The organism is uncultured Friedmanniella sp., assembly GCF_964244005.1.
GTDB lineage: Bacteria > Actinomycetota > Actinomycetes > Propionibacteriales > Propionibacteriaceae > Microlunatus.
In genome coordinates, this window is record NZ_CAXTHG010000031.1 from 3,786 (window position 1) to 51,069 (window position 47,284).

At 72.3% G+C, this 47,284-nt stretch carries 40 protein-coding genes; 17 read left to right on the plus strand and 23 right to left on the minus strand.

The annotated features are described in order from the left end of the window. Positions 1 to 92: 92 nt before the first annotated feature. Entirely contained in the window at positions 93 to 1,064 is a 972-nt protein-coding gene (locus ACFE76_RS16925) for an aldo/keto reductase (protein ID WP_375432948.1), read from the minus strand. A gap of 382 nt (positions 1,065 to 1,446) precedes the next feature. Between ACFE76_RS16925 and ACFE76_RS16930 the strand changes: the two genes are divergently transcribed. Beyond that, positions 1,447 to 1,806, plus strand: a complete 360-nt coding sequence (locus ACFE76_RS16930) for a hypothetical protein (protein ID WP_375432949.1) — start codon at positions 1,447 to 1,449, stop codon at positions 1,804 to 1,806. Positions 1,807 to 1,838: 32 nt separating this feature from the next. On the opposite strand, the gene ACFE76_RS16935 is transcribed toward ACFE76_RS16930, so the two are convergent. Genes ACFE76_RS16935 through ACFE76_RS16950 form a run of 4 tightly spaced genes read right to left on the minus strand, consistent with a single transcriptional unit; the run spans position 1,839 to position 6,151 of the window. Further along, the gene (locus tag ACFE76_RS16935; RefSeq protein ID WP_375432950.1) at positions 1,839 to 2,693 is read right to left on the minus strand and encodes a response regulator transcription factor; all 855 of its coding nucleotides are present in this window, start codon (positions 2,691 to 2,693) and stop codon (positions 1,839 to 1,841) included. Between the two features lie 2 nt (positions 2,694 to 2,695). Beyond that, the gene (locus ACFE76_RS16940) at positions 2,696 to 3,406 is read right to left on the minus strand and encodes a hypothetical protein (RefSeq protein WP_375432951.1); all 711 of its coding nucleotides are present in this window, start codon (positions 3,404 to 3,406) and stop codon (positions 2,696 to 2,698) included. Beyond that, positions 3,403 to 3,954: a pyruvoyl-dependent arginine decarboxylase gene (locus ACFE76_RS16945; RefSeq protein WP_375432952.1), complete on the minus strand. Its 552-nt coding sequence runs from the start codon at positions 3,952 to 3,954 to the stop codon at positions 3,403 to 3,405. The genes ACFE76_RS16940 and ACFE76_RS16945 overlap by 4 nt, the downstream gene beginning before the upstream one ends. Before the next feature lie 55 nt (positions 3,955 to 4,009). After that, positions 4,010 to 6,151: a sensor histidine kinase gene (locus ACFE76_RS16950; protein WP_375432953.1), complete on the minus strand. Its 2,142-nt coding sequence runs from the start codon at positions 6,149 to 6,151 to the stop codon at positions 4,010 to 4,012. 309 nt (positions 6,152 to 6,460) lie between these two features. Between ACFE76_RS16950 and ACFE76_RS16955 the strand changes: the two genes are divergently transcribed. After that, complete coding sequence (locus ACFE76_RS16955) at positions 6,461 to 6,832, plus strand: response regulator (protein WP_375432954.1); 372 nt, start codon at positions 6,461 to 6,463, stop codon at positions 6,830 to 6,832. 14 nt (positions 6,833 to 6,846) lie between these two features. After that, positions 6,847 to 7,218 carry an Hpt domain-containing protein gene (locus tag ACFE76_RS16960; RefSeq protein ID WP_375432955.1) on the plus strand — a complete coding sequence of 124 codons (372 nt, stop codon included), beginning with the start codon at positions 6,847 to 6,849 and terminating at the stop codon, positions 7,216 to 7,218. On the opposite strand, the gene ACFE76_RS16965 is transcribed toward ACFE76_RS16960, so the two are convergent. The 3 genes from ACFE76_RS16965 to ACFE76_RS16975 form a co-directional block, all read right to left on the minus strand. Further along, positions 7,200 to 7,760 (minus strand): rhomboid family intramembrane serine protease, encoded by a 561-nt coding sequence (locus ACFE76_RS16965; protein ID WP_375432984.1) that lies wholly within the window; start codon positions 7,758 to 7,760, stop codon positions 7,200 to 7,202. The two genes, ACFE76_RS16960 and ACFE76_RS16965, sit on opposite strands and share 19 nt — an antisense overlap. A 116-nt stretch (positions 7,761 to 7,876) precedes the next feature. Beyond that, positions 7,877 to 8,656 (minus strand): VIT family protein, encoded by a 780-nt coding sequence (locus ACFE76_RS16970; protein WP_375432956.1) that lies wholly within the window; start codon positions 8,654 to 8,656, stop codon positions 7,877 to 7,879. Positions 8,657 to 8,724: 68 nt separating this feature from the next. Then, positions 8,725 to 9,702 carry a hypothetical protein gene (locus ACFE76_RS16975; protein WP_375432957.1) on the minus strand — a complete coding sequence of 326 codons (978 nt, stop codon included), beginning with the start codon at positions 9,700 to 9,702 and terminating at the stop codon, positions 8,725 to 8,727. A 138-nt stretch (positions 9,703 to 9,840) separates the two neighbouring features. Between ACFE76_RS16975 and ACFE76_RS16980 the strand changes: the two genes are divergently transcribed. Further along, positions 9,841 to 10,851 (plus strand): DUF4192 domain-containing protein, encoded by a 1,011-nt coding sequence (locus ACFE76_RS16980; protein ID WP_375432958.1) that lies wholly within the window; start codon positions 9,841 to 9,843, stop codon positions 10,849 to 10,851. A 10-nt stretch (positions 10,852 to 10,861) separates the two neighbouring features. Further along, complete coding sequence (locus ACFE76_RS16985; RefSeq protein WP_375432959.1) at positions 10,862 to 11,803, plus strand: PfkB family carbohydrate kinase; 942 nt, start codon at positions 10,862 to 10,864, stop codon at positions 11,801 to 11,803. Between the two features lie 27 nt (positions 11,804 to 11,830). On the opposite strand, the gene ACFE76_RS16990 is transcribed toward ACFE76_RS16985, so the two are convergent. From ACFE76_RS16990 to ACFE76_RS17000, 3 genes are read right to left on the minus strand one after another with little or no spacing between them, the layout of a single operon-like run. Then, on the minus strand, positions 11,831 to 14,293 hold the full coding sequence (locus ACFE76_RS16990) for a [protein-PII] uridylyltransferase (RefSeq protein ID WP_375432985.1): 2,463 nt from the start codon (positions 14,291 to 14,293) through the stop codon (positions 11,831 to 11,833). After that, positions 14,227 to 14,565, minus strand: coding sequence for a P-II family nitrogen regulator (locus ACFE76_RS16995; protein ID WP_375432960.1), 339 nt, complete (start codon positions 14,563 to 14,565; stop codon positions 14,227 to 14,229). Before ACFE76_RS16995 ends, ACFE76_RS16990 begins: the two co-directional genes overlap by 67 nt. Next, on the minus strand, positions 14,562 to 15,938 hold the full coding sequence (locus ACFE76_RS17000) for an ammonium transporter (RefSeq protein WP_375432986.1): 1,377 nt from the start codon (positions 15,936 to 15,938) through the stop codon (positions 14,562 to 14,564). Before ACFE76_RS17000 ends, ACFE76_RS16995 begins: the two co-directional genes overlap by 4 nt. A 231-nt stretch (positions 15,939 to 16,169) precedes the next feature. Here ACFE76_RS17000 and galE point away from each other — a divergent pair, with 231 nt between their 5' ends. Further along, entirely contained in the window at positions 16,170 to 17,141 is a 972-nt protein-coding gene (gene galE, locus ACFE76_RS17005; protein ID WP_375432961.1) for a UDP-glucose 4-epimerase GalE, read from the plus strand. A 255-nt stretch (positions 17,142 to 17,396) separates the two neighbouring features. On the opposite strand, the gene ACFE76_RS17010 is transcribed toward galE, so the two are convergent. Both ACFE76_RS17010 and ACFE76_RS17015 read right to left on the minus strand, forming a co-directional pair. Continuing rightward, complete coding sequence (locus tag ACFE76_RS17010; protein ID WP_375432962.1) at positions 17,397 to 18,530, minus strand: winged helix DNA-binding domain-containing protein; 1,134 nt, start codon at positions 18,528 to 18,530, stop codon at positions 17,397 to 17,399. Positions 18,531 to 18,540: 10 nt separating this feature from the next. Next, positions 18,541 to 21,309, minus strand: coding sequence for a hypothetical protein (locus ACFE76_RS17015; RefSeq protein WP_375432963.1), 2,769 nt, complete (start codon positions 21,307 to 21,309; stop codon positions 18,541 to 18,543). 383 nt (positions 21,310 to 21,692) lie between these two features. On the opposite strand from ACFE76_RS17015, the gene leuS reads away from it, so the two are divergent. Next, entirely contained in the window at positions 21,693 to 24,209 is a 2,517-nt protein-coding gene (gene leuS, locus ACFE76_RS17020) for a leucine--tRNA ligase (protein WP_375432987.1), read from the plus strand. Positions 24,210 to 24,287: 78 nt separating this feature from the next. Here the strand turns inward: leuS and ACFE76_RS17025 are convergent, their stop codons facing one another. Continuing rightward, positions 24,288 to 25,226, minus strand: a complete 939-nt coding sequence (locus tag ACFE76_RS17025; protein WP_375432964.1) for an endonuclease/exonuclease/phosphatase family protein — start codon at positions 25,224 to 25,226, stop codon at positions 24,288 to 24,290. 140 nt (positions 25,227 to 25,366) lie between these two features. Next, the gene (locus tag ACFE76_RS17030) at positions 25,367 to 26,272 is read right to left on the minus strand and encodes a GNAT family N-acetyltransferase (protein ID WP_375432965.1); all 906 of its coding nucleotides are present in this window, start codon (positions 26,270 to 26,272) and stop codon (positions 25,367 to 25,369) included. A gap of 150 nt (positions 26,273 to 26,422) precedes the next feature. Here ACFE76_RS17030 and ACFE76_RS17035 point away from each other — a divergent pair, with 150 nt between their 5' ends. From ACFE76_RS17035 to ACFE76_RS17045, 3 genes are all read left to right on the plus strand, one after another. Next, positions 26,423 to 27,289, plus strand: a complete 867-nt coding sequence (locus tag ACFE76_RS17035; RefSeq protein ID WP_375432966.1) for a DegV family protein — start codon at positions 26,423 to 26,425, stop codon at positions 27,287 to 27,289. Between the two features lie 110 nt (positions 27,290 to 27,399). Further along, positions 27,400 to 28,293 (plus strand): helix-hairpin-helix domain-containing protein, encoded by an 894-nt coding sequence (locus tag ACFE76_RS17040; protein WP_375432967.1) that lies wholly within the window; start codon positions 27,400 to 27,402, stop codon positions 28,291 to 28,293. A gap of 34 nt (positions 28,294 to 28,327) precedes the next feature. Next, positions 28,328 to 30,658: a ComEC/Rec2 family competence protein gene (locus ACFE76_RS17045; protein ID WP_375432968.1), complete on the plus strand. Its 2,331-nt coding sequence runs from the start codon at positions 28,328 to 28,330 to the stop codon at positions 30,656 to 30,658. Positions 30,659 to 30,684: 26 nt separating this feature from the next. On the opposite strand, the gene ACFE76_RS17050 is transcribed toward ACFE76_RS17045, so the two are convergent. Further along, positions 30,685 to 32,106 (minus strand): hypothetical protein, encoded by a 1,422-nt coding sequence (locus ACFE76_RS17050; protein ID WP_375432969.1) that lies wholly within the window; start codon positions 32,104 to 32,106, stop codon positions 30,685 to 30,687. Then, positions 32,103 to 32,831, minus strand: a complete 729-nt coding sequence (locus ACFE76_RS17055) for a hypothetical protein (RefSeq protein WP_375432970.1) — start codon at positions 32,829 to 32,831, stop codon at positions 32,103 to 32,105. Before ACFE76_RS17055 ends, ACFE76_RS17050 begins: the two co-directional genes overlap by 4 nt. Positions 32,832 to 33,013: 182 nt before the next feature. Between ACFE76_RS17055 and holA the strand changes: the two genes are divergently transcribed. Further along, positions 33,014 to 33,985: a DNA polymerase III subunit delta gene (holA, locus tag ACFE76_RS17060; RefSeq protein ID WP_375432971.1), complete on the plus strand. Its 972-nt coding sequence runs from the start codon at positions 33,014 to 33,016 to the stop codon at positions 33,983 to 33,985. 434 nt (positions 33,986 to 34,419) lie between these two features. Here the strand turns inward: holA and rpsT are convergent, their stop codons facing one another. After that, positions 34,420 to 34,683 (minus strand): 30S ribosomal protein S20, encoded by a 264-nt coding sequence (gene rpsT / locus ACFE76_RS17065; protein WP_375432972.1) that lies wholly within the window; start codon positions 34,681 to 34,683, stop codon positions 34,420 to 34,422. 419 nt (positions 34,684 to 35,102) lie between these two features. Between rpsT and lepA the strand changes: the two genes are divergently transcribed. Next, entirely contained in the window at positions 35,103 to 37,133 is a 2,031-nt protein-coding gene (lepA, locus tag ACFE76_RS17070; RefSeq protein ID WP_375432973.1) for a translation elongation factor 4, read from the plus strand. A 33-nt stretch (positions 37,134 to 37,166) separates the two neighbouring features. Here lepA and ACFE76_RS17075 read toward each other — a convergent pair whose 3' ends face one another. From ACFE76_RS17075 to ACFE76_RS17085, 3 genes are read right to left on the minus strand one after another with little or no spacing between them, the layout of a single operon-like run. Then, positions 37,167 to 37,994, minus strand: a complete 828-nt coding sequence (locus ACFE76_RS17075; RefSeq protein WP_375432974.1) for a carbohydrate ABC transporter permease — start codon at positions 37,992 to 37,994, stop codon at positions 37,167 to 37,169. Further along, the gene (locus ACFE76_RS17080; RefSeq protein WP_375432975.1) at positions 37,991 to 38,944 is read right to left on the minus strand and encodes a carbohydrate ABC transporter permease; all 954 of its coding nucleotides are present in this window, start codon (positions 38,942 to 38,944) and stop codon (positions 37,991 to 37,993) included. Before ACFE76_RS17080 ends, ACFE76_RS17075 begins: the two co-directional genes overlap by 4 nt. Positions 38,945 to 38,947: 3 nt before the next feature. Further along, positions 38,948 to 40,237 carry an ABC transporter substrate-binding protein gene (locus ACFE76_RS17085; protein ID WP_375432976.1) on the minus strand — a complete coding sequence of 430 codons (1,290 nt, stop codon included), beginning with the start codon at positions 40,235 to 40,237 and terminating at the stop codon, positions 38,948 to 38,950. A gap of 100 nt (positions 40,238 to 40,337) precedes the next feature. Here ACFE76_RS17085 and ACFE76_RS17090 point away from each other — a divergent pair, with 100 nt between their 5' ends. From ACFE76_RS17090 to ACFE76_RS17100, 3 genes are all read left to right on the plus strand, one after another. Next, positions 40,338 to 41,237 carry an NADP-dependent oxidoreductase gene (locus ACFE76_RS17090; RefSeq protein WP_375432977.1) on the plus strand — a complete coding sequence of 300 codons (900 nt, stop codon included), beginning with the start codon at positions 40,338 to 40,340 and terminating at the stop codon, positions 41,235 to 41,237. A 115-nt stretch (positions 41,238 to 41,352) separates the two neighbouring features. Further along, the gene (locus ACFE76_RS17095) at positions 41,353 to 42,135 is read left to right on the plus strand and encodes a carbon-nitrogen hydrolase family protein (protein WP_375432978.1); all 783 of its coding nucleotides are present in this window, start codon (positions 41,353 to 41,355) and stop codon (positions 42,133 to 42,135) included. A gap of 19 nt (positions 42,136 to 42,154) precedes the next feature. Further along, positions 42,155 to 43,636, plus strand: coding sequence for an APC family permease (locus ACFE76_RS17100; RefSeq protein WP_375432979.1), 1,482 nt, complete (start codon positions 42,155 to 42,157; stop codon positions 43,634 to 43,636). Between the two features lie 84 nt (positions 43,637 to 43,720). Here ACFE76_RS17100 and ACFE76_RS17105 read toward each other — a convergent pair whose 3' ends face one another. Together ACFE76_RS17105 and ACFE76_RS17110 are read right to left on the minus strand one after the other, a co-directional pair. After that, positions 43,721 to 45,139, minus strand: a complete 1,419-nt coding sequence (locus ACFE76_RS17105) for an ATP-binding protein (protein ID WP_375432980.1) — start codon at positions 45,137 to 45,139, stop codon at positions 43,721 to 43,723. Next, positions 45,136 to 45,807, minus strand: coding sequence for a response regulator transcription factor (locus ACFE76_RS17110; RefSeq protein ID WP_375432981.1), 672 nt, complete (start codon positions 45,805 to 45,807; stop codon positions 45,136 to 45,138). Before ACFE76_RS17110 ends, ACFE76_RS17105 begins: the two co-directional genes overlap by 4 nt. Before the next feature lie 153 nt (positions 45,808 to 45,960). Between ACFE76_RS17110 and ACFE76_RS17115 the strand changes: the two genes are divergently transcribed. Further along, positions 45,961 to 46,731, plus strand: coding sequence for a hypothetical protein (locus ACFE76_RS17115; RefSeq protein WP_375432982.1), 771 nt, complete (start codon positions 45,961 to 45,963; stop codon positions 46,729 to 46,731). 21 nt (positions 46,732 to 46,752) lie between these two features. Continuing rightward, a partial coding sequence (locus tag ACFE76_RS17120; RefSeq protein ID WP_375432983.1) for a radical SAM protein occupies positions 46,753 to 47,284 on the plus strand: 532 nt, incomplete at its 3' end.

Below are 47,284 nucleotides of genomic sequence, written 5' to 3' on the forward strand. Positions count from 1 at the left end.
GTGCCGAACTCCCAGTGCCGAACTCCCAGTGCCGAACTCCCAGTGCCGAACTCCCTGTGCCGAACTCCCTGTGCCGAACTCCCAGGGCCGGGCTACCAGGCGTAGTCCTCCGGAGCAGTCTTACGTCCGGGAAAGATCTCGTCGAGCCGGTCCAGGGTCGCCTCGTCCAAGATGATGTCCACCGCCCGCAGCGCCCCGTCCAGCTGCTCGGGGATCCGCGGCCCGATGATCGGGGCCGTGACGGCTGGTCGGTGCAGCAACCAAGCCAGCGCGAGGTCTCCTGGCTCGTGGCCCAGCTCGTCCGCCAGCTCCTCGTACGCGGTCAGCTGCTCGCGGTGCTCCTCCAGGCTGGCGGCCGACCGGCCCTCCAGCCGCCGGACGCCTTCGTTGGTCTTCCGCACTACGCCCCCCAACAGCCCGCCCTGGAGCGGGGACCAGGGGATGATCCCGAGGCCGTAGTGCTCGGCGGCCGGGATGACCTCCAGCTCGATGTCGCGGACCATCAGGTTGTAGAGCGACTGCTCGCTGACCAACCCGAGGAGGTTCCGCTTGGCGGCCGCCGCCTGGGCCTGGGCGAGGTGCCAGCCGGCGAAGTTGCTGCTGCCGGCGTAGAGGATCTTGCCCTGGGCCACCGCGACCTCCACCGCCTGCCAGATCTCCTCCCACGGCGTGGCACGGTCGACGTGGTGGAACTGGTAGAGGTCGACGTAGTCGGTCTGGAGACGTTTGAGGCTCGCGTCGAGGGCGCGGCGGATGTTGAGCGCCGAGAGCTTGCCCTCGTTCGGCCAGCTGCCCATGTCGCCGTAGACCTTGGTCGCGAGCACGGTGCGCTCACGACGGCCACCGCCGCTGGCGAACCAGCGGCCGAGGATCTCCTCGGTCCAGCCGCGCCGCTCAGCGCCGCCGTAGCCGTTCGCGGTGTCGAAGAAGTTGATGCCCTGCTCGTGGGCGGTGTCCATGATCGCGTGCGCGACGGGCTCCTCGGTCTGGGGACCGAAGTTCATGGTGCCGAGGCACAGCCGAGAGACGGTGAGGCCGGTACGGCCTAGATGAGTGAACTCCATGGTCAACCATCCTGCTCCGCCACTTCTCGGAGCTGGTCGGCGGGCTCCACGTGCACCTCGGCGGAGGGCTCCTCGCCCGGTGCCCCAGGGACTCCGGGGCGGTGTTCCCGGCCTGGCCAGGGGGTACGTAGACTCCTGCTCACACGATCCTGAGCCGAACCTGAGGTTCGCCTTGCCCAATCCCGACCACGCACAGAGGCCGTCAGCGCAGGATCATGGGGTCAGGATCGGGGGGTTCTGGCGTCGGGGTTTCACCGCCCTGTCAACGCCTGAGGAGGGCTGCAGATGAACACCACGGCAGACCGTTTGGTCGGAGCCCGCGGTTGCGTGTCGCAGTCCCGCTGGGTTCTGGGTCCGGCCACATGACGTGGCCAGGGACGCCATGACGCCCAACGAGACCGGTGGCTCCGGCCGAGGGGTGCCCGCTCGACGCTGGGAGATGACCTCCCAGGAGCAGGACATGATGTCCCGTTTCCGGCGCGACTTCCTGGACCTGCTGGACGGCCGGGTCGCCAAGATCGAAAAGCTGGTGCTGAACGCCCAGCTGGAGCCCGCACACGTCGCTCTGCTCAGTCTCGAGTCGAGCAGCACCATGATCGGCCGGGTCGAGCTCGCGGCCGCCGTCCGGCAGCTGCGGTCCGTGCTGACCCAGGCCGGGCCGGACGAGCTCGACGCCCTGTTGGCGGAGGTGCTCCGGCACGCCCAGGCCGCCCGTAAGCAGCTGGAGACCAGCGAGGCCTGACCGGCCACGGCTCCGGCTCCTCGGTCAGCTGCTCAGCGGCGCGCCGCGCGCTTTGCGTCTGCCAACCGGTAGCCCACGCCACGGACCGTCTCGATGAAGCGCGGCGATCCGACGGGGTCGTTGAGCTTGCGGCGGAGGTTGGCCATGTGCACCTCGACGGCCCGCTTGTCGGAGTCAGAGACGTAGCCGGTACTGGCGTAGTCACCCCGCAGCTCCAGCGCCAGGGACTCCTTCGAGATCACCCGGCGGGCGCCCTGCATGATGGCGAGCAGCAGGTCGAACTCGCTCCGGGTCAGCTCGACCGGTGCGCCGTCGACGTCGCAGAGCCACATCTCCTCGTTGATCCGCAGCCCGTTGTGGCTGAGCCAGCCCGGTTCCTCCGTGTCGCCGACCGACGGGTCAGCCGTCTCGGCGGACGGCGCGCCGGAGGGGCTCGGGGCCGTGGCCGCAGCGGGCTCCGCCGAGACCTGCTCGGCCTTGGCCAGGTGGTAGCGCCGCAGCATCGCCTCGATCCGGGCCCGCAGCTCGCGGGGCCGGAACGGTTTGGTGAGGTAGTCGTCGGCGCCCGCGTCGAGACCCATCAAGGTGTCGATCTCTTCGTCGCGCGCCGACAGCATGATGATGTAGGTGGTGCTGAAGGACCTGATCTGGCGCGCCACCTCGAAACCGTCGATGCCGGGCAGCGAGATGTCCAAGGTGGTCAGGATCGGCTGGTTCGTGCGGACGCACTCGATGCCGTCGGCGCCGTTCTCGCAGGCGAACGTGCGAAACCCGGCCTGCTCCAGGATCGCCTGCAAGAGGTTCCGGATGTCCGCGTCGTCCTCGATCACGACCGCGACCCGTCCCGGCTGCAGCGGCAGCACCGCGCCCGAGGACCCGTTTGGCATGGTCATAAGGTACCCACCGAACCTTGTCCAACGGTGTCAGCGGTACCGATCGGACCCGCCAAGTCGTGGATCGTCGCCCTTTCCGTCGTTCCCAGGGGGTCCTTGGGCGCCGTGACCGGGTGGTGACCGACGTCGAGGGTGTAGTAGGTCTGGGAGTCGGTGAGGGCCGGGGCCACGCCGGTGGTGCGCTGAAAGCTCTCCGACACCCGGCGCCCGAGGCCGAGCTCGGCCGCGTTGTAGCTGCACATGTCGTAGGCGCAGACGGCTCCGGCTTCGACCAGCTCGCCCACGCCGACGTCGATGATGTGGTCGAGGAAGCGGCTGTGTCGCTGGCTCGGGTGGGCGAGCAGAAAGCTGATGTACCAGATCGCGCGCCGCTCCCAGTGCTCGGGATAGCGGGCCGCGAAGTACTCGGGACTGATCCACGGCACCGTGGTCAGGTCGGTCGTCACCACGCACATGCCCACCGGGTCGCCGGCGGCATCCCACGCCACGTACTTGCGGACGGCCGGGTTGGTCATCTGCTCGCTGAACTCCGCCTCGGTCAGCACCTGGCGGGCTATCGACCGGGTCCGCAGCGAGCCGAACGCCGCCTCGTACAGGTCGAAGAAGACCAGCACCAGCTCGCGCTCGACCACCAGCTCGAGGGTGAAGCGCCAGCCGCCCCGCATTCCCAGGTCCTCGTAGTCGCCGTGCGGGCTGCGCCCCTTCACCGGAGCACCGGCACGGCCGTGCCCGCCGCCACCATCGGCTCGTCCCACCCGACGCTGCGGTAGCTCGCCACCACCACGGCAGCGGCGGGGTCGCCGTCGCACCGGGCGTGGGACAACAGCCGACCAGCCTCGACGTAGGACTCCGGCCGGCGCGCCATCATGGCACCGATGGTGGCGCTCAGCTCGGCGTCCACGCCGGCTCGGGTCGTGGCGTGGTGCTCGACGAAGAGCCCGGCCCCGGAACCGTCGTCCCGCAGCGCCCAGGCCACGCCGGCCCAGATCTCCGTACCCGGCTCAGCGGCCACCCCGTGGGCGTAGACGCAGTAGAGCAGGTCGCCGTGCTCGCCGGGGATCTGGTCGGGGGGTGACACCACCTCGACCCGGGCCCCGGCGGGGATGACCGAGCTGAGTCGGACCAGGTTGAAGCCGGCCAGGCCGGCGGAGCCCAGCGCGGCGTCGAACGCGGCGAGCGCGGTCGGGCCGTCGCCGCGGCCGCCGCTGAGTCTGATCAGGGGCGCGTAGCGAGGGCTCCGGGCGTGAGGGGTCACGGGATTCGTCCTCCAAGAGGGGTTGGGTCGCTCCGGGAGGAGCGGCCGGGGGGTGTCAGTGGGCGGACTCGGCCGGCGCTGGCCGGAGGTCGTCCTCGTCGACGTAGGTGTCCGGGCCGCGGTCGAGGGCTCGCGTCTGGTCCGGCGGCTGAACGGGGACCGGCTCGACAGAGGTCGCGGTGGGCAGGGTGAACCGGAAGACGGCACCACCGTTCGGGTTGTTCTCGGCCCAGATCCGGCCGCCGAGGCGCTCGACGAGGCTGCGGCTGATCGCGAGCCCGAGCCCGGAGCCGCCTTTCTCGCGGGCGTCGGAGGAGTCGACCTGCTGGAACCGGGCGAAGACCGACTCCAGCTTGTCCTCGGGGATGCCGCGGCCGGCGTCGGCCACCTCGAACTCCACGACCTTGCCGCGCTGGGTGGACCGGACCGTCACCTCCTGCCCGGGCTCGGAGAACTTGATGGCGTTGCCGAGCAGGTTGAGCAGGGTCTGCACCACCCGGTCGGCGTCGGCGCGGACCTCACCCTCGACGTGCGCGACCCGTACCGCGACCCCCGCCTCGTGCGCCAGCACGGTGGCCTGCCCCATGGCCGTGTCGATCAGCGCTTCCGCGGAGTAGCTGCCGAGGTCCAGCGGCAGACCGCCGGCCTCCATCCGCTCGAGGTCGAGGATCTCGTTGATCAGCCGGGTGAGCCGGTCGCTGCTGACCAGGGCGATGTCGACCATCCGCGCCGCGGTCGCGGTGAGCGGGCCGAGGGCGCCCCCCGCGAGCAGGCCGAGCGAGCCTCGGATCGCGGTCAGCGGGGTCCGTAGCTCGTGGCTGACCATCGAGACGAACTCGTTCTTGAGCCGGTCCACCTCACGTCGCTGGGTCACGTCGCGGAAGACGACCACGGCTCCGAGCCTGGTCCCGTCGTCGCTCAGCGGGGTGGCGGTGACCTCGACGGGGATCTCTCGGCCGTCGGCCCGCAGGTAGGTGTCCTCCTGGCCGCTGGTCATCACCCCGTTCTCGATGGCCTCGGCCAGGTAGGAGTTCTCACCGAGGTAGGCGACGTCGACGGCGGCGGGGGAGTGGAACGTGCGGTACGCGTCGTGCCCGATCAGCTCGACCGCCTCGTAGCCGAGCACTCCGGCCGCGGCCGGGTTGACGAAGGTGATCAGGCCGAAGCGGTCGACGCCGTAGATGCCGTCGCCGACCGAGGAGACGACCAGGTCGCTGCGTCGGGTGACCTGGCGCAGCGACCGGGTGCGCTCGACCACCCGCTGCTCGAGGGTGCGCCGCAGCTGCTCGTTGTCGAGCACCAGGAAGAACTGCCGGCCGAGCACCGCCAGCAGCACCATCACCCAGATCACCAGCGCGACGGCGGTGAGCGAGGCGTCGTGCAAGACGACCGCACCGAACAGGCTGGCCCCGAGGAAGACGAGGAAGACGGTGGCGGTGCCCCGGACCGGGGATATCTCGGCCGCGCTCACGTCCACGGATCCCGTGAACCCGCGTGGGTGCCGGATGCCCCAGGCGAGCAGGGCGTAGCCGGCCAGCCAGCCGAGGTCGACCGGGCTGCCGAGCGCGAAGCGACCCTCCTCCAGCAACGTCAGGGTGTAGAGCAGGTCGGAGACCCCGAACAGGATGAAGCAGAGCGCCCCGGCGCCCAGGATGGGTCGGTCGGCCGGCGCGCTGCGGGTGAAGAGCAGGATCGCCAGCGTCGCCACCACCACGTCGAGCACCGGCGTGACGAGGTTGACCACGTAGTTGGTGACGTTCATCCCGTCGAGCGCGGTGCCGACCTGCATGCTGACGACCGCGAGGATGGAGCCGCCGATGACCACGCCGTCCAGCAGCATCCGCGCCAGGTCGGTGCCCCGCCGGCGGGTCCGGGGAAAGCAGACCAGCCCGGCGGCGGAAAGGCTGAGGGTGACCAGCAGCGCGACGTCGCTGGGGGCGACGCCGCGGTGGACGGCCCGGGCGCCGTTCAGTAGCAGCGCCACGTTGCTGGCAGCTCCAGAGAGGCAGGCCAGCGACCACAGGGTCCAGGACCGGCGCGGGCGGTCACTGCTGCGTCGGGCGCGACCGCGACAGGCCAGAGCAGCGTTGAGGCCGACCATCACCAGACCCAGCCCGCTGGCGAGCCGCTTGAGCTCGGCGGGCGCGTCGCTGACGAGCAGCCCAGCGAGCAGCAGCACGACCACAGCCGTGGTCACGCTCTGCAGTCGGAATCGCCAAGCCCCCAGATCTCGGAGATGCGCTCGGCTCCCCATGGGCGCGACGCTACCATCCGGGACCGCTAGCATGGCTGGACCTCAGCCGTGCGTGACGTCGTCCCTGCCCCGCCTGAGCAGGCGTGCCGACCGTGTTGCGGTGTTGCCGCCTCGGTCGGCCCTGGTCGTGCGAGTCCCCCAAGCGTAGGGAAGTGGAGGTCGCTCGATGACCGACTGGGCGTTCCGAGGGCACGGTGGCGTCAACCGCTGCTGCCGGCCGCAGGGGCTTCCGACCGAGAACGCTCCGCGCCGGTGACGCGCCGCGTGCTCGTCGTCGACGACGACCCGTTGCTACGCGAGGTGGCCAAGGCGTCGCTGGAGATGGTGGGCGGCTGGGAGGTGCTGACGGCGTCCTCGGGTGCCGAAGCCGTCGAGGTCGCCCTTCGCGAGCACCCCGACGCGATGCTGCTCGACGTGATGATGCCGGGCCAGGACGGGCCGAGCACCTTGGTCGAGCTGAGGACGGACGCGTCGACGCGGGACCTGCCGGTCATCTTCCTCACCGCCAAAGCAGGGGGTGAGGGCCGTGATGAGTGGAAGAATACCGACGCGTCAGGTGTAATAGGCAAGCCGTTTGATCCGATGACGTTGTCGGCGGAGGTGTCGCGGCTGCTCGGGTGGTAGCGGAAGGAGTCTCCTTGTCCGTACCCTCACCCGAGGACCGCGAGGATGCTGTCATCGCGTTGTTGCGGGGGCTCTCGGAGTCGGCCATCCAGTCCAACCTCGCGCGCTCGGTGGTCATCGCTGACGCGCTGCAGGCGGCTGAGGCCGGTCAGCTGTCCGAGTCGCAACGGCTGGCTGCTGTGGCCGCCGCCCACCAGGTGGTGGGTTCCGCCGGCACTTTCGGTCTGCCCCGCGCCTCGCGGGCAGCCGCCCGGCTCGAGGAGTTCCTCACCCCCGCCGTGCCGAAGATCACGCCTGGACCGGCACTCATGGAGGCCCGCGGTCAGCTCGACGAGCTGACCGCCTTGCTGGTGGCCGGGTCCGCCGATCACCAGTTCGAGGAGTAGGTGGGTCGGGGCGACCGGGCGACGGGCCGCTGCCGGTGCAGTCGCCAGGCCGCGAGCACCCCGCCGACCGCCCCGCCGAGGTGGGCCTGCCAGCTGATCCCGACGGCGCCCGGCAGGACACCCCAGATCAGGCTGCCGTAGACGAGCAGAACCACGAGCGCCAGCACGACCTGTCCGGGGCGTCGCGACCAGAGACCCCGGGCCAGCAGGTAGGTGAGCCAGCCGAAGATCAGCCCACTCGCGCCCAGCACGATCGTGCCCGCCGGGGTCAGCAGCCAGGCGAACAGCCCGGAGCTGACGACCGAGGTCAGCGAGGCGGCCAGCCAGCGGGCGACGCCGCTCAACAGGACCAGGAAGCCGAGGACGAGGAACGGCACCGAGTTGCTCACCAGATGGGCGAAGCCGGCGTGCAGGAACGGCGCGGTGAGGATCTCCGGCAGCCCGTCGAGCTCGCGCGCCCTGATCCCGAACTGGTCGAGGGCGTTCCCGCTCGCCTGGTCGAGGAGCTCGAGCAGCCACAGCCCCGCGAGCAGGAGCAGCATGACCAGCGCAGCGCGGGCGGGTCGGATCGACGACGTCGGCATGGTCCCAGGGTGCCTGACCCGCTCAAGCGGTTCGGGGCCCCGCGAGTCGACCCGGCGGGACCGCGGTGTCGCCCTCAGCCCAGCAGGGTGGTCCCCAGCAGCCGGCCGATCGCGAACGTGGCGCCCAGGGCCACGGCGCCGCCGAGCACGACGCGCAACGTCGGCCGCAGCAGCTGACCCGTACCCGAGCGGGCACCACCCAGCCGTGCCCCGGCCGCTCCGGTGCCGGCGAGCGCGAGCAGCACCACCGCGATCGTGCCCGGGAGGCGGATGCCGAGCGGCAGCGCGATGACCGCCAGCAGCGGCAGCAGCCCGCCGAGCACGAAGGCAGCCGCGGACGCCCGGGCCGCCCGCCACGGGTCGACCAGGTGGTCGGGGTCGATCCCCAGCTCCGCATCCAGGTGGGCGCCGAGGGCGTCGCGGGCGGTCAGCTCCTCGGCGACCTGGCGTGCGGTCGCCGGGCTCAGTCCCCGGGCCGCGTACAGGGCAGTCAGCTCGTCGAGCTCGGCCTCCGGCATCAGCTCGAGCTCGGCCTTCTCCTTGGCGATCAGCACCCGCTCGGCGTCGCGCTGACTGCTCACGGAGACGTACTCCCCGAGCGCCATCGACACCGCACCGCCCACGAGGCCGGCCGCCCCGGCGGTCAGCACCGGACCGAGCTCGGGCGTGGCCCCGGCCACGCCGACCAGAAGCGCCGCCACGGACACGATGCCGTCGTTGGCCCCGAGGACCGCCGCCCGCAGCCCGTTCAGCCGGTCGGACGCGCCGCGGGCGTGCGGCTCGTCGACGTGCGCCGGTGGCGTGGCGGGCCCGGATGCGGGCAGGGGGGTCCCCCGAAGATCGAGCTCGGTCATCCCCGCAGTCAACCAGGAGGGGACGCCCGTCGCCACGAAGGCGTGTCTACCCTTCCCCGGGCGCTGGGTCAGGCGCTGGGAGCCGGGTGCACGCGAACGGCGAAGCGGCTGCTCAGCTGCTCGTCCGGCTGCACCCAGATGGCGGTGGCGGAGGTGCGGCGGACCTCGTGCAGGCCGTGGGCGGGCCAGCTGCTGAGCGGAGTGAGCGCCAGGAAGTACGCGTTGCTGAACCAGGGGAACCCGCTGCGGCCGCCCGCCTCGAAGGAGTAGCAGAGATAGGGCCAGGTCTCGTCCCAGGTCAGGTCGACCCCGAGCGAGCCGGTCGCGTTGCGCACGGTCAGTGACGGGGTCGCGAAGTCGCTGAGGTAGGCCAGCCGGGACTCGGCGGCGTCCGGCCCGGGCAGCCGGGAGAGGTTGACCGTCGCGTGCGCTCCGTGGGCCCGCGGCCAGGGCATCAGGTCCTCGTAGGTGGTGCCGCTGCCGGACCGCGCGTCGGGCCGGACCACGCTGGCGCTCGTGCTCACGGTCGTCCCCGGGCCGATCAGCCCACCGCCCAGGACCAGCTGGGAGCCCCACATCACCTCGACCGCCTCGCCGCCCACGTTGGTGACGGTCTCGCTCACCTCGACCGTGTCGTCGGCGACCGTGACGTCTTTGGTCACCAGGAACGGGGACCGGACGAGCCGGCCGGACATCGACACCCCGTCCCCGCGCTGGTCGTGGTCCAGCCAGGTGATCCGCGTCTCGCCGTCGTGGCCCCACTCGACCCCGTGCAGCACGGCGGTGTCCCCGGCGTTGGGGAAGAGGCTCTGCCAGCCGCCGGGACAGCTGTCCAGCATGGCCGCCTCAGAGCTGCCCGGGATCGACCAGGCCCCCTGGTGCCGCAAACCCCACGGGGTGGACCACAGCAGGGGGGCGTCGTCGGCTCGGCGTCGCAGGTCGGTCACGGTGCCGCCCAGGCCGGGTACGACGTCCACGCTGACCTGCTCGCTGGTGAGCCGCAGCACCTCCCACCCCCGGACGTGGTGGGAGCTGAGTTCGGCCATGGCCCGAGGATAAGCGGAGTCGGCCTCGGCTCGTGTCACGGCGTCGCTGCTTGTCCACAGCCGATGAGTGTCATCGACGCTGTCCACAGGGCGAGGCCGAAACCGCAGATCAGGGGTCCGCGTCCGCATCCTCTGGTCATGAGACGAACTCCCGCTCGCCGACCGCCGCCCACCCGACTTCGGGTGCGCCGTCCCGCCGACTTCCTCGCCGTCATCCCGTACCTGGTCGGCTTCCACCCTGACGAGTCGGTGGTCGCGGTGTTCTCCCACCGCGGTCGGGTGCTGTTGACCGCCCGGGTCGACCTGCCGCCGCCGCAGCAGGCGGCTGAGCTCGCCGACTCCTTCGCCGTGATCAGCGCCCGGCACCAGGTGGACGAGGTGGTGCTCGTCGTCTACGGCGCGGTGGCCGCCGACGCCCGGGCGGTGCTCGAGCGGCTGGTCGGGTCGGTGGGAGCGCCGATCCGGGAGGCGGTGCTGGTGGTCGGTGGGCGGTGGTGGTCGTTGACCTGTCGGAGCGGGTGCTGTCCGCCGGAGGGGACGCCGTACGAGCCGGCCTCGCACCCGCTGGCCGCCGAGGCGGTGTACGCGGGGCTGAGCGCCCAACCGAGCCGGGTCGAGCTGCAACGCCAGGTGGGCGGCCCCGACGAGGTCGACGAGGTCCGGCTGGTCGCCGCGGCCGCGACGGTGCAGCAACAGACCGCCGGCCAGGATCGGGGCGTCCGGGCCGCGCTGATGGCGGCGACCGTGCGGCGCTACCTCGAGAGCGACGAACCACCTGACGACGACGACTGCCTGCTGCTCGCGGTTCTGGCGGCCGACATCGCAGTTCGCGACGTCGCCTGGGCGATGGTCACCCGCGAGGACGCCGACGACCACCTGCGGGTCTGGTCCCGGACGGTTGCCCGGACGCCGCAGGACCTGGCCCGCGGCCCGCTGGGCCTGCTCGGGGTGACCGCCTGGATCGCCGGCCAGGGGGCGCTCCAGAACTGCTGCGCCGAGCGGCTGCACGAGCTCGATCCCGGGTACACCCTCGGTCGCCTGCTGAACGACATCAGCGAGCGGGCGTTGCCGCCGCGGTCCTGGGACGACATGGCCGACGACATGCAGGAGGAGGTGAGCGCCGTAGCCGGGCTGCAGCGGCTCCACTAGGTTTCTCCTCATGACGCGCTTCGTGGTGTGCGGGGAGACCCTCATCGACCTGGTCCAGAGCCGATCTGACGCGGACGACAGCTTCCGTTCCACGTGGCTGGCGCTGTCGGCCGGAGGTCCGATGAACTCCGCGGTGGCGCTCGGCCGGCTCGGCAACGACACCCACTTCCTGGGTCGGCTGTCGACCGACTCCTTCGGGGACCAGCTGCGTCAGCACATCAGCCGGGCCGGGGTGCAGCTCGACCTGGCCACCGAGTCCTCCCAGGCCACGTCCATCGCCGTGGTCAGCCTGGACGCCGACGGGGTCGCCAGCTACACCTTCCACTTCGCCGGGACGGCGAACTTCGGCTGGCAGATCGACGACCTGCCGGCACTGAGGTCGACCGACTGGCTGCACATCGCGTCGCTGTCCTGCGTCGTCAGTCCCGGGGCCGAGGTGCTGCTCGACTGGATGGGCGGCGTCGGCTCCGGGGTCTCCTACGACATCAACGTGCGCCCCACGGTGATCTCGGACCCGGACGTGTACTGGAGCAAGGTGCAGCCCTGGCTGGTCGCGGTGGGCCGGCGTGGCGGCATCGTGAAGGCCAGCGACGAGGACATCAACTTCCTCGCCCGCTCGGGCCTCTCCGGCGACCCGATCGAGATCGCCGCCGGCTGGGTGGAGCAGTACGGTCTGGGTCTCGCGGTGATCACCCTCGGGGCCGGCGGCGGTGCGGCCGTCGAACCGGGTGGGGCCGTCACCCGGACGCAGGGCTTCCCCACCGAGGTCGTCGACACCGTCGGGGCCGGGGACACGTTCATGGCCGGCTTCCTGGACGGATGGGTGGGCAGCAGGCTCGACCTGGCGCAGTCACTGCGCCGCGGAGCCGCCGCCGCGTCCATCGTCTGCTCCCGGCAAGGTGCGCAGCCGCCGACCGCCGACGACGTGGCGGAGCTGCTCGGCCGGGCCTGAAGCCGGTCGCGTCCTTCCCGGCTGGGTTCAGCCCGCCGCAGCGGCGGGGGAGCGGGTGGCGTCCCGGCCGGCTGCCGTGGCGAGGGCCTGCACGGCGGCGAGGCTTCGGGCTGCGTCGGGCCGGCTGCCGTCGGGCTCGGTGAGGTAGAAGGTGTCGATCGCCAACCCGGCCAGCGTGCTGGCGTGGGCCGAGCGGATCATCAGCCGCAGCTCGGCGACCGCGTGGCCGAGGGCGTAGAGCAGCCCGGGCCGGTCCGTCGTCCGTACCTCGATCACGGTGGCGGACTCGCTCGCGGCGCGGATCAGCTCGATCCACGGCGCCGACAGCGAACCGGAGCCGTGGGCCCGTGCCTCACGTCGCCGGACCGTCTCGAGCACCGCGCGGTCGCACTGCTCCAGCCGCTCCAGCTGCTGCACCAGCAAAGCCGGGTCGGGGAGGTCGGCGACCGCCTGCTTGTCGACCCGCCAGGTGTTGACCGCCACCCCGTCGAGGGTGTGCAGCACCGCCGACCGGACGCCGATCGCGTGTGCGGCGAGCAGACCCGCGGTCTCGCTGAACAGCCCGAGCCGGTCCTTCGCGGCGACGAGCAGCTCCACCCCGCCCGGCCGGTTCTGCACCCGGATCCGGGGTCGGCCGTCCAGGGCCACCGAACGGGCCAGGCCGACGTCGACGAGCCGCGCCACGACGGCCTGCCGCCGCGCCTCGGTCCGGGAGCTGTCGGAACCGGCGTCGTCGGCGACCAGCAGGCTGCGGACCTGCTCGGTCAGGCTGTCGATCAAGGACGCGCGCCAAGGCGACCAGGCGGCCGGTCCGGCCGCGCGGGCGTCGGACTCGGTGAGGTAGCGCAGCAGGTCGAGCACCTCGGCGCGCCCCTGCACGGCGTCGATCAGCGCCTGCTGGGTGAGCGGGTCGGCGTGGTCGCGCTTGGTCGCCAGCGCGGCCAGGGTCAGGTGGTGCCGGACCAGCAGCTCGACGAGGTCGGCGTCCTCGCCGTCCAGACCGATGGCCTCGACCGACCGGCGGGCGATCGGGGCTCCGACCGTGGCGTGGTCGACGCCGGCGCCGGGCAGCTTGCCGATGTCGTGGAACAGGCAGGCCAGCAGCAGCAGGTCCGGCCGTTCGACCTGGGTCAGGTGCCGCTGCGCCTCGGCGGCCGTCTGCACCGAGTGCCGGTCGACGGTGTGCCGGTGGATGGGGTTGTGCTGGGGCCGGGCGCGGATAGGCTCCCAGTCCGGGATCCACCGCGAGATGCAGCCGGCAAGGTCGAGCGCCTCCCACACCGGGACCAGCCGGGGGCCGGCCGACAACAGCTCGAGCAGGGCGTCCTTCGCCTCCTCCGGCCAGGGGGTCGGCAGCGGCGGAGCGTGCAGGCCGAGGTTCTCGGCGGTGACGGGGGAGAGGTCCAGCCCGCGCGAGGCCGCCAGCGCGCCGGCGTGCAGCCCGGTCGTCGGCAGCGACGCGCTCGCGAGGTGGGCCAGCCCCACCTCGCCGGCGTGGATGATCAGTCCGTGGTCGGCCTCGGTGTAGACGGGCCGGCGCTCACGACGGGTGAAGCTGAGCACGCGCCGTTGCGGCACGGCCTGCCTCGCCGTCCGTACCGTCAGGTCGACGGCGTGACCGATCCGTCGGGCGGCCAGGCTGACCGCCCGGTGCAGCGCGTCCGGCTCGGGATAGCCGAGCTGAGCCACCACGGCGTCCACCTCGGCGGCGAGCAGCCGGTCCAACGCCCGTCCCGAGGTCACGTGCAGGGCGTCGCGGACGTCCAGCAGCTGCTCGTACGGGTCCCGCACCCCCGAGTGCGGCCGGTCGGTCAGCCAGGTCGCGGCCAGCGCGCGCAGCATCGCCATGTCGCGGCTCCCGCCGCGCGCCTCCTTGAGGTCGGGCTCGAGCAGGTACGCGGCGTCACCGAAACGCGCCCAGCGCTCGTCCAGAGCGGTGATCAGCTCGGGCAGCCGTCGGCGCGCGTTGCCTCGCCAGGCGCTCAGCAGGGCGGTCCTGGCGCCACCCACCAGGGTGGCGTCGCCGGTGACGACCCGGAGGTCGAGCAGACCGACACCGGCGCTCAGCTCGCGGCCGGCCACCTCCGCGCACTCGGCCGGGGTCCGTACGGAGTGGTCGAGCCGGACGCCGGAGTCCCACAGCGGATACCACAGCTCGTTCGCGAGCCGGTCGGTACCGACCGGGTCCCGGCCGTCGTGCAGCAGCACGAGGTCGACGTCGGAGCGGGGACCCAGCTCGCGGCGGGCCAGGCTGCCGACGCAGGCGAGCGCGGTCCCGCTGACCGGCCCGCCGACCTCGTCGTACAGCTCCACGAGCGCGTCCTCCACGCACGTGGTCGCCCAACGCCGACGATCCGGCCCTGCGGTGGAAGACCACCCGGACCGGATCGCGACGTTGAGACGCTCGCTGGTGAAGTCACGCTTCAGAGCGCGTCCAGCCCGCGCTCTCCGGTCCGCACGCGGACGATGTCGTCCACGGGGACCGACCAGACCTTGCCGTCACCGATTCGGCCGGTCCGAGCGCTCTTGACCAGGACGTCGATGATGTCTCCGGCATCTTCGTCGTCCACGAGCACCTCAAGTCTCACCTTCGGCACGAGGTCGACGGTGTACTCCGCGCCCCGGTACACCTCGGTGTGGCCGCGCTGACGGCCGAAGCCGCTGGCCTCGCTCACCGTCATCCCCTCGACCCCGAAGGACTCGAGGGCGGTCTTCACTTCGTCCAGCATGTGCGGCTTGATGATCGCGGTCACGAGCTTCATGCCGTCACCTCCTCGTCATGGTTGTGGCCCTCGTCCGCACGACGCGGGGCGGTTCCCGAGAGGGCGCCTCGCAGGCTGGAGGTGAGGTTGCCCAGATCGTAGCCAGTCTCGGCGTGCTCGGTGCTGTCGATCCCTTCCATCTCGTCCTCCTCGTTGAGGCGGAAGCCGATGGTCTTCTGCAGTGCGAAGCCGATGACCAGCGTCAGCACGAAGCTGTACAGCAGCACGGCGAGGGCGCCGACGGCCTGGAGCCCGAGCTGGCCGACACCGCCGCCGTAGAAGAGGCCGTCGACACCGGCCGGGGCGTCGGCGTTGGCCAGGAAGCCGACGCTCAAGGTGCCCCAGAGGCCGCCGACGAGGTGCACGCCGACCACGTCGAGGGAGTCGTCGTAGCCCAGCTTGTACTTCAGGCCGATGGCCAGGGCGCAGAGCACACCCGCGACCAGACCGACGAGGATGGCGCCGATCGGGGAGACCGAGGAGCAGGACGGGGTGATCGCGACCAGACCGGCGACGACGCCGGACGCGGCGCCCAGCGAGGTCGGGTGGCCGTCCCGGATCTTCTCCGTCACCAGCCAGGCGAGCGCGGCCGCACCGGTGGCGACCATCGTGTTGACCCAGACGGTGGAGGCCGCGGCGTTGGCGGTCACGGCCGAGCCGGCGTTGAAGCCGAACCAGCCGAACCAGAGCAGACCGGCGCCGATCATGACCAGGGTCAGGTTGTGCGGACGCATCGGGTCCCGCCGCCAGCCGACCCGCTTGCCCAGCACGAGCGCGAGGGCGAGGCCGGCGGCACCGGCGTTGATGTGGACCGCGGTTCCACCGGCGAAGTCGATCGCCTTGAGGTTGTTGGCGACCCAGCCGCCGACGTGCTCACCGGCGGAGAAGTCGAAGACCCAGTGGGCGACGGGGAAGTAGACGACGGAGGCCCAGATGCCGGAGAAGATCATCCAGGTGGAGAACTTGGCCCGGTCGGCGATGGCGCCGGAGATCAGTGCGACGGTGATGATCGCGAACACGGCCTGGAAGGCCACGAAGGCCATGGCCGGGTAGGTGCCGATCTGCTCGGGGTCGGCCACCACGGTGACCGTGTTGTCGGTGCTCATCAGGCCCTTGAGCCCGATGTACTGCAACGGGTCGCCGACCAGGCCGAGGCCCTTGTCGTCGCCGAAGGCCATGGAGTAGCCGTAGAGCACCCACAGGACGGAGATGAGAGCCAGGGCCCCGAAGCTCATCATCATCATGTTGAGGACGCTCTTGGCGCGCACCATGCCGCCGTAGAACAGGGCCAGGCCGGGGGTCATCAGCAGCACGAGGGCCGAAGACGTCAGGATCCACGCGGTGGTTCCGGTGTCGATCTCGAGTGGTGACATGTTGCTTCTTTCGGTGAAGTAACTGGTCGTGGTCACCGTCCACGGTCTGGATCCGAGGCCGGCGAAGGGTCGAGAGAACTCTGGCGGTTGCGTGTTGCGGGCACGAAGCCCCTCGTTACGCCTGTGTGACAGTTGTCGATGGTCCGTGTCGGCGGTGTTTCAGAGCCCGGACTCCTCCCCGGTCGGCCGTAGAGGACCACCACTAGGATGAGCGCTCGACGAGGGAGGCAGATGGCCTGGTTGGTCACCGGAGGAGCGGGCTACATCGGCTCGCACGTGGTGCGCGCGTTCCGCGAAGCCGGCACGCCGGTGGTGGTGATCGACTCCCTCACCAGCGGGCACGCCGAGTTCGTCCCGGCGGAGGTGCCGTTCGTCCGGGGATCGATCCTGGACGGCGACCTCGTGCGGCACACCCTGGTCGAGCACGAGGTGACCGGGGTCGTGCACCTGGCCGGCTTCAAGTACGCCGGGGTGTCGGTGACCAAGCCGCTGCTGGCCTACCAGCAGAACGTGACCGGGACCGCGACGCTGCTCGAGCAGATGCAGTCCGCCGGTGTCGACCAGATCGTCTTCTCCTCCTCCGCCGCCACGTACGGCACGCCGGACGTCGACCTGGTGACTGAGGCCACCCCGACCGCGCCGGAGTCGCCGTACGGGGAGAGCAAGCTGATCGGTGAGTGGCTGCTGGCCGACCAGGGACGCGCAGCCGGCTTACGGCACACGTCGCTGCGCTACTTCAACGTCGTCGGCTCCGCGACGCCGGAGCTCTACGACACCAGCCCGCACAACCTCTTCCCGGTGGTGCTGTCGCTGCTCGCGGAGGGCCGGACGCCGCAGATCAACGGCGACGACTACGCCACCCCGGACGGCACCTGCGTCCGCGACTACATCCACGTCGCCGACCTGGCCACCTCCCACGTCGCCGCCGCCCGGGCGCTGGAGTCGGGCCGTCCGCTCGAGCCCGTCTACAACCTCGGCAGTGGCGACGGCGTCTCGGTCCGCCAGATCATGACGGCGATCGCCGAGGTCACCGGCATCGACTTTGACCCGGTGATCGCTCCCCGTCGGTCCGGCGACCCGGCCCGGATCGTTGCCTCCGGCGAGCTGGCGGCCCGAGACCTCGACTGGCGGATGACCCATTCGCTCACGGACATGGTGGCCAGCGCCTGGGCTGCCCAGCAGCAGGCGGCCCCGGCTCGATGATCGCGGGGCTGCTCCTGCCCACCGAAAGCGACGTTGCCACCGCTCGAGCGGTGGCACGACCACGTCCAGGAGGCAACGCGGCCCTCAGGGCGTCAGGCTTCCCGATCCCGACCTCACTCGCAGCCATGAGGACCGCGATGACGATGGCAGTGCTCTCCCTTGCCTGAGTGGAGGACGATCACCAGCGTGGGAGCTTCCTTCGAGAGCGACACGCTGACCATCAGCGCCCGGACCAGCGTGACGCCCGCCATCCGGTCAGACCTCGAGTCGGACCTCGACCTCGGGCAGTCCGAGCGCGGCAGCCACGGCCAGGGCAGCCGATCCGAGCAGGTCCTCCGGCGGCGGGTGGTGGCCAGGAAGCGGGGTGACCTCGATGATCGTCCGGCGACTCGTGCCGACGGTCCGCCAGATGGCCACCAGCCGGTCGTCCAGCAGCACGACCGGGGCGAACTGCCCGTTCGCCCGGGCCCAGAGCTCGCCGAGCCCGTCGGCGGTCACGAACCTGGTCCGGTTGCGCTGGTGGTAGCCCACGACGAGCGCGTCGAACTCGGGCAGCAGCCGGACGCCGAGGGCGCGCGGATGGGCGGGCGGGGGTTCGGCGAGGTCGAGGAACGTCTCGCCCTCGGGACCCGTCAGCCGCACGACCTCGTCGCCGAGGCTGGTCACCGCCGCGTCGGCCACGGTCAGCCCCGTACCGAAGAAGTAGGCGAGGTCTTGCCGGGTCGCCGGGCCGAGAGCGCCGAGGTAGACCCGGACCAGGTGAGCGAGTGCTTCGGCGACGGTGGTCGTCCCCAGCTCGGGCACGACCGACCGGGCCCGACGGTGGTAGACGTCGGTGCGCTTCTCCCAGCGGTCGTCCGGCGGCCGGCGCAGCAGTCCGCTGTGTCCCCAGATCAGGTTCTCCCGGAACGTGCCGGTCAGTGCGGCGGCGCTGGCGGCGGACTCGTGCTCAGCCAGCCAGTCGCGCAGGTGCGTGACGATGTCAGCCCGGGAACGCCACGCGTCGTCGGCGTACGCCTCGATCTCGGCCACCACGTCGGCGGCGCTGACCCCGGCGAGGTCGAGCTGGGTCCGCAGCGGCCCGGCCCGGCCGGGTCGGGCGACGGCGTCCAGCCACGGGAAGAGCCGGCGGCCGCTCGTGTGGACGGTACCGCGCAGGCTGCTGGTCTTGAGCACCACGAACGACGCGAAGAGGTCCCGGACGTCGGTGTAGCGGACTCCGGGCAGCCGGGACGACGCCGTGAGGAACGGCGCCCGCGGCACCTGGGACTGGATCGGCCCGAGCCGGTCGACCAGCGCGAGCACCGCCTCCCCGTCTCGACCCGGCAGATCGGGGAACTGCCGCCACAGGGTGCGTTCGCGCAGCTCGTCCAGGCTCACCCTGCTCATGCCGGCACGGCTAACGCGACGCGGCGATCTTCACGGTCGTCGTCTTGGTGGTCGTCAAGGCGTGCACCCGCAGGGTGACGGCTTCCCCCTTTTCTTTCTTGCCGTCCTTCCGGATCGGGATCGACAGTGTCGTGCTGCGGGAGCCAGCGGGTACGTAGGCGTAGATCTGTACGCCGAGCTTGGCGAGCGTGCCGGTCGACCCGCGCTTCGAGGCGTGCTGGGACAGCCACGTCGCCGAGACGTCGGCTCCCGTCAGGTCCCGGCCGGGACCGGCGACGACGCGGCTGCTCACGTCCACGCCGTAGTCGACGGCCTTGGCGAACGTGATCTTCCACTGCGCCGAGCTGCCTTCCTTGACCGTGCGGTGCACCCGGGTGACGGTGGCCTTGGGGGTGGGGTCGTCGTCCAGCACCACGAGCCGGCCGATGTAAGCGTCGGTCGTGATGTTGCTGGTCGCCCAGGCGGCGACGTAGGTGGTGGCCTCGCTCCGGTCGTCGACCGTGTCGGCTTGGTAGCCGACGGGGATCGTCCCTGAGCTCTGACCGGCCGCGAGGTCGACGGTGAACGTCCGCAGCGAGCCCTCGTCCTCACCCGAGGTGAGGACCCGGAACTGACCGGGGACCGTCAGCGGCTTGGAGAGCTGGAACGGGACCTGGGCGACGGTCGTGCCCGAGCGCTTTCCTTCCTGCACCCGAGCGGTGCCGAGGGAGAGCGCGGGAGCCCGGAACGCGACCGCGGCCGGTGCCCGCTCCGGCACCGCGGCGGCGTCAGCGACCCAGACCCGGCCGGCCGTGCTCTGGCCGACGATGTCCACCCGCACGATGTGGGCCAGGTCGAGGGAACCGACGGCCGAGGAGGGGTCCACCCGGACGTCCTGCGCCCAGAGCTTGGTCAGGTCCTCCGCGGTGAGCAGCGCGCGCACCGTGGCCCCGCCGACCGGCGTCAGGGTGGCCGAAGCCCCGGCGCCGTCGGTGAGCCGGACCTGGAGAGCGACGTCGCCGGCCTGGGGGTCGACGATGGTCCGCAGGTCGAGGCTGCGGGAGCGGAGATCGAGCGGACGGGCCAGCTGCAGCCCGGCCGACTGACCAGCCGCGTCCCAGCTCAGCTGCCAGAAGGAGCGGGTCGGCACAAGCTCTTCCCGCCACGGCCAGTGCGGCGTGACGACACCGGCGAGCTCGGAGCCGCAGAGCCCCGGGCGGAAGTCGTCCGACGTGCTCCCGGTGCAGAACTCGCTCTGCGCCCCGTCGGGCAGGGTCAGGGCGGTGCCGTCGGCCGGCCGGCGGAGCTCGCGCCCGCCGCCGAGGGCGTGGCTGAGGACGACGGCGTCGCCGGTGGACCCGACCCGCACCGCTGATCCGTCGAAGAGAGGGAGGAACGGCTGGTCCGCCTCGGGAGCGGCCGTGAACTGCTGGACAGCACCGGCGATGTAGGCCTTCCCGACGGCCTGCTGCTCGGCCGGGGTCAGCCGGGCGGAGGTGGCCGTACCGCAGGCGCCGTCCGCCTCGCCGTACCAGTCGTCGTTGGCCGGGGCCGCGGCGAGGCCGGGAGTCCACTCGGTGTTGAAGTAGTTGTGGTTGGCGCCCATCACCAGCACCGAGCTCTTGAGGGACTGGTCGTTGCTGGTCAGGTCCCGGCTGGCGTCGGTGAACCGCTGGCCCTGCAGGTCGCTGACGTCGCCGTCGCAGTAGGGCAGCAGGGTCACGGTGGGTAAGTAGGGCGCGGTCTGGGTCGCGAAGTCGGTGGGATCGATCAGCACCTGGCCGACGATGCGATAGGCGGCCGTCGCCGGGATCCGGATCGAGGCGCGGTCGACGCCCTCGCCGCCGCGGCTGTGGCCGACGAGCACCACCCGGTCGAGGTCGACCTGGTGCTGGCCGGCGATGGCCGTCCAGTAGTTCAGGTGCTTCGTCACGATGGTGGCCCGGGCCCCGGCGCCGCCGTCGTCGAGGGCGTCGTCCTGGGCGTTGATCCCGTTGACCCGGACCGACACGGTGGTGAAGCCCTGGGAGGCCAGCAGCCGCTGCGCGTAGTCGTAGCCGAGGTGGCTGGGGATCTCCGCCATCGTCCCGCGGCAGGGCCAGTCGAAGCTCGTGACGCCCTTGCTGACCTGGTAGCAGTACTCGTGCCGGCCGTGCAGGAAGAGCACCAGCGGACGCGGGCCGGTGGCGGCAGCCGCGACGGGCTCGACGACGTGACCGACCATCTCGATCGGCTCCGCCATTCCGGCCACCTTCACCGGCGTCCGGGTGTAGTCGCTCGTCACGACGGCGTACGGGCCGGGCACCCCCGGGTCGGTGGCCAGCTCGCGGACCGCGGGGGTGGGGTCGGCGGCCGCGGCGGGGGCCTGGCGTCGGGCGTTGCTGGCGGTGCTGTCCAGGGTGCGGCCCGACAGCAGCACGTCCAGGTCGCCCGGCGCGGGCGCCGAGGGGGACGTGACCACCGCCCGGACCGTACGCCGGTCGGCGGCCACGGTCGGGGTGCCGACGGCAAGACCGGCCGGGCCGACGATCGTGGGCCGGTCCGAGCTGACCGGCAACCGTTCCGGCGCCTGCCAGCTCACGGCCCAGCGTCCGGCACCCAGGTCACGGACCGCCCAGCTGCCCCGGTCCGCCGCTGGCGACGCCGGGTTCGAGGGCGCCGCGCCCGCGGGATGGGCGGTGAGGGTGACGAGCAGGCCGCCCAGGGCGAGGATCACGGCCAGGAGCAGGCGGGTGGCCCGCGAGGCCTGCGGGGTACGGGGGGGCCGCTGCGCTGCGGTCGGCCGGAGCTGTCTCGTCACCTGGCTGAGGCTAGAGCACGACGTGACCAGGGTCACTCTCTGGTGCCCACGACGTCGACGACCAGGCCCCTGAGGACAAAGCGAAGCCGAACGAATTGCCTGCTCGGGGGTTCAGGTAAGTCGTTCGGCTTCACCCTTCACATCGTCGCGAGCGGGGCGATCATTACCGTTCGCCGGTCACGACTTTCGCCGCCGCGGAATCGGCCGCGCGCCGCCGTGGCGGTCGGGTCTAAGATGTCCGACATGTACCGCGCTCTCCTTCTCTAGCCGCGCAGGTAGTTTCCCTGCGCGGCCACCCTCCCGTCGACCACGGCGGAGGGTTTTTTTGTGCCCACCAGCGGTCCGGAGAGCAACCCCGAGGAGCAGCAGTGCCTGACAGGACGATCGACCACCGGCCGACCGAGCCGGCCGAACCCGCTGAGGAGTCCGCCGAGACCCGGAGCGGCTACGACGCCGCCGCGGCTCAGCTGCGGTGGCAGCAGTACTGGGAGACCGACCAGACCTTCCGGCCGCGCGACGACGGGTCGGCGACGCGGGCGTACGTCCTCGACATGTTCCCCTACCCTTCCGGCGACCTGCACATGGGCCACGCGGAGGCGTTCGTGATGGCCGACATCGTGGCGCGCTACCTGCGGCTGCGCGGCTTCGACGTGATGCACCCGATCGGCTGGGACTCCTTCGGGCTGCCCGCCGAGAACGCGGCGATCCAGCGCGGCACGCACCCGGCGGAGTGGACCTACGCCAACATCGAGACCCAGGCCACCTCGTTCAAGCGTTACGGCCTGAGCCTGGACTGGTCGCGCCGGCTGCACACCTCCGACCCCGAGTACTACCGCTGGACGCAGTGGCTGTTCCTGCGCTTCCGCGAGCGCGGGCTGGCCTACCGCAAGGACAGCTACGTCAACTGGTGCCCCCAGGACCAGACGGTGCTGGCCAACGAGCAGGTCGTCCAAGGCGCCTGCGAGCGGTGCGGCACGCCGGTGGTCAAGCGTCAGCTGAACCAGTGGTACTTCGCGATCACCTCCTACGCGCAGCGACTGCTGGACGACATGGACCAGCTGCAGGGCTACTGGCCCGACCGGGTGCTGACCATGCAGCGCAACTGGCTGGGCCGTTCCGAGGGCGCGCACGTCGACTTCACCATCGAGAGCCCCCAGGCCGACGCCCGGACCGTCTCGGTCTTCACCACCCGACCCGACACGCTGTACGGCGCGACCTTCTTCGTCGTGGCTCCCGACGCCTCGCTGGCCGCCGAGATCGTCACCGACGAGGCCCGACCGGCCTTCGAGGCCTACCTGGCGCAGACGCAGCGGGCCACCGAGATCGAGCGCCAGGCCACCGACCGGCCCAAGACGGGGGTCCCGCTGGGCGTGCACGCGGTCAACCCCGTCAACGGCGAGCGGCTGCCGGTCTGGACGGCCGACTACGTGCTGGCCGACTACGGCACCGGCGCGGTGATGGCCGTGCCCGCCCACGACGCCCGCGACCTGGAGTTCGCCCGCACCCACGACCTGCCCGTACGCCGGGTGGTCGACACCGGCGCTGAGGACCCCGCGGTCAGCGGCGTGGCCACCGTCGGCGACGGGACGTACGTCAGCTCGGGGCCGCTGGACGGGCTGACCGACAAGGCGGCCGGCGTCCGCACCATGATCGAGCGGCTGGAGACCGAGGGCACCGGCACCGGCGCGGTGACGTTCCGGCTGCGCGACTGGCTGCTGAGCCGGCAGCGTTACTGGGGCTGCCCGATCCCGATCATCCACTGTCCCTCCTGCGGCGAGGTGGCCGTCCCCGACGACCAGCTGCCGGTGACGCTGCCGCACCTGACCGGAGCGGCCCTGGCACCCAAGGGCACCTCCCCGCTGGCCGCGGCGACCGAGTGGGCGAACGTGGCCTGCCCGCGGTGCGGCGAACCCGCCAGCCGGGACACCGACACGATGGACACCTTCGTCGACTCGTCCTGGTACTTCTTCCGCTACTGCTCGCCCGGACACCAGGACGGCCCGTTCGACCCGGCGGACGTCCGTCGCTGGATGCCGGTCGCCCAGTACGTCGGCGGCGTCGAGCACGCGATCCTGCACCTGCTGTACATGCGCTTCTTCACCAAGGTGCTGCACGACATGGGGATGATCGACTTCGTCGAGCCGATGAAGCGGCTGCTGAACCAGGGCCAGGTCATCAACGAGGGCAAGTCGATGTCGAAGTCGCTGGGCAACGGGGTCGACCTGGGTGCCCAGATCGACGCGTTCGGGGTGGACGCGGTCCGGCTGACCGTCGTCTTCGCCGGGCCGCCGGAGGAGGACATCGACTGGGCGGACGTGTCCCCGGGCGGGTCGCTGAAGTTCCTGCAGCGCGCGTACCGGCTGGCCGGCGACGTCACCAGCGAGCCCGGGGTCGACCCGACCACCGGTGACCCGGCCCTGCGGCGCCAGGTGCACCGGCTGCTGGCCGAGGAGGAGCAGCTGGTCGAGGGTCAGCGGTTCAACGTCGCGGTGGCCCGGGTGATGGAGCTGGTGAACGCCACCCGCAAGGCCATCGACTCACGTGTCGGACCCGCTGACCCGGCAGTCCGGGAGGCCACCGAGGCGGTCGCGGTGATCCTGGGCCTGTTCGCCCCGTACGTGGCCGAGGAGATGTGGGAGCTGCTGGGCCACGCACCCTCGGTCGCCAACGCGGCCTGGCCCACGGCCGACCCGGCACTGCTGGTCACCGAGACCGTGACCTGCGTCGTCCAGGTGCAGGGCAAGGTCCGGGCCCGGCTGGAGGTGGCCCCCGACGTCGCCGAGGACGAGCTGCGCACCCGGGCCCTGGCCGAGGAGGGCGTCACCCGCGCGCTGGCCGGCCGCGAGATCGCCAAGGTCATCGTCCGGGCCCCCAAGCTGGTCAGCATCGTCCCGGCCTGAGCTGGTCGCGACTGGGTCCAGCCCGACTTGTCAGAATCCAGTTGTCCTATGGGACAACTGGGTTCTGACAACTCGGCCTCAGCCGGTGCGCGCGATGGTGGTCAGCAGGCCGAGGTGGTCAGTGCCGAGGATCTCTACGGTCTGGATGGACGTCGCGGTGAGCCGGTCGTCGACGAGCACGTGGTCGATGGGCAGCAACGGCGGGAAGGGCCGGTTGGCCGGGTAGGTGGGCAGCCAGCCGGCGCCGACCAGGTCGGTGGCGCTGCTCAGGCCCAGCCGGTACAGGTCCTGCATCGGGCCGTGGTCGTCGACAGCGTTGAAGTCGCCCGCGATGACCAGCGGCTGGTCCAGGCTGTCGGCCGCGACCTGGGCCAGCGCGGCGTGCTCGCTGGCCCACAGGCCGCGGCCGCAGTACGGGTTGCACGGGTGGACGGCCATCAGCCGGACGGGGTCGATCCCCGGTGCCTCGACCGTGGTCACCCACTGCTGGAACGAGGTGGTGCCGAGCAGCCGGCTGTCGCTCAGCGGGAACCGGCTGTAGACGGCGGTGTCGCTCTGCACGCCGTCGACGCCGCCCGCCGCGTACGGGAAGCGGGTCAGCCAGCCGCGGTCGGCCAGCTCGGCCAGGGCCGACGGCGTGGCCTCGACGAGCACGACGACGTCGGCGACCTGGGCTTGGGCCACGAGCCGGTCAGGATCGGCGCGGCCCTTGTACATGTTGAGGCTGAGCAGGGTGAACGTGGGCGAGGTCGCCGTCCGGCCGTTGGGCACGAAGAACGGGACGGTCCACACCAGGTGGCAGGCGAGCCCGGCGGCCGCCACCAACGCCAGCACCGCCGTCGCTCGGCGCCGGCCGCGCAGGACGGCCGCCGCACCGAGGGCCAGCAGCGAGACGGCATAGCCGAGCAGCGCGTACGGGATGAAGGACGCGACCAGCGCCGTCGCGTCGTCGCGGGGCGGCACCACCCGCAGCAGCGTGCCGAGCACCGACGGCGGGAGGGTGAGGAAGCCGACCACGAGCAGCAGCCGGCGGGCTCGTCCCGGCCGCCCCCGTACTGGCCGTACTGGCCGTCTCCTTGCTGGCCGTCTCCTTGCTGGCCGTCTCCTTCCTGGGCGACGGCGTGGGGGAGCGGCAGCAGCCGGCGCCGCAGCCGGCATCAGAGGCTCCGTCGGGGGGCCGTGGGGTTGCGTCGTTCCAGCCGCATCTCTGGCGGTGCGGGCGGGAACTCGCAGTCGCGTCGGTCAGCCGTCTCGCGCCAGCGCAGCGTGGCGTAGAAGGCGCGGGCGCCGGCGTTGCCGACCAGCACCCACAGGTGGGCGTTGGGTGCGCCGTCGGCGAAGATCTCCTGCGCCGCGAACTCGACCAGAGCGCTGCCGTAGCCGCGCCGGGTGTGGTCAGGCAGCACCCCGACGTGCCGCACCGTGTCGGCGTCGAAGGCCACGAAGCCCACCGGGTCGTCGTCGTGCTCGAGCAGGTAGATGCGCACCCGCGGGTCGCGCAGCAGCCGGCGCCAGCGGCGGGTGATGGCCGTCACCGGGTACGGGTGCTCCTCCGGCGGGAAGAGGTGGCTGAGCGCCTCCTCGCTGGCGGCCCGCTCCAGCCGGGTCAGCAGCCGGCTCTCGTCAGGTCGGGCGCGCCGGATCCGTAGCCCGGTCTCCTCGTCCTCCAACGGCGGGTCGTGCTCCTCGAGCAGGTCCAGCAGCTCTCGGGTGACCCGGTCGGCCCGGGTCAGCTTGCCGCGGCGGGCCGCGAAGTTCGACTTCTGCACGCACCACGCCTCGACGGTGGCTTCGGTCGAGGCGATCACGAGCCCGTTCTCACCGGGGGCGACGACCCGGATGTCCTCCCAGTCGAAGCGGCGCGACGAGAACGGGTTGACCACCGTGATGCCCTGCTTGTCCGCGCGCAGCCTCGGGTGCAGGCCGAACCTCCACGCGTAGAGCAGGGCGACCGCACTCAGCGCGCCGAGCAGGGCGGGCAGCAGCCAGCCGCCGTTAGAGGTCCAGACGAGGTAGGCCAGCGCCGGCACGGCCGTCGCAGCCGCCACCACAAAGACGATCACTACTGCGAGGGTGCCGGGGGCCGCACGCCACACACGTCGGTCGTCCAGGCCCATCCGTCGCTTTCCCCGCCCTCTGCGGTGCCGTTCCTCGGTCCCCGTGCTCAGCCGCGTCGGCCCTGATCCCCAGCTGGACAGCCCTAGGCTGTGCCGATGACGGGCGTCGCGGTGGTGACCGACTCTACGTCGTCTCTCGCCCCCGGTCTGACCGCGCTCACCGATGTCCGGGTGATCCCGCTTCAGGTCGTGATCGACGGCGTCAGCCGGTCCGAAGGCGAGGTAGGCCCGGCCGAGGTGGCGGCGGCGCTCCGGTGCGGGCGCCGGGTCAGCACCTCGCGGCCCTCGGCAGAGGTCATCCGGGCTACCTACGCCGGCTTGGTCGAGGAGGGCTTCACCGACATCGTGTCGGTGCACCTGAGCGGGGCGATCTCGGGGACGGTCGCCGCCGCCGAGCTGGCCGCGGCCGCGCTGGTCGCGTCGGAGCCCGGCCTGGTGATCCGCGTGCTGGACACCCGGGTCATCGCGATGGCCAGCGGATTCGCGGCCCTGGCCGGCGCCGCGGCGGCGCGGTCCGGCGCGGAGGTGGACGAGGTGGCCGCGGTCGTCGCCCGTCGGGCCGCCGCCAGCTCCACCTGGTTCTACGTCGAGGACCTCGAGCACCTGCGCCGCGGTGGCCGGATCAGCGCGGCGACCGCCGCCCTGGGCTCGGCGCTCGCGGTCAAACCGCTCCTCACGGTGCGCGAAGGGAGCATCCAGACCTTGGAACGCGTCCGTACCACGGCCCGCGCCGTGGCCAGGCTCGAGGAGCTTGCCCTCGGTGCGGTACCCCCGGCGGGCGGGGAGCCGCCCGAGATCGCCGTGCACCACCTCGATGACGCCGCGGGGGCCCACCAGCTGGCTGGACGCTTGGCTGCGGCCGTTCCCGGGGTCGCGCCGCCGGTGGTGAGCGAAGTCAGCGCCGCGCTAGGGGTCCACGTCGGTCCCGGCACGCTCGGCGTGGTGGTCTCGCCCGTGGTCTGACCTCCGGGTCGTGCTCGGTCGCGTTGTCCACAGGCTGGGAGTGTGCGGCGGCTGTCCACAGCCAGGGCGACCGGACCGCACATCGGCGGCGGCGTCCGTAACGTCCCGGTGTGTCCAGACGAGGAGAGGCTGACCCGCTGCTGCTGCAGGCGGTCAGCGCGCGGCTCGCGCGGTTGCTGGCCGAGACGCCGCCCCGGCGGGCCGTCGACGAAGACGCCGCGACGACGTCGGTCGACGTCGCGGCGCAGGAGGCCGTCCCCGCGCCCGCGCGGGCCGGGCCGGAGACCGAGCTCGTGGAGGTCGATGACGTCCCGCCTCCACGACGGTTCGGCCGACTCCACCTGGGGGTGGTCTGCCTGCTGCTGATCGCTGGCCTGCTCGGGGCGGGGTGGTCGGTGCTGCGGGCTCGACCGGTGGCCCTCGCGGCACCGCCGACGGTCTCGGTCTCCACGACGCCCAGCACGGGGCCGGCGACGGCGTCCACCCTCCCCAGCCCGACGCCCGGCCCGGCCACGCCCACCGCCAACGCGGTGGTGGTGCACGTCCTGGGGGCCGTCCGCCGGCCCGGCTTGGTGACCCTGGCCGAGCGGGCCCGGGTCCAGGACGCCGTCGACGCGGCGGGTGGCTTCACCCGGGACGCCGATCCGGGCGAGCTCAACCTCGCCCAGCTGCTGCAGGACGGCCAGCAGGTCGTGATCGGGACGGCCGCTCACCCGGCCGGGGAGGTGCGCAGCGGTGGCGCCGGCGGCAGCGGGTCCGGCTCGGGGGCGGCCGGGTCCGACTCGGCAGGGTCAGGATCCTCCGGTGCGGCGCCACCCCTCGACCTGAACGCGGCGACGGAGCCCCAGCTGGAGGAGCTGCCCGGGGTGGGACCGGTCACCGCCGGCAAGATCATCGCCTGGCGGGCCGAGCACGGCCGGTTCAGCCGGGTGGAGGAGCTCCGGGAGGTCGACGGGATCGGTCCGAAGACCTACGCCGAGATCGCACCCCATGTCCGGGTCTGAGGCTGCGCCTGGCGCCGGTCAGGACCTCCGGTGCGTGCCGCTCGCGCTCGGCGGCTGGGCCGCCTGCTGGCTCGGGACCGCCGGCCGGGGCTGGGTGGTGGCCCTGGTGGTCGGTACGGCCGTGGTCGCCGCTACCGGGGCGCTGATTCCCGGACGGGCTGGACGGCAACGCGCCAGGCGAGGAGTCCGCGTGGTCGGCTCGGGCCGTGCCTGGTGGCTCGCGACGGCCGTCACCGTGGCGGTGTGCGCCGTCCTCGGCGCGGTGCAGGTGCACCGGTTGGCAGCCGGGCCTCCGGCTCAGCTGGCCAGCGACGGAGCCTGGGCCGAGGTGCGGGCGGAGGTACGCAGCGACGCCCGCAGCTTCCCCGCCCGCGGAGCGCTGCCGGCGCTGGTCACCGTGCGGGTACAGGTGGTCGAGCTCCGCGGCCGCGGCACGGACTGGCGGCTGCGGGCGCCGGTGCTGGTGACGGTGAGCGGTACGGCCGGAGCGTCCTGGGCTGGGTTACCGGTGGGGTCGACGGTGTCCGCGGCCGGGCGGCTGCGGCCGGCCGAACGCGGCGACGACCTGACCGCCACGCTGCAGGTACGCGGTCCGCCCACCGGCGTGGAGCCGCCGGGTGCGGCGCTCCGGCTGGTGGAGCGGGTCCGGGCCGGACTGCGGACCGCGGTCGAACATCGCCGCCCCGAGCCGCGAGCGCTGGTGCCCGCGTTGGTGTTGGGGGACACGTCCGGGCTGACGCCTGAGCTGCAGGCCAGCTTCCGGGCCACCGGGCTGACCCACCTGACGGCGGTGTCCGGGGCCAACCTGACCCTGCTGCTGGCCTTCCTGCTGCTCGCGGCGCGCTGGCTGGGCGTCCGGGGCTGGGCGCTGCGGGCCGTCGGGCTGGCCGGCGTGATCGTCTTCGTCGGGCTCTGCCGGACCGAGCCGAGCGTGCTCCGGGCCGCCGCCATGGGTCTGGTCGCGCTGGCGGCCCTCGGCTCGGGCTCGCGTCGGGCCGGCGTCCGCAACCTGGCGGTCGCCATGGTCGCGCTGCTGCTGATGGACCCGTTCCTCGCCCGCTCCTGGGGGTTCGCCCTGTCGGTCCTGGCCAGCGGCGGGATCATCTGGTGGTCGCGGCGCTGGGCCGACGTGCTCGGTCGGTGGACGCCTCGGGTGGTGGCCGAGCCGGTCACGCTGGCCCTCGCCGCCCACCTGGCCACCCTGCCGGCCGTCGCGGCGCTCTCGGGCACGGTGAGCACCTCCGGCTTGCTGGCCAACGCGCTCGCCGGACCGTTCGTCGGGCCCGCCACCGTGCTCGGCTTTGCGGCGGCCGGCGCCTCGCTGGTCAGCGCTCACCTGGCGGAGGTGCTGGCGTTCGGGTCGGCGTGGTCGGCGCAGGTCATCCTCTGGGTCGCACGGTTGGGGGCGGGGCTGCCGGGTGGCTCGCAGAGCTGGCCGACGACCCCCGGGGCCCTGGGCCTGCTGACCCTGGGCTGCCTCGCCGCGACGGTCGCCGTGCCGTGGGTGCTGGCGCGGCGCTGGGTGTCGCTGCTCCTTGCGCTGCTGATGACGGTCACCCTCGCCCGGGCGCCGTCCCAGCTCGGCTGGCCGCCCCCGGGCTGGCGGTTCGTGGTCTGCGACGTCGGTCAGGGGGACGGCCTGGTGCTGCGCGCGGCCGAGCACGAGGCCGTGGTGATGGACAGCGGCCCGGACCCGCAGGCGATGCGACGCTGTCTTGACGGTCTCGGCGTCCGTACGGTGTCGTTGCTGGTGCTCAGCCACTTCCACGCCGACCACGTCGACGGCCTGCCCGGCGTGTTCGCGGGCCGCCGGGTCGGACGCGTCTGGACCAGCCCGTTCGCCTCGCCGGCGGGTGAGGCGGCCGCCGTTGCTCAGCAGGCCGGGCAGCACGGGGCCGCGGTCGAGGTGCCGCCGGTCGGTAGCGGCGCCACCGTCGGCGCGGTCTCGCTGCGGGTGCTCGGCCCGCTGCGGCAGGGGACCGACGGGGACGAGTCGGCGGCCGAGAACGACGCCAGCCTGGTGCTGCTCGCCGACGTCGACGGGCTGCGGATCCTGCTCACCGGCGACGTCGAGCCACCCGGCCAACGGGCCCTGCTGAGCAGCGGCGCCGACCTGTCGGCGCAGGTGCTGAAGGTGCCGCACCACGGGTCGGCCCGCCAGGAGCCCGCCTTCTTCGTGGCCACGGGCGCTTCCGTGGCCATCGCCAGCGCCGGGGTCGACAACGACTACGGCCACCCGGCCCCCCGTACGGTCGGGCTCGCCCGGTCCCTCGGGATGACCGTGCTCCGCACCGACCAGAACGGGTCCGTGGCGATCACCTGGCGTGACTCGCAGCTGGGCGTCGTCGTCCAGCGCCGACCGTGACGGCCCGCGGCCGCACCACCACTGGGTCAGCGCGGCGGGGCGAGACCGGTGACCGGGTCGATCCGCAGCGTCCGGCTCCCACAGACGGCCACCACCTGCGGGATGCGGGTGCGGACGGTGATGTGCCCGAGCGCGGGATCGTCCCCACCGGGCACGCGGGCGAACCGGACCCGCAGCACGGGCCGGGCCGAGCAGGAGTACTGCCACAGCAGCTGCCCGTCGGAGATCCTGATAGCCGCGAGCCGGTCCACCCGGGTGTCCAGCCGGGAGGTGCCGGCGACGACGAACACGTCTCCGTACTGAGCGCTGACGACCCGGCCGGTCAGCGCGCGGCCGTCGGGGCTGCGTACGTCCACCGGGGCGACCGAGAAGTCCAGATGCCGGGTGGCCAGCTGCCGGTATCCCTCGAAGGTGGTGACCGTGCGGCACCCGAGACCGGTGACCACCAGGGTCCGGACGGGTGTCTGGTCGACCGTACCGGCCCGCGGGTCGAGCTCGGCACTGCCGCAACCGAAGCGGATGGCCTTCGCCGGACTGTCGAGGCGGAGCTGCTCGGCCCGGTGCTGGGCCGAGGCTGCGGCGACCCCACCGAGCCCGGCGGTGAGGAAGACCGCCAGCGTCACGACCCCGGCCCGCAGCAGCATGCTGAGGTCCCAGCGCAGCGGCCAGCACTGGTACGCCGCCCAGACGACCGTCCCGACGGCCAGGCCGGCGAGGTAGAGCAGCACGGTGGTCCCGGTGGTCAGTGCGCTCAGCCGCAGCGCGACGGTGTTGCCTTCCAGCGACGCCGCCGCTTCGCGCAGCGCTCGACCGAACAGGGCGCGGCCCACCGCGACCGGTGCGGGGCCGACGACCGCGTACGCCGCCAGCAGCGGGAGCCCGTTCCGCCAGCGGCGGGGGCGGGTCGGGCCGAGGTCGATCAGCAGGCTGAAGACCGACGCGTACCCCGCGGCCCCGACCCAGAGCAGGATGAGCAGGATCGCCAGGGCGCTCGTGCGGGCCTGGCCGCTCGCCACCAGCACGAGCAGCAGCACGACCGCCGCGAACGTGCCGACCGCCGCCGGTACGAGGACCGCGCTCTGGCCGAGCCGCCGCGGGTGCCGGGCGAGCAGCAGCAGTGCGACCGCCGCGACGAGCAGCAGCTCGCCGCCGAGGCTGATCTGGTTCGCCTGAGCCGGGACCTGCGCGACGCCGGCGCTGCTGAACGACGCGGAGACCAGCGGAGCCAGCTGGGTGAGCCACCAGTCGTGGGCCGGCACCGCGCTGGTCTCGGGGATCCAGTAGGTGACCAGGAAGACCAGGTGCACGCCCAGACAGATCGCCGCCGGCAGCGCGGCCGCGGTCCGCACTCGCAGCAGCAACCGCTGCGCGTCGTCGGCCCGCGCCGGTACGCCGACCCCGCCCAGCGCCGGAGCGGCGGCCGTCGGGTTCGCGTAGGCCGCGCTCACGTCGACCCCGCCGGGACGGACTGGTCGGGCCCGGTCGGCTGGGGCGGGGGTTCCGGCGCCGCCGGGGCCGGGGGTGGGCGGACGGGAACGGTCGGCTCGTCCTCGCCGGGCCAGCGGACGCGCTGCACCCGCGTCCGGAGGCAGCGCAACGTCCCCGCGCCGAGCCGGGCGGGCAGCCAGCGGTCCTGCAGCACCGCGGCGAGAGTGAGGCGCTGCAGGTCGGCGAGCCGGTTCATCCGGACGGCCCCACGGACGGCTGTGGTCAGCTCGCGGTGGACGGCGGCGAGCAGGTACTCCTCGAGGTCGTCGGCGTGCCCGGCGGCCAGCTCGAGCAGCTCGGCGTACCAGTCCCGGTCATCCAGCTGCACGAGCACCCCCAGCACCGCCCGGTCGACGGCGTGCCCGTCGAAGGTGAGGAGGTCAGTGACGGTCACGTCGAGGTCCACCGCAGCGGTGCTGACCGCCCGCGCGGTCACGGGCGGGGCGCCGGGGCTGAGCAGCGGCGGCACCAGCAGGTCGCCGGGACGCCGTAGCTGCGGGTCGGTGCCGGCGGCGGTCAGCAGCGCCACCGTGTCCGGGCGCACCACCAGCAGCCGGCTCACCGGCTCGGGAGCGCCGACGAGCCGGGTCCCCGCCGGGTCGGTGGCCTCCGCTACAGCAGGAGCGGGTACACCGGGACGCCGGGTGACCAGACGGCGCACCCAGGTCTCCCACGCGCTGACCACACCGGCCCCCTCACCTCGGAACGACCGCTGCCGCCGCGTCGGCCGTCGTGTCCACATTGTCGCGGTCGAGCGGCCGAGGAGTCGGCGCAACGCCGGGCGGGCGGCGCTGACGGGTCCCGCGGCGCACCTCCACGCACCGGTCGCGCCAGGTCGCTGTCAGACCCTGCTGCCATGCTGGGCGGGTGGCAGCGCGTACCTCCCCGTTCGGTCGGGTCACCCTGGTCAGTGGCCCCGAGAGCCTGCTGGCCGACCGGGCGGTTGCTGGCCTGCTCAGCCACATCCGGGCCGAGTCGCCCGAGGCCGAGATCAGCCAGGTCGAAGGCGACCGGCTCGACCCCGGCCGCTTCGCCGAGATGACCAACGCGTCGCTGTTCGCGGTCCGGCGCGCGGCGGTGGTCAGCGACCTGGCGAACCTGCCGGCCGAGCTCGCCGACGACGTGCTCGCGCTGGCCCGCGCGCCGCTGGAGGACCTCGCGCTGGTGCTGGTCCACGGCGGCGGTCAGAAGGGCAAAGGTCTGCTCGACAAGCTCAAGGCGGCCAAGGTGACGGTCGTGGACGCGCCGGCGGTCAAGCCGTGGGAGCTGCCGCAGTTCGTCGCGGCGGAGGCGCGCCGGGTCGGGGAGGGCATCGACACCGGAGCGGCCCAGACCCTGGTCGACGCGGTCGGCCACGACCTGCGGGGGCTGGCCGCGGCGGTCGGCCAGCTCGTCTCCGACTCCGAGGGTGGACCGATCACCGAGGGTCAGGTGCGCCGCTACTTCGGCGGTCGCTCCGAGGTGACCAGCTTCGCGGTGGCTGACGCCGCGCTGGCCGGGCGGACCGGGGCCGCGATGGAGCAGCTGCGCTGGGCGATCTCGACGGGGGTGGCGCCGGTGCTGGTCACCAGCGCCCTGGCCTCGGGGTTACGCGGGTTGGGCAAGCTCGTGACCGCACCGGCGGGGCTGCGCGAGGCCGACCTCGCCCGGGAGGTCGGCGTACCCCCGTGGAAGCTCAAGTCGATGCGCAGCCAGGCGCGCGGCTGGGACCAGCGCGGGTTGGCCACCGCGCTCAAGGCGGTGGCCGTCGCCGACGCCGAGGTGAAGGGGGCGGCCGACGACGCCGGTTTCGCGCTCGAACGGGCCGTGCTCGTCGTCGCCCGCGCCCGGCGCGGCTGAGGGCGCCCACCCCGACGGCCTCACACGCCCCCGCGCGGCGTGCGAGGTCATCGTCACCACCTCGACACGGTGAGACAAGCCTGGCCGACCTCAGCCTCGCCTCAACCACCGACGCGCTGCAGTCCCACCTGTTCTACGACCCCGGCGTCATCGTCGAGCGGGCCAGCCGGGTGGCACCTGGCGTCGATCGGGCTGTGCGAGGCGGCCGCCTGCGCCGGGCCGGCCACCGTCGTCGAGCCCGGGGCTAGCCACGGTCGAGGGACCGCGGCCCACGCGGCGTGGGCTTTCGCCCCTAGAAACGCACGACGTCCCGGTCACCAGAGGTGATCGGGACGTCGTAGACGACTCGACGGAGCGGGGTGACGCGTGTCGAGGTCGCGGCCGCGGGTTACGGAGTGCCACCGTGGGTGGACGCCGGAACTCCGCGCTGAGCGTCAGCTCAGCTTGGCGGCCTCGGCAGCGATGGCCGACTTGCGGTTCGCTGCCTGGTTCTTGTGGATGACCCCGCTGGAGGCGGCCTTGTCGAGGTGACGGGTCGCGGCGCGGGCGAGCTCGGCGCTCTTGGCGGTGTCGCCGGCGGCCGCAGCCTCGCGGAAACGGCGGATCGACGTCTTGAGGGCAGACTTGGTCGCCTTGTTGCGCTGGCGCGCCTTCTCGTTCGTCTTGATCCGCTTGATCTGGGACTTGATGTTTGCCACGGGGCAAGCCTCTGTAACTGTCGGGAGTCAATGTCTGATGAGCACCGCTGACCTACGGACCAGATCCATAGACGCGACCGCTGACACTACCAAACCGGGCCACGGGGGCCCAAATCACGTCCCGAGCCTGCCGCGGCCCCGCCGACGAGCCAGACCTGCGGTGCCGCGCTCCGGCTCGGCCCACGGATGGGCCGGCGGTTGGCCGGGCCAGGCTGCCGCAGGGTGACCGTCCACGTTTCGCCGTCGAGGGCCAGGCCGGTCCCGCTCCCACCGGTACATCGAGATGCGTGGATTGGGCCTCGCGGGCGCCCGTGGGATGATGGTCAGCCGGGTGTCTCGACCGATGTGCCCACCCCGCCGCCGACCCGGAAGACGACGTGATTCAGCCTGCCCCGAGCCCTGGGCGTACCGACCCAGCGATGATCCGCAACTTCTGCATCATCGCCCACATCGACCACGGCAAGTCCACCCTGGCCGACCGGATGCTGCAGCTCACCGGCGTCGTCGACGCCCGCGCGATGCGCGCCCAGTACCTCGACAAGATGGACATCGAGCGCGAGCGCGGTATCACGATCAAGTCGCAAGCCGTCAGGATGCCGTGGACCACCAACGCGACGCAGGAGCCTGTTGGTGGTGAGAAGGACGCGCGAGCGGAGCGAGCTCCGGGCTTGCGGGGGAACGCGACGCAGGAGCCTGTTGGTGGTGAGAAGGACGCGCGAGCGGAGCGAGCTCCGGGCTTGCGGGGGAACGCGACGCAGGAGCCTGCTGGTGGTGAGAAGGACGCGCGAGCGGAGCGAGCTCCGGGCTTGTCCGGGGGGTCCACGGGCGGCGGAGCCCCCAGCGCGTTCGTGCTGAACATGATCGACACCCCCGGCCACGTCGACTTCACCTACGAGGTGTCGCGCTCGTTGGCGGCGTGCGAGGGGGCGGTGCTGCTGGTGGACGCCGCCCAGGGCATCGAGGCGCAGACGCTGGCGAACCTGTACCTGGCCCTGGACGCCGACCTGCACGTCATCCCGGTGCTGAACAAGATCGACCTGCCCAGCGCGCAGCCCGACAAGTACGCCGCGGAGCTCGCCGGCATCATCGGCTGCGACCCGAGTGACGTGCTCCGCGTGTCGGCCAAGACGGGTGAGGGCGTCGAGGCGTTGCTGAACGAGATCGTCCGCCAGATCCCCGCCCCGGTGGGTGACCCGGACGCCCCGGCGCGGGCGTTGATCTTCGACTCCGTGTACGACACCTACCGCGGCGTGGTCACCTACGTCCGGGTGGTCGACGGCGAGCTCAGCCACCGCGAGCGGGTGCTGATGATGTCGACGAAGTCCGCGCACGAGGCGATCGAGGTCGGCGTCGTCTCGCCGGACCCGGTCAAGTCGCCATCGCTCGGCGTCGGCGAGGTGGGCTACCTGATCACCGGCGTGAAGGACGTTCGCCAGTCTCGGGTGGGGGACACCGTCACCTCGGTCGCCCGGCCGGCGACCACCGACCTCGGCGGCTACCGCCAGCCCAACCCGATGGTCTTCGCCGGCCTCTACCCGATCGACGGCGCCGACTATCCCGAGCTGCGGGAGGCGCTGGACAAGCTGCAGCTCAACGACGCGGCGCTGACGTATGAGCCGGAGACCTCCGGGGCGCTGGGCTTCGGCTTCCGGATCGGCTTCCTCGGCCTGCTGCACATGGAGATCGTCCGGGAGCGGCTGGAGCGCGAGTTCAACCTCGACCTGATCTCCACCGCGCCCAACGTGGTCTACCGCGTCAAGCTCGAGAACGGCACCGAGCTGACCGTCACCAACCCCTCGGAGTACCCGACCGACGGCAAGATCGCCGAGGTGTACGAGCCGGTGGTCAAGGCCACGATCCTCACGCCTACCGACTACATCGGCACCATCCTCGAGCTCTGCCAGACCCGGCGCGGCGTCCAGAACGGGATGGACTACCTGTCCGCGGACCGGGTGGAGATCCGCTACACGCTGCCGCTGGCCGAGATCGTCTTCGACTTCTTCGACGCACTCAAGTCCCGGACCAAGGGCTACGCCAGCCTCGACTACGAGCCGTCCGGTGAGCTGCCTTCGGAGCTGGTCAAGGTCGACATCCTGCTGCACGGTGAGCCGGTGGACGCGTTCTCGGCGATCGTGCACAAGGACAAGGCGTACGCCTACGGGGTGCTGATGGCCGGCAAGCTCAAGGACCTGATCCCGCGGCAGCAGTTCGAGGTGCCGATCCAGGCGGCGATCGGCGCCCGCGTGATCGCCCGCGAGACCGTCCGCGCCATCCGTAAGGACGTGCTCGCCAAGTGCTACGGCGGTGACATCACCCGTAAGCGCAAGCTGCTGGAAAAGCAGAAGGAGGGCAAGAAGCGGATGAAGATGGTCGGCCGCGTCGAGGTCCCTCAGGAAGCCTTCGTGGCGGCGCTCTCCACCACCGAGCCCGGCAAGGTCGACTCGAGGTAGCGCGTCCCGGTTGCGGCGGGGGAGGCGGCGGGCTCAGTCGATGCCGGAGCGTTCGACGCCCTGGACGAGGTAGCGCTGCAGGAACAGGAACACTCCCAGCACCGGCAGGATGGCCACGGCGGCTCCCACGAACAGCTGGGGCAGGTCGATCCGTTGGCTGGACATGAACTGGCTGAGCGCGACCTGGACGGTCCGGAAGTCGCGGTCTTGGCCGATCAGCAGCGGCCACAGGAACGAGTTCCAGGAGCCGATGAAGGTGATCGTGCCGACGGCGGCGCAGATCCCGTAGCTGTTGGGCAGCACCACCCGCCAGAAGGTCCGCCAGTAGCCGGCGCCGTCGATGTACGCGGCTTCCTCCAGATCACGGGGAAAGCCGAGGAAGTACTGCCGGAACAAGAAGGTGGCAAAGGCCGAGAACAGCACCGGGATGATGAGCCCGCGCAGCGTCGAGATCCAGCCGAGCGTCGAGACCATCACGAAGCTGGGGATGAAGGTCACCGCGGCGGGCACCATCAGTGTCAGCACGGTCGCCCCGAGGATGAGTCGGCTGAGCCGGTGGTCGATCCGGGCCAGGCCGTAGCCGGCGAGCGCGGAGACGAGGAGCGTGGCCAGGGTCTGCACCACCGACACCACGGCGGAGTTGAGCAGGCTGCGGGCCATCCGGACCGAGTCGTTGGCGAAGAGCTCGTGCAGGTTGTCCGCGTTCACCCGGTCGGGCAGCCAGCGCCAGCGCGCCGCCGCGAGCAGCCGTTCGCTGGAGAATCCGTTGCGCAGCAGCACGTAGAACGGCAGCAGGAAGAGCAGCGCGAGGACGCTGAGCACGGCGTAGCGCAGCGCCGCGACCGCCCGGGAGCCCCTCACGCGCGTTCCTCCGCCCCGCCGACGGCGAAGATCTTCAGCTGGACCACCCCGATCACCACCACGACGAGGGTCAGGATGATCGTCCCGGCGCTGCCCAGGCCCAGGTCCTGGCTGCCGCCACCCAGGGCGATCAGGTAGAGGTAGACCAGCGGTGGCCGGGCGAACGGGGGATAGCCGCCGACCGAGATCAAGGTGTTGTAGAACTCGTCGAACGCCTGGAAGGCCGAGATCAGCAGCAGCAGGACCACCGCAACCGAGGTGGACCGCAGCTGCGGCAGGGTGATCCAGCGCAGCACCCGCCAGCCGGTGGCGCCGTCGATCGCCGCGGCTTCGTACGTGTCAGCCGGGATCCGTTGCAGGCCGGCGAGGAACAAGATCATGTAGAAACCGACCTGCAGCCACAGCCGCAGCGTCACCAGCACGAACCAGTACCAGTAGTTGCTGCCGCCCAGCCAGTTGACGTTCTCCAAGCCGAGGGACCGCAGCAACGAGTTGGCCAAGCCGAACCGGGCGCCGTTGAAGAACGACAGCCGCCAGATCATGGCCGCGATCACGTACGAGCAGGCGGTGGGCAGGAAGAAGGCCGAGCGGAAGAACGCCTGGGCCACTCGAGCCCGGTTGACCAGCAGGGCCAGCGCCAACGAGCAGGCGAAGGTGACCGGCACGATGAACGCGGCGAACACGACGAACGTCCCCATGCTGGAGACGAAGGCCGGGTCGCGCAACAGGTAGGTGTAGTTGCCCAAGCCGACGAACGTCGTCGGGGTGACGGTGTTACGGGCGTCGAAGAAGGAGAGGTAGACGCTCCACAGGATCGGCACGTAGACGAAGACCAGCAGCCCAGCCGCGAAGGGTCCGACGAAGACCCAGAACCACCGGTCGCGCGTCCGCTGGATCGTGGACGTCGGGCGTCGGACCGGACCGGCCCGGACGGCCGCGCTGGTGGCCACGCCTCAGCCGTTGACGCGCGTGATCTCGGACTGGCCCTTCTTGGCCACCGTCGCGATCTCCGCCGACGGGTCGGCGTCCTTGCGCACGACGTTGCTGAGCGCCGCGGTGTAGGCCTGGGTGAGAGCAGGCGTCCAGAGCAGGCTCGGGGCGTGGCCGAAGTCGGTGACGAGCTTCGCCGCTTCGGCTCCAGCCCCGGTGGCGAGCTTGGTCGCCTGCGGCGCGAGCGACGGCTTGGCTGGGATGTGGGTGCCGTAGGAGTTGGAGAAGTCGACCTGGTCGGACTCCTGGTCGACCCACAGCCACTTGACGAAGGCTTTCGCCGCATCGGGGTCGACGCCCTTCGCGCTGACGCAGGAGCTGAAGGCGCCGAACGGTACGGCCTGGCGGCCCTTCGTGCCCATCGCCGGGAACGGCAGCACGCCGAAGTCGTCGCCGAACGCCTTCTGCACGTCGGGCAGGACCCAGAGACCCGTCCACTGCATCGCGGTCTCCTCGTTGATGAACGGTGCGCCGTCGAACCAGTCGGCGGAGGCGCTCTGCAGGACGCCGTCCTTGCTGAAGTCGCGCCACTGCGACAGGGCGTCGTACATCGCCGGGTCGGCAAAGCCGATGCCGGACCTGTCCTCGCTGATCTGCTCGAAGCCCGCAGCCCACACGAACATGTTCCCCAACACGCCGATGCCGCCGTCGTTGCCGGCGAAGAAGCCGCCGATGTCCTTGGTCTGCACGGCCCGGGCTGCGCTCACCAGGTCGGCGAAGGTCTGCGGCGGCTGCACGCCCGCCTTCTCCAGCAGGGACTTGCGGTAGTAGAGCATCTGCATGTCGACGGTCTGCGGGATGGCCCAGATCTTGTCGTCGTAGGTCATCGCCGCGAGTACCGACGGGGCGAACTGGCTCTTCGCGTCGCCGAGGGTGTCGGTGAGGTCGAGGACCTGACCGGCCTTGATCATGTCCAGCGTCGGCCCGTTGCCGTACTCGAAGACGTCCGGCACCTTCGCGGTCAGCAGCGCGGCGCCGACCAGCTTTTCGTACTCACCCGGGTTCCACTTGACCGTGACCTTCGCCTGGCCGTACGCGGCGGCGTAACGCTTCACCGCTTCTTCGACCCCGTCTTCCCCGTACTGGTGGTACCACTGGCTGAGGGCCACCGACGAGGTCTCGCCGCTGGTCGACGCGCTGGGGCTGCTGTCGGTCGAGGGGCGTCCGGTGTTGCTGCCGCAGGCCGACAGCCCGGCGGCTGCGGCGGCGATCCCGCCGGTCAGGGAGAGAAAGCGGCGACGAGGAATAGCCATGCCTCGAACCCTAGTTCACCCCACTGACGCTGCCCCGGGCCCGCCGGGGACGATACGGCGAGAGGGACGGCCCATGGACGAGCCGTCCAGAGGAGATGCGATGCGCGCGTTGCAGTTCAGCGAGTACGGCGGTCCCGAGGTGCTCTCGGTGGGGGAGGCTCCCGACCCCAGCCCCGGACCCGGACAGGTGCGGATCCGGGTCCGCGCCGCGAGCGTGAACCCGGTCGACTGGAAGATCCGCGGCGGGTTCATGGCCCAGGGCGAGCCCCTCGAGGGCCTCGGCACGATCGGGTGGGACGCGGCGGGCGTGGTGGACGAGCTGGGCGAGGGGGTCACCGACGTCGCGGTCGGGGACGACGTCTTCGGTCTCGGCTCTGCCACGGCGGCCGAGCTGGCCGTGCTGAACGCGTACGCGCGCAAGCCCGCCTCGATCGACTGGGCGGTCGCCGCCGCCGCGGGCGTGGCCGCCGAGACCTCGATCCGCGCCCTCGACCTGGTGGGGGTCGGCGCCGGGTCGACCGTGCTGGTCGACGGCGGCGCCGGCGGCGTCGGGGCGGTCGCCGTCCAGATCGCGGTCGCCCGGGGCGCCACCGTGGTGGCGACCGCCAGCGAACCCAACCTGGGCTACCTCCGCGAGATCGGGGCGACCGCCATCCACTACGGCGACGGCTTGGCCGATCGGGCGCGCGCGGCCGCTCCGGGTGGGTTCGACGCGGTCTTCGACGTGGCCGGCAAGACGGACGCGGCCGTGCTCACCGGTCTGGTCTCCGCTCCGTCCCAGGTCGTCAGCATCGCCAACTTCGCCGCCACGGCCGCTGGCGCCCAGGTGACCTCCGGTGGCGAGGGTGACCCAAGGGCGGCGATGGCCGAGACCGCGCGGCTGCTGGAGCAGAACCAGCTGGTGATCAAGGTCCAGACCTTCCCGATCGACCGTGCCGTCGAGGCGTTCGGCATCAGCGAGTCCGGCCACGTGCGGGGCAAGCTGGTGCTCCTGCCCTGACGGGAGACCCGGGGGACTGCCAGCACCTTTAACCTGACGGACACCCGGCGGGTGTGGCTGATGTGATCAACTCGGGTCGAGGGTCGTGGGGTTGCTGCTGGGTCGGGAGGCACGCGTGTCGTTGGTCGTCGCCGGTCTGCAGCATCCGGGTCGGTCCGGCGACGTCGAGGCCAACCTCGCCGTCCTCGACGGCGCGGCCAGGGACGCGCGGGCCCGCGGGGCCGACCTGCTGATCACCCCGGAGATGTTCGTGACGGGCTACAACATCGGTGACCGGGTGGCGGCGCTGGCCGACCCGGGCCTGGTCGAGCGGGTGAGCCGGATCGCGGCCGGCGCGGGCATTGCGATCGTCGCCGGTCTGCCCGAGCCGCTGGCTACCGGCGGCGTGGCCAACACCGCCGTCTTCGTCGACGAGCACGGTCTCGAGGTCACGCGCTACCGCAAGACCCACCTCTTCGCCGACCTGGACCGCGCCCTCTTCGTGGCCGGCGACGTGCTGCCGAAGCCGGTGGAGCACCACGGCGTCCGGATCAGCCTGCTGATCTGCTACGACGTCGAGTTCCCCGAGACCGTCCGAGCCGCGGCGCGGGCTGGTGCCGACCTGGTGATCGTGCCCACCGCCCAGATGGAGCCGTTCGCGTTCATCGCCGAGACGCTGATCCCGGTCCGTGCCTGGGAGAACCAGGTGTACCTCGCCTACGTCAACCGCAGCGGCGAGGAGGGTGACCTCCGCTACGTCGGCCGCAGCTCGATCGCCGGACCGTCGGGCCGGGTGCTCGACGCCGTGCCGGCCGACCAGCCCGAAGGCCTGGTGCTGGCCACGGTCGACCCCGCTGTGGTCGCGCAGGCGCGGCAGCAGAACCCTTACCTCGACGACCTGCGTCCCGACCTCTACTGAGCTGACCCGAAGGACGATCATGACCGATACCGCCCGCCCCGCCGAGCACGACCGTCGGCTCACCGGTCGCCTCGGCACCGGCGCCATCGTCTTCATGGTCATCGCTGCCGCGGCCCCGCTGACCGTGATCGGCGGCAACGTGCCGCTGGCCGTGGCGGGCGGCAACGGGATCGGCGCACCGGTGGGCTTCCTGCTGGCGGCCCTGGTGCTGCTGGTCTTCTCGGTCGGCTTCGTGACCATGACCCCGCACGTGAGCGAGGCCGGCGCCTTCTTCTCCTACATCACGACGGGTCTCGGTTCGCGGGCTGGGCTGGGTGCCGCGTTCGTCGCGCTGGTGGCGTACACGGCCATCCAGGTCGGGGTGTACGGCTACATGGGCTGGGCGGCCAACGACCTGGTCACCTACTTCGGCGGCCCGGACATCGCGTGGTGGGTCTACTCCTTCGTCACGATGGCCGTGGTGGCGGTCCTCGGCTACCGGCACATCGACCTGAGCTCGAAGGTGCTCGGCGTCGCCCTCGTGCTCGAGATCTCGATCATGCTGGCCCTCGACGTGGCCGTCTTCGCCCGCGGCGGTGCCAACGGTCCGGTGCTGGCGTCCTTCGCCCCCAGCCACGCCTTCAGCGACGGCCTGGGCGTCGCGGTCCTGTTCGCGCTCACCGGCTTCATCGGCTTCGAGGCGACGGCGGTGTTCCGGGACGAGGCGCGGGACCCGGAACGGACCATCCCGCGCGCGACCTACCTCGCCGTCATCATCATCGGCGTCTTCTACGCCGCCTCCTGCTGGGCGCTGATCTGGGCGGCCGGCGCCCAGGATGCGACCGCCGTGGCTCAGCGGACGCTCGACGGCGACGGCAACATGATGCTGGACACGGCGAAGCAGTACCTGGGTTCTGGCCTGCGTGACGTGATGAACGCGCTGCTGATCTCGAGCCTGTTCGCCTGCGTCCTGTCCTTCCACAACGTCTTGGCCCGCTACCTGTTCACCCTCGGCAACAAGGGGGTGCTGCCCTCCCGCCTCGGCGACACCAGTCCCAAGCACCACGCGCCCTCCTTCGCCTCGGTCGTCCAGACCGTCACCGCCGCGGTCCTGCTGGCCGTCTTCGCGGTGGTCGGACTGGACCCGCTGGTCGGGGTCTTCGGTTCGATGGCCGGCGTGGCCACGGTCGGGATGGTGCTGCTGATGACGCTGACCTCGGTGGCGGTGCTGGTGTTCTTCGCCCGGCACCCGGACCGGGCCGCAGGCCGTCCGCTCAAGACCCGGGTGGCGCCCGTCCTGGCCATCGTCGGACTGCTGGTCAGCCTCTGGCTGGTGCTGTCCAACTTCACCCTCGTGACCGGGGGGAGCACCGGGGTCAGCATCGTGCTCGCGCTGGTCCCGGCGGCCGCCCTGGCGGTCGGGTTCGCGTTCGGCGGCCGCTACTCCCTGCACGCCGACACCGAAGCCGACACCGACGCCGACGAGCGGTCGCCCGTCCCCGCCCGCGCCACCGAGCACTGAGGCATCCTGCCGGCGCCGTCGAGCACTGAGGCATCCCGCCGGCGCCGTCGAGCACGGAGGCATTCCGCCGGCGACCCGGAGCGGTCAGCCGGGGCCGGCCGGCAGGGTTAGCCGTACTCGCGCGCCCGGCCCGTCGGGAGCCACCAGCTCCAGCCGGCCACCGTGAGCTTCGGCGATGCCACGGGCGATCGGAAGTCCCAGGCCGGACCCACCCGCGCCGCTGCGGGCCGGGTCGAGCCTGACCAGCCGCTGGAAGACCCGCTCCCGCTCGGCCTCGGGCACCCCGGGTCCGTCGTCGACGATGTCGACGCTCGCCTCGACGCTCGACCGGTCCGCCGTCCTCGCGACGTCGATCCGCACCGTCCGCGCCCCGGCGTTCACCGCGTTGTCACAGAGGTTGCTGAGCACCTGCACGATCCGGTCGGCGTCGACCGCTGCCGTGACGGGCTCTGGGCTCTGCACCACCACGGTGGCGCCGGGGTGGCGCAGCTGCGCCGTCGCCGCGGCCCGGGCGGCGAGCGCGCCCAGGTCCTGCGGGGTCCGGTCGAGCTCCAGACCCGCATCGATCCGCGCCATCGTGAGCATGTCGTCGACGAGCCGGCCGGCACGCCGCGCCTCCCGGATCACCGTCACGCTCAGCTCCTCGGTCCGGGCCCGGTCCCCGTCCCCCCGCAGCAGCCGCTCCGCCGCGGCCTGGACGCCGGTCAACGGCGTCCGCAGCTCGTGGGCGGCGTCGGAGAGGAACGTCCGCAGCCGTCGCTCCGCGGCCAGCGCGGTCGTCTCGGCGCCCTCCACCTCGTCCAGCATCGCGTCGAACGCCGTCGCGGTACGGCCCAGCTCGGTCCCGGGCCGGTCGGGCCGCAGTCGCCGGCCGCGGTCGCCGGCGGTGATCGAGCGGGCGGTCGCCGTCATCTGGTCCAGCGGTCGCAGCGCCCGGCCGATCACCGGTCCCAAGGTGACGGCGGCCAGAGCCAGCAGACCGATCCCGGCTACGAGCAGCGTGGTCCGCACCTGGTCGAGGGTGCGGCGGACGTCGCCGGCGTCGGCCAGCAGGGTGATGGTGCTGCCGTCGGCGAGAGTCTCGGAGACCTGCAGCATCTCTCCGGTCTTGGTCACCGGCGCGGCGGGTCCGCCCGCCGGTCCCTTCTGGCCGGCGGGGCCGGGACGGGCGGGTGCCGAGGCCGTTCCGTCGGGACGCAGCGGTCCCTTCGCGACCACCTCGCCGCTCGCGGTCGTCAGGGAGACCGAGATGCCGTCGCCCTCCAGCTGGTTGACCAGGTCGGCGTCGTCGGCCACCCGGCCGACCAGGAAGGTGGCGTAGGAGGCCCGGTCGGTGAGCCGGGCACGCAGCTCCCCCTCCAGCCGGGCGCGCAGGGCCACGTCGGTCGCCACGCCGAGCACGAGCAGCATCGCGGCGACGAAGACGAGGACGACGACGGTGACCCGGGTACGCAGGGACCGGGTCCGCAGCCCGGTCGTCGGCCCGGTCGTGGACACGGTCACCGCGGAGCCCGCAACACGTAGCCCAGCCCTCGGACGGTGTGCAGCAGCCGCGGCCCGTGGGCCTCGATCTTGCGGCGCAAGGCACTCACGTGGACCTGCACCAGGTTGTCGGCGTAGTCGTCGTAGCCCCACACCTGGGTGAGGATCTGCACCGTCGACATCACCCGGTCCCGGTTCTCGGCGAGGAAGAGCAGCAGCCGCAGCTCGGTCGCCGTCAGCTCCAGCGGGACTCCGCCGCGGGTCACCACGGCCGCGTCCGGGTCGAGGAGGAGGTCGTCGACCTGCACGGTATCCGGCGCCGCACCCGAGCGGCGCAAGACGGCGCGCATCCGGGCCAGCACCTCGGCCACCGCGAACGGCTTGACCACGTAGTCGTCGGCACCCGCGTCGAAGCCGGCGAGCCGGTCCCGCATCTCGTCGCGGGCGGTCAGCAGGATGACCGAGGCGTCGCTCCGGGAACGCACCAGCCGGGCCAGCGTCGGGCCGTCGCGTCCGGGCAGCATCCAGTCGAGGATGACGAGGTCGGGCCGGAAGGTGACCAGCTCGGTCTCGAGCTCGCGGCCATCGGCCAGGCCACGGGTGACGTAGCCGGCGTCGGCCAGCGAGCCGACCAGGGCCGAGTTGATGGACGGGTCGTCCTCGACGACCAGCACCCGTGCCGCCGTCATGTCCGCTCTCCGCTCATGCCGTTCAGTGTGTCCTCGCCGACCTGAAGAACCCCTCAAGAAACCGCTCGCGCCCCGCTTCCTTGAGGTGGCCTTCAGGCTCGCCGCCCAATCTCGGACTCACGACCAGCCCACCCCACGACGACAGGAATGACGATGACCACTCCCCACAACCCGAACCCGAGCGGCCGTCCCGACGGCGAGCCGAGCGACCAGCTGCGGGCCGCCGCCGAGCGCCGCGCCGCTGAGCAGCGGGACGCCGAGCGCTACGAGCTGTTCGACAACGAGACGACGCAGGAGATCCCGGCCGTGCGCCGCCCGCAGCGGCGGCGCCGGATCGGGATCGCGATCGCCGCGGCCGCCGTCTTGGCCACCGGGATCGCCGTCCCGGCCCTGGCTGCGGGCGGGGGCGGTACCTCACCGTCGGCCGTCGCCCCCGCGCTGACCGGCGGCGCCCAGCCCGCCGACGCTCCTGGAGCGCCCGACTCGGCAACGCCGAGTGCCGCCGAGACCCCTGCGGAGGCGGCGACGCCGTCGGAGGCCGCCCCCTCCACCGAGGCGGGCCCCACCGCCGGACCGGACGGCCAAGGGCCCGCAGCCGCGCCCGGCGTCTGCGCGCCGCCCGCCGGACCTGCCGGTCCTCGCCCGGCTCCGCCCGCACCGCCCGCGGGCAACGAGGCGCCGAAGTCCGGCGACGCTCCGACCCCGCCGAAGCCGCCGAAGGCCGGTAAGGCGGCGCCCAAGGCTGGCGATGCTCCGACCCCACCGAAGCCCCCGAAGGCCGGGGCGGCCACGCCGGACACCTCCGGTGACGCGAGCCAGGCGCCCACGCCCCCCGCACCGCCGACCCCGCCGAGCGGTGCCCCCACCGGCGCTCCGTCCGACGGGCCGAGCAGCACCCCGTCGGAGGGTAGCGGCGGCAGCTGAGCCGCCGGTTAGGCTCGAAGGATGCCGTCAGCCCTGCCCGAAGGTGCCCCCGCACCGGCTGACGGCGTCCTGCCGGACTTGGCGCTGGCCGAGGTCGGACGGCGGCCGCTGAGCGTCTACCTGCACGTGCCCTTCTGCCGGACCCGGTGTGGGTACTGCGACTTCAACACCTACACGGCCAGCGAGCTGGGCACCGACCCCGGGGCCAGCCAGGCGGGCTACGCCACCACCGCCGTCACCGAGCTCGCCCTCGCGGCCCGGGTACTCGGGGACAAGGCCCCGGCGGTGAGCACGGTGTTCGTGGGTGGAGGTACGCCCACGCTGCTTCCCCCGGACGACCTGGGCGCGATGCTGGCGGGGGTCCGGGACCAGTTCGGGCTCACTGCGGACGCGGAGGTCACGACCGAGTCCAACCCGGAGTCGGTCGACGCCGCCGACTTGGCCCGGCTGCGCGCGCTCGGCTTCACCCGGGTCTCCTTCGGCATGCAGTCGGCCGTGCCGCACGTGCTGGCCACGCTGGACCGGGTGCACTCACCGGGCCGGCCTCAGCAGG

Bases quoted from the DNA above. Each gene is read 5' to 3' on its own strand.
- ACFE76_RS17090 (WP_375432977.1), top strand. From the start codon at position 40,338: ATGCGCGCGTTGCAGTTCAGCGAGTACGGCGGTCCCGAGGTGCTCTCG.
- ACFE76_RS16925 (WP_375432948.1), bottom strand. From the start codon at position 1,064: ATGGAGTTCACTCATCTAGGCCGTACCGGCCTCACCGTCTCTCGGCTG.
- ACFE76_RS16965 (WP_375432984.1), bottom strand. From the start codon at position 7,760: ATGCTGCTCCTGCTCGCGGGGCTGTGGCTGCTCGAGCTCCTCGACCAG.
- ACFE76_RS16930 (WP_375432949.1), top strand. From the start codon at position 1,447: ATGACGCCCAACGAGACCGGTGGCTCCGGCCGAGGGGTGCCCGCTCGA.
- ACFE76_RS17000 (WP_375432986.1), bottom strand. From the start codon at position 15,938: ATGTCACCACTCGAGATCGACACCGGAACCACCGCGTGGATCCTGACG.
- ACFE76_RS17035 (WP_375432966.1), top strand. From the start codon at position 26,423: ATGACGGGCGTCGCGGTGGTGACCGACTCTACGTCGTCTCTCGCCCCC.
- ACFE76_RS16935 (WP_375432950.1), bottom strand. From the start codon at position 2,693: ATGCCAAACGGGTCCTCGGGCGCGGTGCTGCCGCTGCAGCCGGGACGG.
- ACFE76_RS17100 (WP_375432979.1), top strand. From the start codon at position 42,155: ATGACCGATACCGCCCGCCCCGCCGAGCACGACCGTCGGCTCACCGGT.
- ACFE76_RS17115 (WP_375432982.1), top strand. From the start codon at position 45,961: ATGACCACTCCCCACAACCCGAACCCGAGCGGCCGTCCCGACGGCGAG.
- ACFE76_RS17110 (WP_375432981.1), bottom strand. From the start codon at position 45,807: ATGACGGCGGCACGGGTGCTGGTCGTCGAGGACGACCCGTCCATCAAC.
- ACFE76_RS17085 (WP_375432976.1), bottom strand. From the start codon at position 40,237: ATGGCTATTCCTCGTCGCCGCTTTCTCTCCCTGACCGGCGGGATCGCC.
- ACFE76_RS16970 (WP_375432956.1), bottom strand. From the start codon at position 8,656: ATGACCGAGCTCGATCTTCGGGGGACCCCCCTGCCCGCATCCGGGCCC.
- galE (WP_375432961.1), top strand. From the start codon at position 16,170: ATGGCCTGGTTGGTCACCGGAGGAGCGGGCTACATCGGCTCGCACGTG.
- ACFE76_RS16985 (WP_375432959.1), top strand. From the start codon at position 10,862: ATGACGCGCTTCGTGGTGTGCGGGGAGACCCTCATCGACCTGGTCCAG.
- ACFE76_RS16980 (WP_375432958.1), top strand. From the start codon at position 9,841: ATGAGACGAACTCCCGCTCGCCGACCGCCGCCCACCCGACTTCGGGTG.
- ACFE76_RS16995 (WP_375432960.1), bottom strand. From the start codon at position 14,565: ATGAAGCTCGTGACCGCGATCATCAAGCCGCACATGCTGGACGAAGTG.
- lepA (WP_375432973.1), top strand. From the start codon at position 35,103: ATGATCCGCAACTTCTGCATCATCGCCCACATCGACCACGGCAAGTCC.
- ACFE76_RS16975 (WP_375432957.1), bottom strand. From the start codon at position 9,702: ATGGCCGAACTCAGCTCCCACCACGTCCGGGGGTGGGAGGTGCTGCGG.
- ACFE76_RS17010 (WP_375432962.1), bottom strand. From the start codon at position 18,530: ATGAGCAGGGTGAGCCTGGACGAGCTGCGCGAACGCACCCTGTGGCGG.